Annotated in this window: 32 protein-coding genes; 2 read left to right on the plus strand and 30 right to left on the minus strand. The window is 50.6% G+C overall.

Features of this window, described 5'->3' with window-relative positions; genetic code table 11:
- The 28 genes from GJ1_RS10310 to GJ1_RS10450 form a co-directional block, all read right to left on the minus strand.
- The coding region (locus tag GJ1_RS10310; RefSeq protein WP_066231917.1) for a DEAD/DEAH box helicase at positions 1-4,141 on the minus strand (4,141 nt) is incomplete at its 3' end.
- Positions 4,138-5,091, minus strand: a complete 954-nt coding sequence (gene druD, locus GJ1_RS10315) for a Druantia-type antiviral defence protein DruD (RefSeq protein WP_066231920.1) — start codon at positions 5,089-5,091, stop codon at positions 4,138-4,140. The genes druD and GJ1_RS10310, both read right to left, overlap by 4 nt.
- A gap of 21 nt (positions 5,092-5,112) precedes the next feature.
- The gene (locus tag GJ1_RS10320; RefSeq protein WP_066231923.1) at positions 5,113-7,095 is read right to left on the minus strand and encodes a hypothetical protein; all 1,983 of its coding nucleotides are present in this window, start codon (positions 7,093-7,095) and stop codon (positions 5,113-5,115) included.
- Entirely contained in the window at positions 7,092-8,612 is a 1,521-nt protein-coding gene (locus GJ1_RS10325) for a competence protein CoiA family protein (RefSeq protein WP_245629378.1), read from the minus strand. The genes GJ1_RS10320 and GJ1_RS10325 overlap by 4 nt, the downstream gene beginning before the upstream one ends.
- Positions 8,613-8,764: 152 nt before the next feature.
- A complete protein-coding gene (locus tag GJ1_RS10330; RefSeq protein WP_066231927.1) occupies positions 8,765-11,776 on the minus strand; it encodes a type I restriction endonuclease subunit R in 3,012 nt (1,003 codons plus the stop codon).
- Positions 11,755-13,044: a restriction endonuclease subunit S gene (locus GJ1_RS10335; protein ID WP_066231931.1), complete on the minus strand. Its 1,290-nt coding sequence runs from the start codon at positions 13,042-13,044 to the stop codon at positions 11,755-11,757. Before GJ1_RS10335 ends, GJ1_RS10330 begins: the two co-directional genes overlap by 22 nt.
- Positions 13,034-14,527, minus strand: a complete 1,494-nt coding sequence (locus GJ1_RS10340) for a class I SAM-dependent DNA methyltransferase (RefSeq protein ID WP_066231933.1) — start codon at positions 14,525-14,527, stop codon at positions 13,034-13,036. The genes GJ1_RS10335 and GJ1_RS10340 overlap by 11 nt, the downstream gene beginning before the upstream one ends.
- Before the next feature lie 163 nt (positions 14,528-14,690).
- Entirely contained in the window at positions 14,691-16,595 is a 1,905-nt protein-coding gene (locus GJ1_RS10345) for an N-6 DNA methylase (protein WP_066231935.1), read from the minus strand.
- Positions 16,596-16,845: 250 nt separating this feature from the next.
- Positions 16,846-17,106 carry a nucleotidyltransferase family protein gene (locus tag GJ1_RS10350; protein WP_066232007.1) on the minus strand — a complete coding sequence of 87 codons (261 nt, stop codon included), beginning with the start codon at positions 17,104-17,106 and terminating at the stop codon, positions 16,846-16,848.
- Positions 17,107-17,128: 22 nt separating this feature from the next.
- A complete protein-coding gene (locus tag GJ1_RS10355; RefSeq protein WP_066231937.1) occupies positions 17,129-17,569 on the minus strand; it encodes an HI0074 family nucleotidyltransferase substrate-binding subunit in 441 nt (146 codons plus the stop codon).
- A gap of 42 nt (positions 17,570-17,611) precedes the next feature.
- Entirely contained in the window at positions 17,612-17,950 is a 339-nt protein-coding gene (locus tag GJ1_RS10360; protein ID WP_066231941.1) for a type II toxin-antitoxin system RelE/ParE family toxin, read from the minus strand.
- The gene (locus tag GJ1_RS10365; protein WP_066231944.1) at positions 17,937-18,305 is read right to left on the minus strand and encodes an AbrB/MazE/SpoVT family DNA-binding domain-containing protein; all 369 of its coding nucleotides are present in this window, start codon (positions 18,303-18,305) and stop codon (positions 17,937-17,939) included. The genes GJ1_RS10360 and GJ1_RS10365 overlap by 14 nt, the downstream gene beginning before the upstream one ends.
- A gap of 215 nt (positions 18,306-18,520) precedes the next feature.
- Positions 18,521-18,958 (minus strand): BrxA/BrxB family bacilliredoxin, encoded by a 438-nt coding sequence (locus GJ1_RS10370; protein WP_044730898.1) that lies wholly within the window; start codon positions 18,956-18,958, stop codon positions 18,521-18,523.
- 32 nt (positions 18,959-18,990) lie between these two features.
- Entirely contained in the window at positions 18,991-20,139 is a 1,149-nt protein-coding gene (meaB, locus tag GJ1_RS10375) for a methylmalonyl Co-A mutase-associated GTPase MeaB (protein ID WP_066231949.1), read from the minus strand.
- A complete protein-coding gene (gene scpA / locus GJ1_RS10380) occupies positions 20,136-22,331 on the minus strand; it encodes a methylmalonyl-CoA mutase (protein WP_066231952.1) in 2,196 nt (731 codons plus the stop codon). Before scpA ends, meaB begins: the two co-directional genes overlap by 4 nt.
- Positions 22,315-24,363 (minus strand): methylmalonyl-CoA mutase family protein, encoded by a 2,049-nt coding sequence (locus GJ1_RS10385; RefSeq protein ID WP_066231956.1) that lies wholly within the window; start codon positions 24,361-24,363, stop codon positions 22,315-22,317. Before GJ1_RS10385 ends, scpA begins: the two co-directional genes overlap by 17 nt.
- A 1,031-nt stretch (positions 24,364-25,394) precedes the next feature.
- Positions 25,395-25,865 (minus strand): Uma2 family endonuclease, encoded by a 471-nt coding sequence (locus tag GJ1_RS10395; RefSeq protein ID WP_245629379.1) that lies wholly within the window; start codon positions 25,863-25,865, stop codon positions 25,395-25,397.
- Positions 25,866-25,914: 49 nt separating this feature from the next.
- Positions 25,915-27,321, minus strand: a complete 1,407-nt coding sequence (locus tag GJ1_RS10400; protein WP_066231960.1) for a sensor histidine kinase — start codon at positions 27,319-27,321, stop codon at positions 25,915-25,917.
- Positions 27,322-27,323: 2 nt separating this feature from the next.
- The gene (locus GJ1_RS10405; RefSeq protein ID WP_066231965.1) at positions 27,324-27,998 is read right to left on the minus strand and encodes a response regulator transcription factor; all 675 of its coding nucleotides are present in this window, start codon (positions 27,996-27,998) and stop codon (positions 27,324-27,326) included.
- Positions 27,999-28,973: a YncE family protein gene (locus GJ1_RS10410; protein ID WP_066231968.1), complete on the minus strand. Its 975-nt coding sequence runs from the start codon at positions 28,971-28,973 to the stop codon at positions 27,999-28,001.
- A 116-nt stretch (positions 28,974-29,089) separates the two neighbouring features.
- Positions 29,090-30,415 (minus strand): dihydrolipoamide acetyltransferase family protein, encoded by a 1,326-nt coding sequence (locus GJ1_RS10415; protein ID WP_066231972.1) that lies wholly within the window; start codon positions 30,413-30,415, stop codon positions 29,090-29,092.
- 37 nt (positions 30,416-30,452) lie between these two features.
- Positions 30,453-31,436, minus strand: coding sequence for an alpha-ketoacid dehydrogenase subunit beta (locus tag GJ1_RS10420; protein ID WP_066231975.1), 984 nt, complete (start codon positions 31,434-31,436; stop codon positions 30,453-30,455).
- Positions 31,437-31,449: 13 nt separating this feature from the next.
- Positions 31,450-32,445: a thiamine pyrophosphate-dependent dehydrogenase E1 component subunit alpha gene (locus tag GJ1_RS10425; protein WP_044730888.1), complete on the minus strand. Its 996-nt coding sequence runs from the start codon at positions 32,443-32,445 to the stop codon at positions 31,450-31,452.
- 67 nt (positions 32,446-32,512) lie between these two features.
- The gene (lpdA, locus tag GJ1_RS10430) at positions 32,513-33,934 is read right to left on the minus strand and encodes a dihydrolipoyl dehydrogenase (RefSeq protein ID WP_066231978.1); all 1,422 of its coding nucleotides are present in this window, start codon (positions 33,932-33,934) and stop codon (positions 32,513-32,515) included.
- Positions 33,935-33,965: 31 nt separating this feature from the next.
- A complete protein-coding gene (gene buk / locus GJ1_RS10435; protein WP_066231981.1) occupies positions 33,966-35,078 on the minus strand; it encodes a butyrate kinase in 1,113 nt (370 codons plus the stop codon).
- Positions 35,079-35,134: 56 nt separating this feature from the next.
- Positions 35,135-36,238 carry a leucine dehydrogenase gene (locus GJ1_RS10440; RefSeq protein ID WP_066231986.1) on the minus strand — a complete coding sequence of 368 codons (1,104 nt, stop codon included), beginning with the start codon at positions 36,236-36,238 and terminating at the stop codon, positions 35,135-35,137.
- 24 nt (positions 36,239-36,262) lie between these two features.
- Complete coding sequence (gene yqiS, locus GJ1_RS10445; RefSeq protein WP_281176928.1) at positions 36,263-37,174, minus strand: phosphate butyryltransferase; 912 nt, start codon at positions 37,172-37,174, stop codon at positions 36,263-36,265.
- Between the two features lie 129 nt (positions 37,175-37,303).
- Positions 37,304-39,367, minus strand: coding sequence for a sigma-54 interaction domain-containing protein (locus GJ1_RS10450; protein ID WP_066231991.1), 2,064 nt, complete (start codon positions 39,365-39,367; stop codon positions 37,304-37,306).
- A gap of 139 nt (positions 39,368-39,506) precedes the next feature.
- Between GJ1_RS10450 and GJ1_RS10455 the strand changes: the two genes are divergently transcribed.
- The gene (locus GJ1_RS10455; RefSeq protein ID WP_066231994.1) at positions 39,507-39,755 is read left to right on the plus strand and encodes a DUF2627 domain-containing protein; all 249 of its coding nucleotides are present in this window, start codon (positions 39,507-39,509) and stop codon (positions 39,753-39,755) included.
- Positions 39,756-39,829: 74 nt separating this feature from the next.
- Here the strand turns inward: GJ1_RS10455 and GJ1_RS10460 are convergent, their stop codons facing one another.
- The gene (locus GJ1_RS10460; protein ID WP_066231997.1) at positions 39,830-40,558 is read right to left on the minus strand and encodes a glycerophosphodiester phosphodiesterase; all 729 of its coding nucleotides are present in this window, start codon (positions 40,556-40,558) and stop codon (positions 39,830-39,832) included.
- Between the two features lie 99 nt (positions 40,559-40,657).
- Here GJ1_RS10460 and GJ1_RS17865 point away from each other — a divergent pair, with 99 nt between their 5' ends.
- Entirely contained in the window at positions 40,658-40,810 is a 153-nt protein-coding gene (locus tag GJ1_RS17865; protein WP_083509988.1) for a YycC family protein, read from the plus strand.
- Between the two features lie 154 nt (positions 40,811-40,964).
- Here the strand turns inward: GJ1_RS17865 and spo0A are convergent, their stop codons facing one another.
- Entirely contained in the window at positions 40,965-41,783 is an 819-nt protein-coding gene (gene spo0A, locus GJ1_RS10465) for a sporulation transcription factor Spo0A (protein ID WP_066232001.1), read from the minus strand.
- Between the last annotated feature and the right edge of the window lie 106 nt (positions 41,784-41,889).

Here is a 41,889-nt window from a genome sequence, read left to right on the forward strand (position 1 = left end):
CATCTTTAGCCGGTTTTAACGGATCGTGTGGATTAGGTACATAAATTCCCCCTATTCGATATGTTTTCTTATCAACAACAATTTGTCTTCCTGGCGCATACTCGCTCAACGCTCTGTTTATCTCCAATTGCGGTCGTTGTTTAACGATTATTCTCCCCGTTCTTTCATCCTTCCCTTCGATGTAAAAACTGCATAAATCTTGTGGAAATGCATAGGTTGGAAGCAAGCCGTGATTGAACAAAAAATCGAGAAATTTATCGTTCGGATTTACTTCCGCTATATCGTCACCATCGATGGTTTGTATTGTATGTTTGACTTTCTCATAATTCCGTTCCAACTCGCTTACTAGCTCATTACATGCTTCCTTAACAATATACCATTTTCGCTCTACCATATCCCCGCCTAATATTCCTTCTGTCGAAACAACCTCATCCGGAATCAAGTCAAAAATCACCGGATAGTCGCGAAAACGACAGGCGATATTGTCATTCAGCCATTTTTTAAACTGCTCATAATTAAAAGGCGGAGTACCTTCAAAAAATGATTTTGTATCACCTAACGAACTGCTGAGAATGCTTAACGCAACGGCACTTGTAGAAACGTTTTCATGAAAATACGTTTGAATGAGAAATGCGTTCAAATGCCTTTTGGTGATTTTTTTATTATCAATATAAACAATGGGTTTGCGAGCCGAACCGCTGATCATTTTTTCAGGCTGTTGAAAATAATAATAATCGTGCGGCCCTCCCTGGGCATAAGTAACTACGGTCGATAAAGCCGTTCCCCTCCGTCCAGCACGTCCCGCACGCTGCTGGTAGTTCTCCCGTTGTGGCGGAACATTTCGTAGTCCAACGGCAGTCAGTGAACCGATGTCGACGCCGACTTCCATTGTGGTTGTACAGCTTAAAATATCGACAGGTCCTTCTAAAACATCTAATATGATATCTTGGAACCGCAATTCGTACTCTTCTGTTGTTGCGATCGCTATTTTCGCATCCTTTTGCGACAGTTGAGCGGTATGCTCTTCAACGGTGATGTTCGAAATTTTCTCATGGTTTGTCAATATTTTTTGTATAGGTGAACGCCAAAATCCTTTTTCTGAATCCAACCGTTTACTGTTCACGTCTAATATCTCGATATTTTCCGATAAACAATTCACACATTTGTTTTTTGCTGCAACGATATTCATTTCTTTGCAATCATTGCATTTATACCAAGTTGTATAAATGCCAGGAATCAGTTTTAATTTTCTAGGGGATAAATAATATCTCCCTTCCGATTCTGTACACAATTTAAACAATGCATCGACAATTTCCTTCTTATGCTCCTCACTTTGAACATAAAGATGAATGATATTCTCTAAGTTTTTCGGTATATAACCTTTCTCAACTCCCCAATCATCGCCCCCGAACCCTCTAATCTTCAGCCTCTCATAGAAATGAATGGTTGAATCTATGGCCACTCTATCCAGCATTTCTTGAATGAACAGCATAGTCAGTACATAAATGTCTTCCTTCGACAATATCTCTTTTAGCTTTCTTTCTACTCTTGCCATTTCTCTTTTAACAGGCTCTACGTAGCCTGTGGCCGTTGTATAAACCGAGTAGAGTGGATGGCAAAGCTGGCGAAGAAGTTCTGTTTTGAAACGAGGCAGCAGTTCAATGTCGCCGTTTTCAATCAGCTCCTCATAGTCGCCATCAAAATCCTCATGTAAAATTTGAACATGATAGGCCAACGATTTTCGATCCTGTCCTTCAAAAAAGTATAATTTATGCTCATCAAGCACTTGCAGCAACGAACAATATAAAGCGCCGCTCAGTTTCGGTTCAATATCTTGATCAATTAATTTTTGAGCCGCCAATAAAATGGACTGTCTAAAAGAGTCAAGCTCTACTTCATGGGGAATATCCCTGGCAAGACGTGCAGCCTTTTGGCGTCCGTCAGAAAACAGCAGCACTTTCCGTCCCTCATTAGGCAATTGTTTATTCAGCTTTACCGGAGGTTGCAATAAAAATTGCTCGCGAACTAAATTAGCAAAAGGCTGCTCACCTTTTGTTTTTAAGTCCGTAATCGTTCCCTGCACTTTTCTCATACAGCACGGACATTGTTGGAATGTAATTGTTTGCTTTTTCTTTTTGTTCTTATTTGCCTCATCATGAGGCAAATACAATTTTAGATAACCTTCAGGATCTTCCGGCGGCGACTTCATTAAATATCCCGTCCTGATATCGAGCCATACAGGACGCACCGATCGTTCTCCTTTTTGTATTTTTTCATGGGGCGGTTCAACCAGCAAATGAATCTCTGTCAACTCCTCGCCAACAATGCCTTTCCCTTTTTCAGCCCATAAGTAGTTACCGTCCTTTTTCGATATATACCCTCGAATAAATGCAGTTCCACATTTTCGATGGGTAAGCAATTCGTAGACCCTTGCTTCCTTGCTGCAAGTACATTGTAATTTCGGAGAATCATACATTTTTCCTAAAATCGAATCGTTTCCTTTTACTCTTTTTTCCTCACATTTCGAATTGGTGCAGACATAAATACCTGATACACCTTTAAAGAATAAATGGATCCTTACCGGCAATAACACTCGCTCATTATTTTTAGCTGCATTGGCCAACATTAATAAATGGCTTGTCGCTTTTTGGGCCATTTTCATATCGACACTTGGAAATACCAACTTGGCAATATCGCTGAACTTTTTAGCATTTCCGCTTATTTGTTCAATAATTAATTCGAGCGGTCCAAATCCGTCTAAACTTTTATATAGATACGACGGCAGCTCATCTAAATTATGTGGGACATCTCCCCATCCAAGCCGCTTTGCTACAGCCTGGAGATTCGACCGCAATGTATCGTACTGATGAATGCGATTGGTAAACTGCTCGCTGTCTAGCAAGGCGAATGCATAGGCCTCTTCTGTCGTGCCAATTCTTCCGGGCTTTCTTTTTTCTTTCACTCCTTTGATCAACTTAAACGAACGTTTTTTCAGTTTACCCGTTAATTGTTCAGCAAATTCAATAGCCGCCGAATCATCATCCTCCGCGCCCAAACTTGCACTCGTTAGAATGCAGCGCAATCGATCGCGTGTAATTCCTAATCTTGCCTGCAGCCTTCTAATGAGTAGAGCCACCTCTGCACCGCTCGTTCCTCGGTACATATGCGCCTCATCAAGCACTAGAATCAATGTGTTCGCTTCATCTTCTGCAAGCCATTGTCTTGTTTTCTCCCAAATTGGCCGCTCAATCGGGCGCATCAACATATACTCCAGCATGGAATAGTTCGTTACCAAAATATCCGGGGGAGTCGTTTGCATCTCGTGTCTAGTAAACAATTCCCGGTCGTCAGGAGAGGTCAAATATCGAGATTTCCAGTCGCCTCTTTTGCCTGAACGGAAGTTTGTTAAATTTTTCGCTATCCATTTCCCTCTTTTTTTCATTTCCAGCGCCAGCTGCGGCCGATTCTTTTCAATATCCAAATAATAGTCAATAATCTCCTTCAACTGATAGTCGTCTTTTTCCTTTGTCCGCTCTCCCGGGTAAGGTGTTCTTGATGTGTACATACCAAATAATGGATGACGACCGAAATGATCCCGAAAGTACTTGGACACTCTCTCATCACCAAAAAGCTGGCGCAATCTTGTGATTTGATCGCTGACTAGCGCATTCATCGGATATAGTATTAACGCCCGAACCGCATGTGTTTGAAACTGTTCCCTTCTATTAAATCCTTCATCAATTAATGAGTTTAAAATGGGATGTAAGAATGATTCCGTTTTACCTGAGCCGGTTCCAGTCGCTACAACTAAATCATGTCCATCCACTAAAAATGATTCAAGCGCCTCCTGCTGATGGACGTACGGCCTCTTATAAATTCCTACACTAGGAGACAACTCCGAAAAATAAGTCATTGCTTCTTTGCAATGAGCAGGCAAATTCATCTGCTCATAGGCAGGCCCCAGCTCATAAACAGGAGTGGCCTCAATATACGGCTCCTTCGAAATGACCCCCGGTGAATCCAATAACTCTCTGCGCTCTAACAGCAAAGAGGGATGGCTGATTGGATATTGCGCTTCAATATATTCGCGCAATTTTTGATGCAGCCGTGCAGAAACGGAGTTAATGGTAAATTCCATCATCCCATTTCGACTCCTTCCCATCGTATTGAATCCTCATCAATCCCCAAGCGCCGCAAAACCCAAATAAAATCTGAATAATGCCACAAAGGCACAATCCACTCAATCGGTTTGATAAAGGAAAGCGGGAAACAAAAAAGCATCGCCATCTTTTGTTCAAACACAGGAAACTTTTTAAAAAGACGGACATAAATAACATCCTCACGAATTTTTGCACACTTTATCGTTGTTTTCACCTGAGCCTTATACTCTAAGGCATACTTGGCCGTTTCTAAATAATATTCGGGTATCTTGTAATAACGCGCATCACCCCTTCCCATGTTCTCAACCCAAAAGTAGAGCGGTTGACTGTTTTTTAATGCATACCTAGCAATATAACAATCAGACTTTGATGCAAGATTCATTTGAAATGGGTACCATTTGCGCCGTTTTTGAGGCAAAAATAGTTCTGTTGGTTCATCGTTTAGTTTTACTGGGTTCTGCAATTTGAGCGTTTCGATAAATTCATTTACAGTCGGTGAAGGCATCCATTCGTCAATCATCAACGTTGGAACATGACTGCCCTCTTCCATATAACCGCTGCCGCACCCGTAATACTTGTCGCTCTTTCCTTCAGGGTTGCTAAGCACAACCAAGCTTTTAGACACGGGAAGTTCGACACAGCGCGGGGGCAACGGCAAATAATATCCATTGGCAAGCTTCAATATTTCCCCCAAACCAGATAACAGTTCGAGCAATGACTGTGCTTCGGTTTGATCTTCTTCTTTCATAACGTTTCGAAGATCTTCAAAAAAGCGCCCCTTTAGCAATCTTTGCAAAGGCGGGATAAGCCGCTGAAAATGCACCGGGTTCATTTTATAGTCCTCGAATGCATAAAAGTGCACCAAAGAAAGGACATGACGTTTTATTTGTCTAAATTGTATAATTGTATTCTTCCATGCATCTGTCAACATCTCTCGAGCTCCACCCCCTTACTAAATCAAAATATTCTCGCTGTCAAACTCTTCTAAGATCTTCTTTGCCTGCTCACGGGCAACATACGGCTGCAGTAGCACCTTGACGACCCATACAGACACAGCTTCTTCCTCGAGCCGTTCATCCTCTAATAACCGAAACCATTTTTTAAATGCTTCTTTTTGTTTCGTAAACGACATGACTTCTTGCACAATTTCCAAAAAATTGTTGAACTCACTGGATTTCTCCTTTAATATTTTACCTTCTACAAGTAAATGTGCAGGGATGGAGCCGAAGACTAAGCGATGTGTCTTTCTTAATGAGAGAATATCAGGAGTTGTCGTCATTTCGTCTGCGCTGATCACAGGCGAAAACGATAGCTTTTGAATAAACGAATCGGTCAACTCACTTTCTTCTTTTATGCTTATCAAAATCAATTCTGGCAACGACTCATCAATAGACACGCGCCAATAGTCGAGAAACGATTGTAAATACAATTCAGCGGGCGAATTTTCAATTTGGCATAAATGAAGAGACTTTACACAGTCAGGCCGTGTATAACGAGAAAAGCAATTGATCAACGTTTTATTAGTAAAATTCTTTATATCTGGAAAAACCGTTAGATGATCGTTTCCTGCAACCGCCCAGCCGATTGCCTGTGACAGTTCAAAACTAAATTCTCCTTTGACCACGACTGGTTTACGAAACAAAATCGCTCCGATGATCGTTTTCGCTGTCAACCATGCTTTATTCTCCTGCATGCCAATCATGCATAGGTTTTCTGCAATGGATGTCATTAAATGATTTATATCTTCATAATAAACTGTTGTTTCATCAACATCCTTCACCACCCATTGCGAATGATTTCGATCGTTTGATTCGTTATGCGTGGAGACATTTAACCCTAAATTTGCGAAAGGGAGTAAATCAGCCAAAGTCCGGAAAATGTTATCTTTCATTTCCTTGATCTTTAACTCCAATGCTTCATCGGCTTTTTTTAATCTTTCTTCCGTTTCCTTTATCTGTCTTTCGATCTCTTCCATCTCAACGAGCAAATGCTCTTTTTTTCTACGCAGCTGTTCTGTTTCGTTCAATACTTTTCGATGCTCATCTTCGATTCTTGCTTTCTCCGCAGCAAACCTTTCCTCTAATTTATCCTCTATTTTCCTTTGAATCGCTGGGTACTGTAATAATTCTTCCTCAAATTGACCAATATCTTCCTTTGTTATTTGATATTTAGCCAACAACTCAATGGCTCGCATAATGCGCTCATAACGAACTTGCGGAGGGAGATCGCTAACCAATTCAGATAGCTGACTGATGACTTTTCGTGAAATTTCCTGAACCTGTTGCTGGTCTTTCAACGTTTTTAAAGCATAACGCATAATCCGATCGTTAGTGGCACAATCGAGATAATCTTCGACAGGGCTCGCTAGCATCGCCGATACAAAGTATCGTTCGATCCCGACGTTCTTATCATTATATTTAACGAGATGCATCCCTTTTTTTCGTATTTCGAGCAACTTATCGCCGGACGAATCAATCACCCATTTTTGTTCTTTTGTCTGTTTGACACGGTAAGGTCCAACTAAATAATCATCGTTCGTTAAGAGTAAAATTTCTGAACTAAACTGCTGCGGGGCATCAAACCCGTTCTGAATCAAATAAACAATGTCATGATTTTGCGCAAGTGAAAACGGTATCGGAAATACCTCATAATATTTTAAATTCTCCAATTCTTTTCTTACGATAAACTTTGAATATACAAGTCTTCCTGCGTAGTCTTCCTCATTTCTTTCTTCGATTGTATAAAATCCCACTTTCCCTGCGTGAATGTCTTCAGGAGCAGGAGACCATATCACTTCCCCCTCACTTGGATAATGCAATCGTGCTTCCTGAACCTCAATTAACTGGTGATCGCGATATTCCGCTAAAACTTTAACAAACACATATTTTTTATTTGGCTTTCTTTCTTTTTCGACAATCCCAAATACCGTCTTCACGACGATCTCCTCCCATCAATAAATTCCTTTACTATTTTTGGAACCTTGTTTCGATATGTCTTTACATAGTAGGCTAGTTTTGCCCGCAACATTTTATCCCCTACATCTTGCAACAAAAACTCTAGGAAACGATATTGTTCATTTGAAATCCAACAACACTTTGTTTGCTCAAGCTGCATATACGCCAATAAAACTTTGCGCCAATCGGGATGGGCTAAATCGCGCATCTCTTGAGCAGAAAAGTCAAACGCCCAAACCCCAGGAATAAAAAGCTTCTCAACAGATGGATGAAAAAATTCTCCCCCTTGACTGAGCTCTCTGGCAAACCGATTTTTTTCTTTGATCCAGTAAGGAAACAAAAGAGGATCTGTTACCGAAACCGTTGTATATTTCAAGATGCTCTTTTCCTCACACAGCGCCAATGTCCGCTGGTCAGCCACAACCCCGGATTCCAATCGTTCCGAAAAACATGGGTTCGCGTTTGGATCATAAAATAGATGTAACATCTTTCCTTCATGTTTTTTAATATAAAAAGTATGAAAACCCTTTTTATGCAATATAATGTCAACATAAGAACTCGACAGCGGATATTCCCGACTCGTATAATCCGGTTGAATATGAACTAGGCTGTACTTTTGCAGTTGAAAGTCACGAAAAGATATTTGGATTCTACATTTTCCTGTTCCGATTAACATCGCTTCGCCTTTTCTTCCAAAAACTGAAGGGGCGACTATATCCAAATAATAATACGGCGGTTTCAAGTCATATCCAAATTGCCGAAACCACTCTATTAACGGCTCCGCCAATAGAAAAGGAAGACGGATTTTATAGGCAAACCATCCATACTTTTGATTTAATGGTGTTACATCCATTTCCCTCGGAAACTCTATTTTTTTCCGTGACATCATATAAAACGTGTCACTCAGTGATAGTTCTCTAGGCTCAATCATGCAAAAGCTTTGGTTTATTGGCCGAAACAAATATGTATGGTTTTGAAACCCTTTAATATATTCAGGCCAAAACAAGCCGAGTTTCTCATAACATTTTTCATCTTTTCTAGTCGCAAAAGAAAAACTGTAGCCCTGTTTCGGAACAATCCACAGTTTATTTTCACTAGAGTTAGGCCAAAGCTGTGCAGAGGAAATAAAGGAATTCATTTCATTGCATTTTATTTTAAAGTGCAAATGATGCACGTCACATTGCATCGCTTGAGAAGGCGTTAAATAAGGAAAGGTAATAAAAAGCTCCCAATCACGTTCCAATGGTTCAAATGTAATAAAGGGGCGGCTTATCATCAATGAATAATCATGAAGATGGGATGAACCTGACAAACGTTGAACATAAAGTTCGCATCGTTCAGACCCTTGCCCGCGTTCGTGACGAAAGTGAGCGGACTGCACCCTTCCTTCTGCTTTAAATACTCTCGCGCCGCAGCATGGACACGTATAGACAACCCCATACTTATGTGCGTTTTTCGCATGAACAAGTTGTCCTAACGGGTTAAATGCTCTTTCCATATGAACAGAACCCCTTACAAAAATGACTGGATGTTGTTTTATATCTTGACCACTTCAATAAACTATTGCTAATGCGACAAAACGATGAATTTCGCGGGGAGAGACAGCATATTCTCCATAACTGTCTCTCCTCAAAGCACCGATTGATCCCCTTACATATTCATGCACTGCAGCTTCACCTGCTCAAGCACATCTTCCACCGCTTTCGGCTGTTTATTTGGCGGATAATCGTACTTGCGCAGCACCTTCTTAATTTCAAGGCGCATGCGCGCTTGGGCTTGCGCTTTTTTATCCCAATCGTGCGTCCGGTTTTCCTTTACCGTTTTCGCCAAATCCTTTGCGATTTGAATTAATATCTCATCTTCCATTAATTTTTTTATATCCGGGTCAGAACCTAACACGTCGAAAAACGCCTTCTCCTCCTCGGTTAAGCCAAGCTGTTTCCCTTCTTCAATCGCCGCCTGCAACTCTTCTTTAAATTTAAGCAATTCCTCAAATACTTCATACACATCCGTGTAATCATTTCGATTGTTGTATTTTTCTAATATTTTTTCAAAACGTTTGGAAAATGTTTGGCTCACCGTCATGTTTGTCTTTTTCACATCTTGCAATTTTTGCTTTAATACGCGCATTAAAATGGTCGACGCAATATTTTTTTGCGGCAAGGCGCGTAATTTTTTGATGTTCTCCTCATCCAACAAATCGAAACTTTCCGATGAAACCGCTTGGGTCAACACCATCACTTCATCTTCTAAAATCGCTTCTTCCAACATTTTCGCGATTCGTTCATTCACTTCTTTTAAGTCAGGTGTGCCTGTTCGCGAAGATTTCATAATAAAGGAACGAACAGCGATAAAATAGGAAATTTCCTCTTTTTGTTCTTTCGAAAGCAAGCCGGTGCAAATTTTATAAACATCTTTTAGCTTTTTCGTTTCCGTCATAAACAGCGATTTTCGTTTTTCTATTTGTTGCACAAATTCAGCGCCGCCACAAATCACTTCATAACGCTTTTTGTCACTGTCGCCAAAAAACGAGCGATAGTCAAACGAATGAAACATATTGCGCAACACTTCGAGGATGTTTAACGCGATGTCGCGGGCTTGGGTGTTTTCTTGCACTTTATCTTGGTCGCGCTTCGTATACGTTTGCAACGCTTCCATTAAATTTTTCTTTAAGCCGATGTAATCAACAATCAATCCGCCTGTTTTCCCCGGATAAACGCGGTTGACGCGGGCGATCGCTTGCATCAAGTTATGCGCCTTCATGGGCTTGTCAATATACATTGTATCGAGCGCCGGCACGTCAAAACCGGTGAGCCACATATCAACAACAATGACGATTTTAAACGGATGATCGACATCTTTAAATTCTTTTTCCCGCTGTTTCCGCGTTTGTTTATTTCCGACAAGCTTCGCGAGCTCCTCCGGATCCTGATTGTTTTCGGTCATGACAATTTTCACTTTGTCTTTCCAGTCCGGACGTTGACGCATGATCTCTTTATACATTGCAAACGCGGTGTTGCGCGAATAAGCAACGATCATCGCTTTTCCTTTGACAAGATGTTCGCGCTCCTCGTAATGGTGGATAATGTCCGTGACGACTTCGCGAATTCGGTCTTGGTCACCTATGATTTGCTCCATGCGGCTCAAGCTTTTTTGGCTTTGTTCAATAATATAGTCGCCGACGCCTTCGTGAACTTGCATGCGCCAATATTCTTGGTCAATTTCATTCATTTTCTTCTCGTCCAATTTCACTTTCGCCAAGCGAGATTCGTAATAAATTTTGACCGTCGCCCCGTCTTCCACCGCTTGGGTCATATCATACACATCAATGACATCGCCGAACAAGCCGGTCGTCGATCGATCGGTCGTTTCAATCGGCGTCCCTGTAAACGCGATATACGTCGCATTCGGCAACGCTTCACGCAAATATTTCGCATACCCGTACTTTTGCTCCCCCGTTTCGATATCGTATTTCGGATCAACGCCGTATTGGGAGCGGTGGGCTTCGTCAACCATCACGATGATGTTTTCCCGTTCAGAAAGCAAGCCGGTTTCTTCTTCAAACTTTTGAATCGTTGAAAAAACGATGCCGCCCGTTTGCCGATGTTCCAACAGCTCTTTCAAATGGCTGCGCGTTTCCGCTTGTAATGGTGTTTGCCGTAAAAATTCACTCGCCCCGCAAAACGTTTCAAATAACTGTCCGTCTAAATCGTTGCGATCGGTGATCACGACAATGGTTGGATTTTTCAGCTGTTCCTGTCTGACTAAGTTTCCCGCCAAAAACACCATCGAATAACTTTTGCCGCTCCCTTGCGTGTGCCAAATCACCCCGGCGCGCTTGTCGGCGCAAACCGCCCGCATGACAGAAGCAACCGCTTTTTTCATGCCGTAATATTGGTGGTACGCCGCCATAATTTTCGCTTCGTTCGCAAACAACGTGAAGTTTTTGATCACATCCAAAAAGCGCTTCGGCTCGAACAAGCCGAACATTAACGTTTCCAACTCCCGGTTTTCTATGACATCATCTTCGATATTGATCTTTTTCCAAGCCATAAACCGGTCAAGCGGCGCGGTGATCGTCCCCGCGCGCGCCTTCACCCCGTCGCTGATGACGAGAAACGCATTGTAATAAAATAACGATGGGATGTGGACATTCATATAATTTTTCAGTTGCTTGTATGCATCTTCGATATCCACTTCTTCGCGCGACGTGCTTTTCAACTCTGCAACGACAAGCGGCATGCCGTTCACATACAACACGATGTCGGGGATTTTTTCCTGCCCTTTTTCACTGACTTCCAATTGGTTGACGACGAGAAAATCATTGTTTTCCGGAGCTTCCCAATCAATGAGCCGAACACGATGGTACACCGTTTCCCCATCCACAAACTCGGCCACTTCCACCGTTTCCGTCAAGTATTTATGAAACACTTTGTTGTTCGTTAAGACATCGTTCGTATCAAAATAACGGATTTTCCGCATCGCCTCGCGGATGACATCAAAAGGCGCTCCCGGATTTAGTTTCATCAATGCCGCTTCCAACCGGTCAAGTAGCAACACTTCCTTTTTGTCCCGCTCCAACTTCCCGACCGGCAAATACGGATAGCCGAGCTCTTGGAAATATTCAATCACGGCTTGCTCTAGCTGCTCTTCTGTAAACACACTTCCACCTCCCGTTCGGCGTCAACGACACGAATTTCTCCGGACATGAGCTTGGGCAATAATGAATCTCTCATACTTATCAAAGCGTTGATTTCTTCTTCATTATTGCATATTAATTCTCCTAAACTTCTCACTGCTTCGTTATAACGTTGAATAACTTCCATTTTTGGCAAAACAATAGGTACTTTTTTCAACTCCCCACCTGAAATTTCTTTGAACGTTGTTCCGGAGGCCCTGCTTTCGATCAAGTCTTTGTTATATTTTAAAACTTGAAACACAAATTCCGAACCGATGTCCTTATGCGGGATCACTGACTTAAATCCTTGATTTGTAGTGACCTCATTTTTAGCAATAGCAATATAACCAATAGGTGCCCTTGAGCTAAAAAGAACGGTACCTTTAGGAAGCAATTTTGCACTACTATTCTTTAATCCCTCTTCCGTAATATCAACACTTCCTCTTTCAACATAACGATTTTTACTGTTTGATAAATCTTTCGGCGTAATCCAAGGGATGCCGTTTTGGGTGAAATAGTCTTCCCGCTTTTTCGAAGGGGTTCCTCCCCCTACAACGTCCCCTAAATCGCCGATTGTTGCCACTCTCCACCCCTCCGGTATCATCCCCAACTTGCTTTCGACAAACTTCCCGCCGCTTGATTTGTACGGTTCGCCGTTTTCATTCGGAAACTCGAAATCGACAAACCAGCGTTTGAAAATCGTTTGGGCGAGTTCTTCAAGGGTTTGGTTGATTTCATTGTTGAGTTCGATTTTGTCGTCAATTGCAGATAGCACATTTGCAATTCTCTTTTGTTCCTCTAGTGGCGGCAAATCAATCACAGTGTTAACCAAGACATCGCTTTGCACCCTTTGTCTGCCGGATGATCCCGTCATGGACTTTATTGCTATATTTCTGAATTCCGGTGAAATAGCCAAGTAATACACAAACTTGCTATCGGTTATTCCTTCCTTTGCTCTTAACACGATAAACTCCGTAGAGCCAAAAGCAATCTCATTATCTTCAAGGATGTCGACATAAGCTGTTTTTCCATTTTCAAGACAAGGTGTTATCCGTGCAAGGAGAGTATCACCGTTTTTAAATTTTGAACCGGATGTAAACTCGGCAATTTCATATGACTGTATTTTTCTTGTAAACTCCGCAACATCTTGCATGGACACTTTTTTGGCCAACGTTCCTTTTCTTAAAGGGGTTCTAGGGTTTATGTCTATAACATCTATTAACCTTGTTTCTTTCCACCCGTCATATCTCATACCCTATCCCCCCCAACTGCTTGCGAATTTCTTCTTCCAACTGGCGCGATTTTTGAAATTGCTTCGCCAATGTCGCTGTCAGCCGCTCCATTTTTTCCTCAAACGATTCCCCGTCTTCTTCCTCTTCTTCAATGCCGACGTAGCGGCCCGGCGTGAGGATGTAGTTGTGCTCGCGAATGTCGTCGATCGTCGCTGATTTGCAAAAGCCTTGCACGTCTTCGTAGTTCTCGTTGTTTTGCCAATTGATATACGTATCGGCGATTTTGCGGATATCCTCATCCGTCAACTCTCGCAACTTCCGGGTGACGAGCTGGCCGAATTTGCGCGCATCGATGAATAACGTTTTCCTCGGATGTTTCTTGTTGCGGTTTAAAATCCAAATGCACACCGGGATTTGTGTTGTGTAAAACAATTTATCCGGCAACGCGATGATCGCGTCGACTAAATCTGCGTTGACAATGTTTTTGCGAATCTCCCATTCGCCGGACGTCATCGAGGACAGCGAGCCGTTCGCGAGCACAACGGCGGCTTTTCCGTTTTGGCCAAGCTTGTCGATCATATGCTGCAGCCAGGCGTAGTTGGCGTTTCCGGCCGGCGGCACTCCGAATTTCCAGCGCGGGTCGTCGATTAATTTCGGCTGCCCCCAGTCGCTGTCATTGAACGGCGGATTGGCTAGAATATAATCCGCCTTTAACGTCGGATGCAAGTCTTCATGGAACGTGTCGGCATGTTTCGGACCGAGGTTGTTTTCAATGCCGCGAATCGCCAAGTTCATTTTGGCGAGCTTCCATGTCGTTGGGTTCGATTCTTGGCCGTAAATGGAAATATCAAACTTGTTTCCCGCATGTTCTTCGACGAATTTCATCGACTGGACGAACATCCCGCCGCTGCCGCATGCAGGGTCATACACGTATCCTTTGAATGGTTGAATCATTTCGACCATCAGTTTGACGACACACTTTGGCGTATAAAACTCGCCGCCTCCTTTTCCTTCACTTGCCGCAAACTTGCCTAAGAAGTATTCGTACACCCGCCCTAAGACGTCTTTTTCCTTTGCCCCGCTGCCGCCGACGTCAATATTGGAAAACAAGTCAATAATTTCCCCTAAAATGCGCTTGTCTAACTCAGGGCGGGAGTAGTTTTTCGGGAGCACTCCTTTTAAACTGTCATTCTCTTTTTCGATCGCATCCAACGCCTCATCGACAATTTTTCCGATTTCCGGCGACTTCGAACGTTCCGCTATATAGCTCCAACGGGCCGTTTCCGGCACCCAAAACACTCCGTCCGCCATATACGCGTCGCGGTCTTCCGCAAAATCGGGATCTTCTTTCATCAGTTCCTCCCATTTTTCTTGAAACGTATCAGACACGTATTTTAAGAAAATAAGTCCTAAGACGACGTGTTTATATTCTGCCGCATCCATATTGTTTCGCAGCTTATCGGCTGCGGACCATAACTTTTCTTCAAAACCGATCGTCGCCATCTGTCGCTGCTCCTTTCCCGTTTGACACGATATGTCATTTGATTCCCAGATTCCATTTTACCATAAAAATCTTTGCCATTAAGGAACTAATTTCCTATAGCCCCGCTCTCCCTGTCATCCATCCTATCGGCAGGCGACAACAGGGAGAGCGGCGTTTTGAGTTTTACGATTGCATCAGTGTAAACGTCGAACGAATTCCCATTTTTTCGTACAGTTTTAAACTCGATTCAAGCCGTTGCTTCTCGAGTTGTTTCATGATGTCTTGAATGTGTTTTTGTTCTTCGAGATAGGACATGATGATTTCCTTCTGCTCTTCGAACGGCCGCACTGGAATCGGAATGTTCTCCAAATCTTTCATATTCAAAATCGTGACATTTGTCCCTGCCTGTTTGCTCAAAAGAAGATATTGCCCAACAGGGCTTTCCAAGAAGACCTTTAAGTAAAATGGGTCGACATGGCGGTGCGGACGAATGCCGATAAAGTTATGGGAAATCAGTATATTCCCCTCATGCGGCGGGATGACCGCTATTTTGATCCCCGCCCCCCGGACCGATATAATGACATCGCCTTCTTGGACAAGATATGATTCAATTTTGGCATTGTTTGTAATTTCATAAGACGCGAGTTGATCGATCAACACCTCCCCATTTTGGACGTCAGATAACTTAATCACTTTATATGGCCCATTCTCTGTTTCTGCGTCTTTGGCTGAGATATTGATGCCGCGGTAGAAAGTGCCGATCCGTTTCAATGGTTGTACGCATGGCAAATTCTTTATGTGATCAGGGTAAAACTTCACTTTTCCGTACGGTTCGATCGTCCATTCACTGCTTTGCAAATACCGGTTGCTTAAAAGGTTCGCTTCTTCAATCTCGCGGACGGATACGAATTTGCTTACTTCATCGATCTCCAGCCCTTCATGATATATGGCCATAATCCGGTCGATATCTTCTTGGCGCAAATATCTTCTACCTCTTCTCCGTTCGCCATAATAATTTTCCGCGTTAATGAATAAAATGTTTCCTTCCCTCTCTGCACTTTTGTTTTTATTCAGCACAAGAAGGTTGATCTGAATGGCTGCACCATCAAGCAAAGATGATGGCAGAGCGATCACGGACTCAATCAAATCGGCGGCCAATAAATGCTCCCTGATCACCGCCTCCGGCCCTCCTCTAAACAGTGTTCCGTTTGTGACGACAAGAACCGCTTTTCCGTTTTCCTTCAACGAAGAGAGAGCGTGCAAAATGAAAGCCATGTCAGCGCTCGTTCGCGGCAATCGGCCGTATACAAACCGATCATAACGGTCATTCATCAGTTGTTCATAGCTGTTTATTCTCATGCCGAACGGAAAATTCATCATAATGTAATCAAACTTTTTCAACTTGTTTCCCTCTACAAATGCAGGCTCGGTAAGCGTATCTCCTTTGGCCAAATGAGCATCGGTCCGGTCGTGAAATAACAGACGCAGTTTTCCAAGCGCCCATGCTCGCTGGTTGATTTCCTGACCGTACAGCGCCACTTCGCAATGATGTCGCCGTGCATATTCGCTTGCTGCGCACAACGTGCCGGACAGCCCTGAAGCACCATCATAAAATTCCCCTCCTTCCATATTTAAAAGGCGAATGCCCAGCTCATTAACACCAGCCGGCGTGATCAGCTCTACACCTTCAACCCCAGCCATATTGCCTGCGTACACAAACAACGATTCAATCCATTGTTTCCACTGCTCTTTCGTGAATGCAAAAGAATGAATCCGCGACAACAAATGATATAATGTATTGTTGCTTAATCGGCCAAACAAGTCGGAAAACTCATATACTCCCTTTAGGAAAGGGACATGTGCTTCTATTTCGTTTAAAACTGCCTTTACCTTCTCCGCCAAAAAAGCTCCTTCTTTTAAAATCGCCACTAAAGAGAGTTCGTCTGGAAGGCTGTAGCGCTCCTTATCCAGTTCTAAAAATTTCACGCTTGCAATCGATGCGATCGTCTGCACAGAATCGATCACGCTTATATTCGCCTCGCTGCGCAACTGATCCATGAAATGAGATAATTCTCTTTCATACACCATTTAAAATTCACCCCATTATTTTTATTTAGTAATAACATTACTTACTTTAAGTGTTGACCAAAAAACTTTCTATCTGCATTATAATGCCAATAATAATAAAAATTCAACAATAAGTTAGTAATTCAGTTACTTTTTTGCTTCCTTATCCAAAGAGTGGCAATTGTACCTTTTTAACATAGTGCGCGCCCGTCCTACAGCCGCCGGACACAAAAAAACAGCCGCCCACTCATGCAGGGCAGGCCTCCTAGGCTCACGACAAAGCTTTCTCATAAATCGTTTTCCCATCACGCTCGATTTGACGCTTGATGTCTTCGTTCAGCGCGTCGAAAAAGAGAACATCACACGAGTAAATGCCAACGATGTCGTCAATATCCTCTCTGATTTTCCACTTCTGTTTGCCGATGTAATCGATGCACAAGTCAATGTCGGAATTGTAGCGGGCCGTGCCGCGCGCCCGCGAGCCGAACAAAACGACTTTTTGAATGTCTTCTTCGCCAGCGAAATACGCCATCAGCCGTTCAAACACGGTCGGGCTAATTCCATAGATCACGGTCGATCACTTCTTTTTGGATGTTTTCCAGCAGCGCTTCGATTTCATGAACATATTGTGATACAATTCGGTCTTTAATCTGTTCATAGTCTTCCTCGTTATACACATGGGCCGTGGCGTTTCGTGAGTGCAATATATCGTTCCATACGTCAATATTCTGAATCCACCCTTCCTTAAACGCCTGGCGATAACATGCCCTCGGGTTGTTCAATTCCAGGCCGGACGCTTTGAAAATTCGCGACAACAGCTTCCAGAGCTGGTCTTCCAAAATTTCATACTTTTTCACAATCGAATCGCGGTATACTTCTTTCAGCAGTTCATCTTCTGCCGACACTTGCTTCGACGCGGCAATGACATTCTTCAAATGAAGCAACAATCGAAACGCGTGCGGGTACGATAATACAATCGATTCTCGCTCATCCATGCCATCGTTCTCCTTTGCCCATTGTCCTAAATGGATCTGCATCTATGGCTTCGAAAATGGCGCTTGATTCGTCTTCATATAACGCTTCAGCTCTTCGTAAAAATTTTCACGCGTCCCCACCAAAACCACGACCACAACATGTCCGCTGCCATCTTGGTCGATCAAATAAGCAATCTCGTAATTGATGCCTCGATGATAAATGTCATAGCCATAAATTCCTGCCAAATCGCCTGTTTTCGCTTCTCCTGCTTCGGCTGGCTCGGAAAGAATCTCCCGCAAGGCTTCGATCAAGCGCTGTTTCAGAGCCACATCCTTTTTTGTCAGTTTTTTGATGGCTTTTTCTGCTTTCGGAAGCAATTGCAGCCGGTTACTGTTCATCATCTTCGCCGAATAGCTCCTCTAACGTATCCGCAGTATACGTTTTTGCCTTCGGTCTTTCCTCAGCGATCATGGCGTCTAAAGCAGGAGCAATTTGCGATTTGCGGCATACAAATTCTCTGTATAGTTCTTCCCCTGTATACCCTTCCCTGATCAAGTCTTTTAAAATCAAGTCGGAAAAGTCAAAGTGATCCTCATGAATCGGATGAATAATTAACTTATTATCAGCTAACTCAATAAGCACTTCATTCCCAATTCCTAATTGCTCATAAAAATCCTTGGGGATCGTAATTTGTTTTTTACTTGATACAGCGATGCGCTTCACACGTTTTTTCTTGTCGTTCGGGAGTTTGTCCATCGATACCTTCTCCTTTGTCATGGCATCTGATGGTATCATAGTATTCCCCTCCTCCCCAAAAAATAACCAAATTTCTTGGTTTCTTTACTAATGATCATAGCATAGCGCGAACACAAACACAATGATTTGCCCATGCTTTTGTCCAATGTTCATAAAAAGTGTCTCCAACCACCATACAAACACCCGAAGCCTTCTTTGGCTTCGGGTGTTTCCGCTCACACTTCCTCACAATATTCATCAAACAGCGCCTGCAGCTTTTGCACGACGGCGACCGGCTCGTGCCCTTCGATGTCGTGGCGGTGCAGCATGGCGCACAATTTCCCGTCTTTTAACAAGGCGAACGACGGCGAGGATGGCGGCTCGCCGACAAAATAGTCGCGCGCGCGGGCCGTTGCTTCTTTGTCTTGGCCGGCAAAGACGGTCACCAAATGGTCCGGGCGCTTGTCGTAATGGACGGCGTGGGCCGCTGCCGGACGGGCGATGCCGCCGGCGCAGCCGCACACGGAGTTGATGAGGACAAGCGTCGTGCCCGGACGGCGGAATGCCGCATCGACATCTTCCGGCGTGCGCAGCTCTTCAAATCCGGCTTCGACCGCTTCACGCCGCGCTTGTTCGACGATGTCGTTATAGAGCGGAAATTGGAATTGAAACATTGTAACACCTCCTCTGATTTACGTTTATCATATCATATTTGATCGTCGATCCTCCGTTCATACGCTTCGATCAGCTCGCGGACGGCGGCGGTGACCGGCTTGGCGCCGGAAATGACGCTGTTCTCAAGCATCGGGAGCTTTTCTTTCACGATCGGGTCGGCGAAAAAGCGCGTTTCTACATATTCTTTGATCATGGCGTGCATCCAGTCTTTTTGTTGTTGGCGGCGGCGGTCGAAAAACACGCCGGATTGCTTCGTCGTCTCAACGAACGTTTGAATGACGCGCCACATGTCGGCGATCCCTTCACCGAACAGCGCCGAGCACGTGTACGCTTTCGTCTCCCAGCCGGGCGTGGCCGGGCGCAAGTAATGGAGAAACTGGTTGTATTCTTTTTGCGCCGCCCGCGCTTTTTCTTTATTATCGCCGTCCGCCTTGTTGATGACGATGGCGTCCACCAGCTCCATGATGCCGCGCTTCATCCCTTGCAGCTCGTCGCCGGCGCCGGTTAACGCCAAGAGGAGGAAAAAGTCGACCATCCCGCGAACGACAAACTCACTTTGCCCGACGCCGACCGTCTCAACCAAAATGATGTCATAGCCAGCTGCCTCGCACAGCATCATCGTCTCACGCGTTTTCCGGTGCACGCCGCCAAGCGCCCCGCCGGATGGCGACGGGCGGATAAACGCATGTGGATGGCGGGCAAGCGTCTCCATCCGCGTTTTGTCGCCGAGGATGCTGCCGCCGGTCAACGAACTCGTCGGGTCGACGGCCAAGACGGCGACGCGATGCCCCTGCTCGCATAAAAACGTGCCGAACGCTTCAATGAACGTGCTTTTTCCCGCCCCCGGCACGCCGGTGATGCCAATGCGGATCGAGCGGCCGACGTGCGGCAACAGTTCATTTAACACTTGTTGAGCCAAATCGATATGACGAGCCGCATTGCTTTCGACAAGCGTAATCGCCTGCGCCAATATCGTGCGGTCGCCGGCGAGCACTCCTTGGACGTATTCTTCGACCGACCGCTCTTTCCGTCTCACGACCCGCTTTGGCGCCGGTGGGCGCGCGGCTTGCACATACGACGACGCGCTTTCGCCATCCGCCCATTCCGGACGCCGCGGCGGCCCGTCCGCCGGTTCCGACAGGAGGGCGTCCTGTCCTTGCCGTTTCTCTTCGCCGCTCATTCGCTCACGTCCTCATAGCCGAGCCGGGCGTAAATTTCATCCAACACTTTTTCCGCCGCTTCCGGGATCACCGTGCCCGGTCCAAAGATGGCAGCGGCGCCGTGTTCATACAAGAAGGCGTAGTCTTGCGGCGGAATGACGCCGCCGACGACGACCAAAATATCGTCGCGGCCGAGTTTTTTCAACTCCTCGACGAGCTGCGGCACGAGCGTCTTATGCCCGCCAGCGAGCGAGCTGATGCCAACCGCATGCACGTCGTTTTCAACCGCCTGGCGCGCCGTTTCTTCCGGCGTTTGGAAGAGCGGGCCGATGTCGACGTCAAACCCTAAATCGGCAAACGCCGTGGCGATCACTTTCGCCCCGCGGTCATGGCCGTCCTGCCCCATTTTCGCGATCAAGATGCGCGGACGCCGCCCTTCAAGTTCCGCGAACTGCTCCACCCGCCGCTTCACCCGTTCCAGCTGCGCTTCGTTTTTGTATTCCGAGCTGTACACGCCGCTGATCGAGCGGATCGCGGCGCGATGGCGCTTCGCCACTTTTTCGATCGCGTACGAAATTTCCCCGAGCGTCGCCCGGACGCGCGCCGCTTGGACGGCCAACTCAAGCAAGTTCCCTTCGCCCGTTTCCGCCGCTTTCGTGATGGCGTTGAGCGCCGCTTCGACTTGCTCGTTGTCGCGCGTCGCCCTCAGCTCGTTCAGCCGCTCGATTTGCCGCTGGCGCACGGCAGTGTTGTCGACTTCCAAAATGTCGATCGGCTCTTCTTTTTCCGGACGGTATTTGTTCACGCCGATGATCGTTTCCGCCCCCGAGTCGATGCGCGCTTGGCGGCGAGCCGCCGCTTCTTCGATGCGCATTTTCGGGATGCCCGTTTCAATGGCTTTTGCCATCCCGCCGAGGCTTTCGATTTCTTCGATATGCGCCCACGCCCGCTTCATCAATTCGTTCGTCAACGTCTCGACGTAATACGAACCGGCCCACGGGTCGATCGTCCGGCAAATGCCCGTTTCTTCCTGCAAGTACAGCTGCGTGTTGCGGGCGATGCGCGCCGAGAAGTCGGTCGGCAAGGCGATCGCTTCATCGAGCGCGTTCGTATGGAGCGACTGCGTATGCCCCATCGCCGCCGCGTGCGCCTCAATGAGCGTGCGCACAACGTTGTTGAACGGATCTTGTTCTGTCAAGCTCCAGCCTGACGTTTGCGAATGCGTGCGCAATGCGAGCGATTTCGGATTTTTCGGATTGAACGTTTTCATCATTTTCGCCCACATGAGGCGCGCCGCCCGCAATTTCGCCACTTCCATAAAATAGTTCATGCCGATCGCCCAGAAAAATGACAACCTCGGCGCGAACGAGTCGATGTCAATGCCCGCTTTCAAGCCGGTGCGCACGTACTCAAGCCCGTCGGCGAGCGTGTACGCCAACTCCAAATCGGCCGGCGCCCCGGCTTCTTGCATATGGTAGCCGGAAATGCTGATGCTGTTGAATTTCGGCATGTATTTGGCCGTATAGGCGAAAATGTCGGCGATGATGCGCATCGACATCTCCGGCGGGTAAATGTACGTGTTGCGCACCATATATTCTTTCAAAATATCGTTTTGGATCGTGCCGGACAGTTTGTCCTGCGTCACTCCCTGCTCTTCGGCGGTGACGATGTAAAACGCCATAATCGGGAGCACCGCCCCGTTCATCGTCATCGACACCGACATTTGGTCGAGCGGGATGCCGTCAAACAAAATTTTCATATCGAGCACCGAGTCGATGGCCACCCCCGCTTTGCCGACGTCGCCGACGACGCGCGGATGGTCGGAATCATAACCGCGGTGCGTGGCGAGGTCAAACGCGACCGACAACCCTTTTTGCCCCATCGCCAAGTTGCGCCGGTAAAACGCGTTGCTCTCCTCGGCGGTCGAAAAGCCGGCGTATTGGCGGATCGTCCACGGCCGCACGACATACATCGTCGGGTACGGCCCGCGCAAGTACGGCGGCAAGCCGGGCAAGCAATCGAGAAAATCAAGCCCGTCAATATCTTCCTTTGTATAAAGCGGCTTCACCGCAATGTGCTCGTTCGTCTGAAACAACAGCTCATCGATCGATGCTTGCACTCGCTCTTTGACCGCTTCTTTCCACTTCCGTTCATCAACATGGGCCGTTGCGGCGGAAAGCGTCATTTTTGTAAAATCAACGTACTTCGCCATCAAGCGCCACCCCTCTTTCCGTTAGAAACGCCACGATCACATCGTACGCGTTCGAACCGAGATGAATCGATCCGTCCACGCCCGCGTCCGCGTACGTTTTCGCGAGCTCTTCCGTCGGTTTTCCGGCCACATACAGCTTCGCCGTCGGCTTTGCCTGCTTGAACGCTTTCGCCAACGCCGGAACGAACGACGGATAATCATCATCGGCGCCGCAAACGATATAATGCGTCCCGTTCGTGTTCCGCACCCATTCGAGTGCTTCCTCGACCGATGCGAAGCCGCCGCTCCGCTCGGCCGCCACCCCGCCGGCCGCAAACAGCCCGGCGATGAAATCGGCGCGCGCCTGATGGCGGACAAGCGGCCCGATATTGATCAAGTGAACAGAAAGCCGACTTCCGGTGCGCTCCGCATGCTCCTCGGCCGCCTTGCGCAGTCGCTCAAACGGCTCGGCCAAGCGCCATGCGCGAATCGGCGCAATGCGGGCCGACGAATTTCCATCCGCGAGCGCCGCCGCGATCTCCCGAGCGGTTGCTCGACGACAGGCCGCACCAATCGCCGCTTCCATCCACTTCCCATCCGCGAGCGCGCTGCGAATGTCAGCCACCCTCTTTTCATCCAACGGCGGCAACTCTTTCGCCGCGGCTTGCTTCGGCTTTTGGATCGGCGTTTCTTCTAAGTTCGCATACACGTTCGTGCCGATGATTTTTTCCTTCCGCGTCTTGACATTGTCCAATCGCCGCTTGGCGACCGCCGCCACTTCCGCCTGCACGAAGCCGTCTTCGAGCGCCTTTATCATGCCGCCTTGTTCCTCCACGCGCTGGAACAGCTTCCACGCTTCTTCGGCGAGCTTAGCGGTCAACGTTTCCACATAATACGAGCCGCCCGCCGGATCGATGACGTTCGCCACATGCGCCTCCTCAAGCAAAATGAGCTGCGTGTTGCGGGCGATGCGCCGCGAAAACTCATCAGGGAGTCCGATCGCCTCGTCAAACGGCGACACATGCACGCCATCAGCGCCGCCGACAACGGCCGCAAACGCTTCCGCCGCCGCCCGAAGCATGTTCACATACGGGTCGTACACCGTTTTCGTAAAGCGCGATGTGCGCACATGCAGCTCGATCCGCCTTGCTGATTCACCGCCGCCAAACGCTTCGATTGCTTGCGCGAACAACCGCCGCGCTGCCCGCAGTTTTGCGATTTCCATAAAGAAATCAGCCCCAACCGCAAACGACGCTTGCATCCGCGTCGCGATGTCATCCACCGTCAGCCCCCGATCCAGCCCAGCGCGGATGTACTCGACCGCTGTCGCCAACGCAAACGCCAGCTCCTGCACAGCGTTCGCCCCGCCGTTATGGTACGGCTCGCCGCGCACCAAAATCGTGCGGATGGCGGGCATCTGTTCCTTCGCCCACTTCGTCACTTCCACCATTTCATCATACAGCCGCTCAAGCGAACACGGAAGCGTCCCATGTTCCGCCCACGCCCCGAGCGGATCCATGCCGATCGCGCCCCGCACGGCCGAAAGAGAGAGTCCCTTCTCCTGCAAATAAGCAACAAGCAACGCCAAAAACGGAAGCGACCGCGCCCCGGCGTCCACACGGAGCGAATCGCGATCGAGCGGCACACCATCAAACATCGCCGCGAGAACATCGACCGACTCGACGGCAAACGGCAGCCGCCCAAGAGCGAGATGAATTTCCGTCTGCCCTCTTTGCAAGTCATGCTTGACCGCCTCGTTCCATTCGGACGGGCTTGCCGCTGAAATCTCCTGGCTCACCTTCCATGGCCCGCCTCGGTATCCTTCCGGACGCGCCCCGCGCACATAACGGCCAAAGCCCGGGTATTGCTCAAGCGGACCAAGCACCTCCAAGTCTCGGCGCGTATAGAGCGGTTTCACCGCAATGTTTTCGTACGTCATCGATACAAGCCGCTCGAGCGGCTTGCCTTTCAGCGACTTTTCCGCTTCCCGCTCCCACTCCTCCACCGTCGGAGCCGGAAACGCCGCTTCCTTCATCTTCGCGACATCGCTCATCCCGATCCCCCTTTGCCTTCCTGACATAAGAAACCGCTTTCTTTTCAAGCCGCACCTTTCCCTTTCGAGCCCGTCTTGCTCGGAAAGAAGCGCTGATAACGCTTCTTGTGGGAAAAAACGGTTTCTATGTTTATTGTAGTACATCGGCCGCGTTTGAGCAATGAACAAAAAAGCCAAAGGGCTTGCCGATGCCGCCATTTCGCCATGAAATGGAACACAAAGCGGCCAAAAAAACATGAACAATCCCGAAATGGCTCGATGACTTGGCGAAACAACATCATGTCAACGATTCACAAATCCTCCAAGAAGCGCTGAAAAACATCTCGGAGGCTCTTCACCACAAAGTGTACTTGACAAATAAAGACGATCATGATAGAGAAAATCAAAACAGCATTTTTTCCTTTTAATACCATACGTCTCTTTGAGCAACATTGTTATCATGTTTGTCTTTAAAAGTCAAGTACATCTTTTGGTGATGAACCAAAAATCCGGGCATGATACAATATTTAACAAATAACAGAGAATCCCAAATGTTTAGTTCAGCCATGTCTGTTCTCATGCCGGAGAACTACTATCTTTTAGTCGCCATTGACTTATCGGACCAATTTGTACCGATGCTGTCGGAAAGATTCGTAGCCGAGCGATCCTTTCTATGTTGAATGTTTCAATGAAATGGATTTTCATCGGCGTAGGGAGCGCCCTCTTGATCTTATCCATCACATTGAGTTCCATCATTTGGATGCGCCGGCGTCAACTGTCGAAATAATCGGCTCGTCTTCCTTTCGCCATTCTCGCAATCCTGTTGAGGCATCAAGCAGCCGCATAGCCCAAAAGGCCCCCATTCATCGGCTGGCGAGAAACGGGATGAAGGGGCCTTTCTTCGCCATCAGCGGGCAATGGGAGTTGTCATTTCATCATTCCAAAAAAACGTTCCGCAAATCGATCACCAAATCTTTCAATACATGAACAGAAACGGAGTCATCCCGGTTGTACACTCCGTGAAGTTCCAACTCCCCTGTTTTCTCACGCAACTAGACTTCCACTACTTGATTCGCCGGGTCAACGATCCAATATTCCTTCACCCCGGCCCGCTCATACGCGATCCGTTTGTCCATCCGGTCGATTTTGGCCGTGGCGGGGGACAAGATCTCGACGACCAAATCCGGAGCGCCGACGATGCGGTTTTTTTGGAGTTTATTCTTATCGCAGATGACGACAAGATCGGGACACACCCAGTTCCGAACGTTTTCATCCATCCATCCCTTTTGATGATCTTCGAAAAGGTACACATCAATCGGGGCGGCCAACACGCGGCAATCCTTCCCGCGAAGGTACATACCGAATTCGATCGAAAGCTGGAGCGAAACGGATTGATGTTCCGGCGTTGGCGACGGAGCTATGCGAATGATGTTCCCGTCCAACACCTCGCAGCGTTTTCCTTCCGGCCATGTCGCATACTCTTTGTAGGTCATTGGGAGCTGGTCCTGTTTCGGTGGATCCATCTTTTTCACCTGCCTCTTCTTTGTACGGGTTATACACCTGTGAACCCCTCTAGTCCTCTTCCTGAACGAGCGGCAGGCGGACAGATACCGTCGTCCCTTGGCCGAGGTCGCTGTCGAAATGAATCGCGCCGCCATGGAGGGCGACGATTTGTTTGACGATGGCAAGCCCCAAGCCGGTGCCGCCTTCTTTGCGGGTGCGCGCGCGGTCGACGCGGAAAAAGCGCTGGCCGAGGAATGGGAGCTGGTCTTTTGGAATACCCTTGCCCGTATCTTGGATGACGAGCTCGCCTTCTGCTTCCGACAGGCGGGAAAGCCGCACCGTCACCGCGCCGCCTTCCGGGGTGTAGCGGATGGCGTTGTCAAGCAAGTTGCGCACGACTTGTTCGAGCCGGTCGGCGTCGCCGTTGACGATGAGGTCATAGTCCAAATCGCATGACAATTTGATCCGCTTTTGCGCGGCGATCGGTTCGTACGTGGCGATGACATCTTCGATCACTTGGGCGAACGCCACCGGCGCGCGCTCGAGCGGCACGCTTTGCCCTTCAAGGCGCGCCAAGTCAAGCAAATCGCGAACCAACCGCTCCATCCGTTCCGTTTCGCGGTGGATGAGGCGAAGATACGCCTGTTCTTCTTCCCTTGTTTTCGCTAAATCAGCCAAAAGCGCTTCGCTGTACCCTTTCATATAGCTTAGCGGGGTGCACAGCTCGTGCGAGACGTTCGCTAAAAACTCGCGCTTCCGCTCGTCTTCTTTGGCGATGGCGTCGGCCATTTGGTTGAACGCCTTTGCCAGGCGGCCGATTTCATCATCGGTCCGCACCGGAATGGCCGCCTCGTAGCGGCCTTCCGCCATGCGCCCGGCCGCTTTCTCCATCGCTTGCAGCGGCTCGGTCATTTGCCGCACCATCCGCCTGCCGGCAACCAAAAGCGCGGCGGCGAACATGGCGGCAAGCGGCCAAAACGCGGCCGCCGCCCGCTTCGTCGCTTCTTGGACGTCAGCTAACGGCAAATATAAGTAAATCGCTCCTTCAAGCCGCTTGCCGTCCAAAAGCGGAACGACGACCGCCATCACGCGGCGGCCGAACCGCTTTTCGTAGCCGGTTTTGACGACGGGCTGCCCGCTTAGCAGCGTTTCCCGGTCGCGGCCGCTCACGAGGGAATCGTAGCCGACCGGAAACGGCCAGCAGGCGCTCAATTCGCGCGGGTTGTCGATCAACAAGATGGTGGCGGTCGATTTTTCGTCATACCATTCGATTTGGCGACGGTATGGCTCACTGATCGCCCCGCCGCGATAGTCGCGGGCGAGGCTCGTCCCTTCCGCAATCAACGTTTGTTCCACTTCTTTCATGTACACCGCCCGGTAAAAATAATTCAAAAGGCCAAAGGAAAACGCCAACGTCACTATGACCGCCGCACTGATCGACAGCCATACCTTCTGCCCTAAACGCAGCCGCCTCATGTTCATCCCTCAAACTTGTAGCCGATGCCCCATACGGTTTGGATATGGCGGCCGGCGTCTTTCAGCTTCATGCGCAGCGTTTTCACATGCGTATCGACCGTGCGGGCGTTTCCCGTATAGTCGTACCCCCACACCTTGACGAGCAAGTCGTCGCGGCTGAACACTTGACCGCGGTGCTTCGCCAAAAAGAGCAGCAAATCAAACTCTTTCAGCGTCAGCTTTACCATCTCGCCGCCGACGGCCACCGTCCGGCCTTTTTCATCGATGGCGAGTTCCCCGAATTGCAGCCGGCCATTCTGTTCGCGGCTGCGCCGCGCCCGGCGCAGCACCGCCTCAAGACGGGCGATGAGCTCCCCCGGGCTGAACGGCTTGACGATGTAATCGTCGCCGCCAAGCTTCAATCCTTTCACTTTATCCCATTCTTCCCCCAGTGCCGTCAAAAACAAAATCGGCACGTCCGACTGCTCGCGAATGCGGGCGCAGACAGCGAATCCGTCCTGCTTTGGCATCATGACGTCCAATAGAACTGCATCAACCGGCTGTTGCGCAAGAATCGCCAACGCCTCGTCCCCGTCTCCTGCTTCCAAGCAGCGGAAGCCCGCGTTTTCCAAATACATGCCGACCAACAGGCGCATCTCTTCTTCATCATCAACAATCAACACCGTTCGCTTGTCCATTTACCGTCCCTCCCGAATGAGCAGCTGCAGCGGGCCATCCCCTGTTTTCCAGCGGGCAAGCGGACGCATCGTCGCTTCGTCGACAACGATGATTTCATCGCTGTCATAGCTGGCGATATACAGGCGGCCGGATGCCGCCTCCATGGCAAACGGATTGGCGCCGACAGACGCCGAAGCGAGTTTCTTTCCGTCTGGAGAAAATTGATAAACTGTGTTGGAGCCGTGGCTTAGCACAAACACGCCGCGGTTCGTTTCGGCAAAATCGACCGGCATGACTGGCGCGGCAAGCGTCCGGAGCAAGCGGCCGTCTTGAAGCGAATAGACGTGAATATTCTTCTCCACCTTGTTCCCGCTTCCATGCCCGCCGACCCAAAGCTCCCCTTGCCGCTCGCGCACCAATCCTCCCAGGGCGAGCTTGGGCACCGCAAACGAATGGAGGACGCGGCGTCCTTCCACATCGATGACAAACGCACGGCCGTCTTGAAAATCGATGGCATACAGCCTCATTCCATGGCGATTGACAAGCAGCGTCATCGGGGAGCGGCCAACCGACAGACGAGCGATTTCCTTCCCGTCGCGGCCGATGACGCGCACCGCGTTGTGCACGCTGTCGCCGAAAAACCACATGCGGCCATCCGGAGATGGAGCCGCGCTGACGATGCCGCTTCCCGTTTTCCACTCCTCAAGCGGCTTCCCGGTGGCGAGGTCGTATCGATAGACGCGGTCAAGGTCCCGCCCGTACAAAAGAAGCATCCGGCCGTCCGGGCTCAACGCCCCGCCTTGAAACGGTTCGTTGATGTTCCAGCGAGCGACCTTTTCGCCATTGTTCGTGTTCAAAAACGTGACCGTTTCCGCTTTGACATCGAGGCTGATGATGACCGAAAGTGAATCAGCGATCGGGGGAAACGATGTCTTCACGCACCCGCTCAACAGAAAAAGCCAACACAACAATATCCACACGCTCGCTCGTTTCATTTCGAGTTTCTCCTTCACCTATTCGTTCCTGCCCTCATTATACATCACATTTGTGAAAGAAGTTTGAAATCGCGCCGTGCAAAAAGCCCCACCGCTTTTGGCGATGGGGCGAACCGTTAGTAAATCGGCGTGTTGTCTTTGTTCATGTTTTCCAAAATTGCTTTAACGCGGGCGAGGAAGCGGCCGCAAATGAGGCCATCGAGTACACGGTGGTCAAGCGACAAACATAAATTGACCATATCGCGGATGGCGATCATGCCGTTTTTGACAACCGGGCGTTTGACGATCGTTTCGACTTGCAAAATGGCGGCTTGCGGATAGTTGATAACGCCCATCGACTGCACCGAGCCGAACGCGCCGGTGTTGTTGACGGTAAACGTGCCGCCTTGCATGTCTTCCGGACGCAGTTTGCCGGCGCGCGTTTTCGCCGCCAGTTCGGCGATCTCGCGGGCGATGCCTTTGATCGTTTTTTCGTCGGCGTGCTTGATGACCGGAACGAACAAGGCATCATCCGTCGCGACGGCAATGGAGATGTTGATGTCCTTGCGCTGGATGATCTTATCGCCGGCCCACACAGAGTTCAGCTGCGGGAATTCTTTCAGCGCTTGGGCGACCGCTTTGACGAAGAAGGCGAAATACGTCAAATTGAAGCCTTCACGCCGCTTGAACTCGTCTTTGATGGCGTCGCGGTAGGCGACAAGGTCGGTGACGTCGACTTCGACCATCGTCCAGGCGTGCGGCGCTTCGTGTTTGCTGCGGAGCATGTTCGCCGCGATCGCTTTGCGCACCGGGGTGACCGGAATTTCGATGTCGCCCGCTCCCGCTTCGATCGTTGGCGCCGCTGGTTTGATCGGCGCCGTGACCGGAGCAGCTGGTTCCACTTGCGCGGCGGCCGGGGCCGGTTGTTCCGTTTTCGGTTCGGCTTTCGGCGCCGCTTGTTCCGCCGCCGGTGCCGCTCCTGCTTTCGGAATTTGCCCGGACTCGATCAACTTGAGCAAATCTTTGCGCGTCACCCGCCCGCCAAGACCCGTGCCTTTCACTTGTTCAAGGTCAATGCCGTGTTCTTGGGCGAGGCGGAGCACGGCCGGCGAATAGCGGCCGTTGTTTGCCCGTCCTGTCTTTTTCGGAGCAGCTTGTTCCTTGTTGTCTTCTGCTTTTGGCGCTTCATCAGTCGGCTTTGCTTCCGGCGCCGCGGCGGCGCCTTCGACTTCGATCGTGCAAATCGGCGCGCCGACCGGGAGCGTTTCTCCTTCTTTGGCGATCAGCTCGCGGATGACGCCGGCAAACGACGACGGGATTTCCGCGCTCACTTTATCGGTGATGACTTCGGCGACCGGGTCGTATTTGTTCACTTTGTCGCCCGGGGAGACGAGCCATTTGCTGATGGTGCCTTCCGTGACGCTCTCCCCGAGCTGAGGCATCGTCAATTGTTCGATGGCCACATCGATACCCTCCTATCTCTGCTGCAATGTCCTCTCCTTAAAACGCTGCCAGTTCGCGCATCGCTTTTTCGACTTTTTCCGGATTGACCATAAAGAACTTTTCCATCGTCGGCGCATACGGCATGGCTGGGACGTCCGGGCCGGCAAGGCGCATAATCGGGGCGTCCAGATCGAACAAACAATGCTCTGCGATAATGGCCGCGACTTCGCTCATGACGCTGCCTTCTTTATTGTCTTCCGTGATGAGCAGCACTTTCCCCGTCCTGCTCGCCGCTTCGATGATCGCTTCTTTATCAAGCGGATAGACGGTGCGCAAATCCAACAGGTGAACGGAAATGCCGTCTTGGGCGACGCGCTCGGCCGCCTGCAAGGCAAAATGGACGCAAAGCCCGTATGTGATGACTGTGATGTCATCGCCTTCACGCTTGACGTCCGCCTTGCCGATCGGAAGCACGTAGTCATCTTCCGGCACTTCCCCTTTAATGAGGCGGTAAGCGCGTTTATGCTCGAAAAAGAGCACCGGGTCTTCGTCGCGAATCGCCGCTTTGAGCAGTCCTTTCACATCGTACGGCGTCGATGGCATGACGATTTTTAACCCTGGCTGGTTGGCGAAAATCGCTTCCACCGACTGCGAGTGATACAGGGCGCCATGCACCCCGCCGCCGTACGGGGCGCGAATGACGATCGGGCAGTTCCAGTCGTTGTTCGAGCGATAGCGGATGCGGGCCGCTTCGGAAATAATTTGGTTGACCGCCGGCATAATGAAGTCGGCAAACTGAATCTCGGCAATCGGGCGCAGGCCGTACATCGCTGCGCCGATGCCGACGCCGACGATCGCCGATTCCGAAAGCGGCGTATCAATCACGCGCTCTTCGCCAAACTGTTCGTACAACCCTTGTGTCGCTTTGAACACCCCGCCTTTCCGCCCCACGTCTTCCCCTAAGACAAACACGCGCGGGTCGCGCTCCATTTCTTCGCGAATCGCCATCGTGACCGCATCAATATACGAAATGACAGGCATCGTCGATTCCCCCTTACTCCTCGGCATACACGTAACGAAGCGCATGCTCCGGTTCGGCGTACGGCGCCTTCTCGGCGTAGTCGGTCGCTTCGTTTACTTCCTTCATGACGCGTTCTTGAATTTCTTTCTCTCGTTCATCGGTCAAGACGCCGGTTTCTTTTAAATAGTTGGCAAACGACACAATCGGATCTTTGGCGCGCGCTTCGGCGAGCTCCTCTTCCGTCCGGTAGACGCGGTGGTCGTCGTCCGACGAGTGCGACGTCAGGCGGTATGTCACCGCTTCAATGAGCGTCGGCCCTTCGCCGCGGCGGGCGCGGTCGGCCGCTTCTTTGACGACGCGGTACACTTCAAGCGGGTCGGTGCCGTCGACCGTATAGCCCGGCATGCCGTAGCCGATGGCGCGATCCGATACTTTCTCGCACGCCAATTGCTTCGAAATCGGCACGGAAATGGCGTACTTGTTGTTTTCGCACATAAAGATGACTGGGAGTTTATGAACGCCGGCGAAGTTTGCCCCTTCGTGGAAATCGCCTTGGTTTGACGACCCTTCGCCGAACGTGACGAAGGCGACAAAATCTTTCTTTTCCATTTTCGCCGCCAACGCGAAGCCGACCGCATGCGGCACTTGTGTCGTCACAGGCGATGAGCCGGTGACGATCCGGTTTTTCTTTTTCCCGAAATGCCCCGGCATTTGCCGGCCGCCGGAGTTCGGATCTTCCGCTTTGGCAAACGCCGCCAACATCAATTCTCGCGGCGTCATGCCAAACGTTAAGACAACGCCCACATCGCGGTAATACGGCAGAACATAGTCTTTCGTCCGGTCGAGGGCGAACGCCGCGCCGACTTGCGCCGCTTCTTGCCCTTGGCATGAGATGACGAACGGAATTTTCCCCGCGCGGTTTAACAGCCACATCCGTTCATCGAGCTTGCGGGCAAGAAGCATCGTTTCATACATTTCCAACACCGTGTCATCGCTTAATCCGAGCGCCTGATGACGGTTTTGCGCCATCGCAACAACCTCCCTTAGATTCACATAGTCAACCAATGATCACGCGCCGAGCTGATGCCGCCATAAGCTAAAAATGAATCGCTTTGCCGTCGACCGCCAGCGCCGCTTCCGCCATGGCCTCCGACAGCGTCGGATGCGGATGAATGGCATGCGCCACTTCCCAAGGAGCCGCATCGAGCACGCGGGCGAGCCCGGCTTCGGAAATCAAATCGGTCACGTGCGGGCCGACCATATGGACGCCAAGCAGATCGTCCGTGTTCCGGTCGGCGACGATTTTCACAAACCCTTCCGCTTCGCCGAACACAAGCGCCTTGCCAATGGCTTTAAACGGAAACTTGCCGACTTTGACGTCATAGCCTTTCGCTTTTGCTTCCTGCTCCGTCAAGCCGACTGCCGCCGCCTCCGGCCGGGTGTAAATGCACCGTGGCACCATCGTATAGTCAATCGGCGTTGGGTTGTGCCCGGCTAAATGCTCAATGGCGACAATTCCCTCATGCGCGGCGACATGGGCAAGCTGCAAGCCGCCGATGACATCGCCGATCGCGTAAATGTGCGATTCTTTCGTTTGGCCGAACTCGTTCGTTTGAATATAGCCCTTTTCCACGACGATGTCCGTGTTTTCCAAGCCGATTCCTTCGATGTTCGCCTGCCGTCCGACGGAAACGAGCATCTTGTCGGCCTTGAACGTTTTCCGTTCACCGTTATGCTCCGCTTGAATGACAACGCCGTTTCCTTTCTCGAGCGTCTCCGGCAGCAACCGCGCTCCAGTTACGATGTTGACGCCGCGGCGGCGGAGCAGTTTTTCCATTTCTTTTGACACGTCTTTATCTTCTGTCGGCAAAATGCAGTCAGCATACTCAAGCACGGTGACATCCACGCCGAAATCGTTCAGCATCGACGCCCATTCCATGCCGATCACTCCGCCGCCGACGATCAAGATGGAAGACGGGAGCGTCTCCATTTGCAGCGCCTCATCGGACGTCATGACGAATTCGCCGTCCGGCTCGAGCCCCGGCAGCGTGCGCGGCCGCGAGCCGGTAGCGATGACGACGAATTTCGGGACGAGCATTTCATTTTCGCTGCCATCGTTCATTTCGACTGACACCGTTCCCGCAAGCGGCGAAAAGATCGACGGGCCGAGCAGGCGGCCGGTGCCGGCGTACACATCGATCTTCCCTTTTTTCATCAAATGCTGGACGCCTTTATGGAGCTGGTCGACGATGGCCGCTTTGCGCGCCTGCACTTTGGCAAAATCGAGGCGCACGCCGTCGGCGATGACCCCAAACGCCTCGCCGTTTTTCGTTTGCGCGTACACTTCCGCACTGCGAAGCAGCGCTTTCGATGGGATGCAGCCCGCGTGCAGGCACGTGCCGCCGAGCTTCCCTTTTTCTACGACCGCTGTTTTCAATCCAAGCTGCGAGGCGCGAATGGCGGCGACATAGCCGCCCGTACCTCCGCCGAGAATGACGACATCATATTCTTTTGCCATCTTGCCCTTCCCCTTTCTGTCCGTTGCCACATCAACACCGGGCTGGAACCGGCGAAATGACCTCGCCTGGATACATTTTTTCCTCTTCTTCACCGCGCAGGACACGAAGCGCCCCTTCGGCGAGCGCCTGCAGTTCGTTTTCGCCCGGATGGACGATGACATCGGCGATCCATTGGACGCGGCGGGTGATTTGTTCAACAAACGATTTGCCGTACGCCAGTCCGCCGGTCAAAATGATGGCGTCGACTTTGCCGGAAAGCACGGCGCTTGCCGCACCGATTTCTTTCGCCACTTGGTACGCCATCGCATCATATACAAGTTTCGCCTTTTCGTCCCCGGCTTCGATCATTTTTTCAACCTTCACCGCATCGTTCGTGCCAAGATACCCGACAAGGCCGCCGCCGCCGACAAGCATGTTCATGATCTCTTCACGGTAATATTCACCGGAGAAGCATAGAGCGACCAAATCGCCCGCCGGCACCGTCCCGGCGCGCTCCGGGCTGAACGGGCCTTCGCCGTCAAGCCCGTTGTTGACATCAACGACCCTTCCTTGCTTGTGGGCGCCGACCGTGATGCCGCCGCCCATATGGGCGACGATCAAGTTCAATTCGTCATACCGCTTGCCAAGCTGTTTGGCGACGCGGCGCGCGACCGCTTTTTGGTTTAAAGCGTGGAAAATGCTGCGCCGTTCGATCAGTGGAAAGCCGCTGATCCGGGCGATCGGGTCGAGCTCATCGACGACGACCGGATCGACGATGAACGCCGGAATGTTGAGCGCTGAGGCGATTTCATGCGCCAAAATGCCGCCGAGGTTGGACGCGTGCTGGCCGGAATATCCGCGCCGCAAATCTTCAAGCATCGCCTCATTGACGCGGTACGTTCCGCCTTCGATCGGGCGGAGGAGTCCGCCGCGGCCGCAGACAGCGCTCAACTTCGATAAATTGATCCCTTCTTCATCCAGTGCTTGCAAAATCGTTTGCTTGCGGAACTCATACTGGTCCGCGATCGTTTTATATTGCCGAAGCACATCCGCCTCATGGCGAATCGTTTTTTCGAGCAATGGCCGTTCGTTTTCAAAGACGCCGATTTTCGTTGAAGTCGAGCCTGGATTGATCGTTAAAATGCGAAACTTCTGCTCTTGCATCGCTGCTGTCCCTCCGTTGTCCGCCGGCGGGGCGGAAGGCCGCCCCCTTCCCGCATTCAGCGAGCGCGGCGGCGGCTTAAAATATGATGGCCGTTTTGCAAAAATTGGCTGCGCGCTTTGCGCATCGTTTCAATCCGTTCTTCGGCCATCCGGTCGGCGGCCACATACGTTGGAATGTTGTCGCGCTTGGCGATCGCGAACACTTTTTCAATGTTGTCGTAAATTTGCTCGATTTTTTTCATCGCCCGTTCGCGGTTGTAGCCGTACAGCTCGTCGGCGACATTGATGACGCCGCCGGCGTTGATCACATAATCCGGCGCGTAGACGATGCCCATTTCATGGATCATATCGCCATGGCGCGGCTCTTTGAGCTGGTTGTTCGCCGACCCGGCGATCACTTTCGCTTTCAGCTGCGGAATCGTTTGGTCGTTGATGATGCCCCCAAGCGCGCACGGGGCGAAAATGTCGCACTCAACGCCGTAAATGTCGTTCGGGTCGACCGCTTTCGCGCCAAATTCCTCGACCGCGCGCGCCACCGCTTCTTTGTTGATGTCAGTAACGATGAGCTTCGCCCCTTCTTCATGCAAATGGCGGCATAAATGGTAGGCGACATTGCCGACGCCTTGGACAGCGATGACTTTTCCTTCGAGCGAATCGCTGCCGAACGCTTCTTTCGCTGCCGCCTTCATGCCGCGGTACACACCATAAGCCGTGGCGGGCGACGGGTTGCCGGACGAGCCGAATTCCGGCGAAATGCCGGTGACATAGTCCGTCTCTTGGTAAATGATGTCCATATCTGCAACGGTCGTGCCGACGTCTTCGGCCGTGATGTAGCGGCCGTTCAACCCTTGGATGAAGCGGCCGAACGCGCGGAACATCGCCTCGTTTTTATCTTTGCGCGGGTCGCCGATGATGACCGTCTTGCCCCCGCCTAAATTGAGGCCGGCGGCCGCGTTTTTGTACGTCATGCCGCGGGCGAGGCGCAAGGCGTCTTCAAGCGCCTCTTCTTCCGAATTGTACATCCACATGCGCGTGCCGCCTAACGCCGGGCCGAGCGTCGTGTCATGAATGACAATGATCGCCTTCAATCCGGATTCTTTGTCTTGGCAAAACAACACTTGCTCATAATCATACGTTTCCATATATTTAAACAGTTCCATCACCGATGGCCTCCTCCATGATTTTCATTTTGCCGCCGAACAAATAGCAAGCGCCAACGAATACAGTTTGCTTTCCGCCGAGTCGGCGCGCGACGTCAAGACGATCGGCGCCTTCGCCCCCGCGATGACCGCGCCGACGTTGGCCTTCGCAAAATAGACGAGCGACTTGTACAGCATGTTGCCGGATTCAATGTCCGGCACGAGCAAAATATCAGCCTGTCCGGCCACATCGCTTTCAATCCGCTTATGCTTCGCCGCCGCCATCGACACGGCGTTGTCTAACGCGAGCGGTCCGTCAAGCAGGCAATCGCTGATTTGCCCCCGCTTTTGCATCATAGCGAGCGCGGCCGCATCGACGGTTGCCGGCATGGCCGGATTGACCGTCTCCACCGCCGCCAACGCCGCGACTTTCGGGCGCTCAATGCCAATCGAGCGCGCTACGCTGACCGCGTTGTTGACAATTTGCACCTTTTGCTCCAAATCTGGGGCGATGTTCATCGCCGCATCGGTGACGATGACAAGCCGGTCGAACTCCGGCACTTCAAAAACAGCGACATGGGACAACACCTTCCCAGCGCGCAGCCCATACTCTTTGTTCAAGACGGCTTTCAGCAGCGTTGCCGTCGGCACATGCCCTTTCATCAACGCATCCGCCTCATTCAAATGAACGGCGCGCACGGCAAGCTCCGCCGCTTGCCCGGTCGAATTCGCATGGACGACATCGACATCGGAAAAGCGGGCGCACCCTTTTTCTTCCAACAACCGCCCGATCCGTTCACGGTCGCCGTAGAGCACAAACTGCCCGAGGCGATGTTCGAGCGCCATCGCCACCGCTTCGATCACTTCTTCATCTTCCGCCGCCGCCACGGCCACCGTCCGGCCTTGGCGTTGTCCTGCTTCTTCGATCAACGATGTAAGCTTCATCCTTTGCACCAACCTTTTCTGCAAGTCGATTGCGGCACTATCTTTTATGCAAAAACCGTGCCAACCACAAAATGATGAAAGCGCTTTAAAATCACAAATATATATAAACGGATCTATGCAATTTTTTTCATTTCACGAAAATTATTGCATGCTTTTTTTGTCAAGGTTGTATTTTTCCAATTTATAGTACAAGTTGCGCACCGAAATGCCGAGCGCCCGGGCCGCCGCCGTTTTATTGCCGTGATGGCGGCGAAGCGCCTGCTCGATTAAGCGTGCTTCGTATCGGCTCACCATTTCGTCGAGCGGCCGAAGCTCTTCTTCCGCTTCCAACCGAGGCTCCGGCGCCGACGGCGGAGAGGCGAGCGGCGGCAAATGCGCCGCATCGATCATCACTTCGTGAAACTTCATGAAAATCATCGCCCGCCCGAGCACGTTTTCCAGCTCGCGGACATTTCCCGGCCAATCATAAGCAAGCAGCTTCGCCATCGCTTCGTCTGTAACGCCTTCGACGTTGCGCCCGTAATCTTGGTTCAGTTTTTGGATCAAATGCCGGCAAAGCGACGGAATGTCTTCCTTGCGGGCGCGCAGCGGCGGGATGTAAATCGGCATCCGGTTGAGCCGATAATATAAGTCTTCGCGAAACGCGCCTTCTGCAATTGCTTTTTCGAGATTGACGTTCGTCGCGGCGATGACGCGGACGTTGATCGGAATCGGCTTCGTCCCGCCGACGCGGACAATCTCCCGCTCCTGCAGGACGCGCAGCAGTTTCGCCTGCGTGCTTGCGGACAGCTCGCCGATTTCATCGAGGAAAATGCTGCCGTTGTTCGCTTCTTCAAACAGCCCCCGCTTTCCACCGCGCCGCGCGCCGGAAAACGCCCCTTCCTCATAGCCAAACAGTTCGCTTTCTAATAATGTTTCCGGAATGGCCGCGCAATTGACGCGGATAAACTTGTTATACTTCCGGTCGCTCGCGTTGTGAATGGCGTGGGCGAACAGCTCCTTGCCCGTCCCTGATTCTCCGCGCAACAAAATCGTCGCCGGCGTTTTCGCCGCCAGCTTCGCCTGCTCGATGGCAACCTTCATCTCTTCCGACTCGCCGACGATATCCGCAAACGAATATTTCGCCTCCAGCGTGCGGATGATTTGCCGCGCCCGATTGAGCTCAGCCGTCAGCCGCTGGATTTCGGACACGTCATGAATGACGCCGACGCTCCCTTTCAATACGCCATCCACAATGATCGGCGCGACATTGACGACGACATCGCGGTTTTTCGGACCGACTTTCATGCGCGCCCCGCGCACCGGACGGCGCGTTTTCAATACTTGCATATGCATGCTTTCCCCTTCAGCGATGTCGGCCGTCGCCGGCTTGCCGATCACGTCTTCCTCCGTCAGGCCAGTGAGCCGGGTATACGCCGGGTTGATCAAAATGCCGTTCCCGTTTTCATCAACGACGGAAATCGCCTCTTCCGACGAGTGGATGATCGCTTCAAGCATCATGCGGACTTCTTTTAAGTCCGTAATTTCTTCCGCCAACGCAACCAGTTCGGTGATGTCTTTGAACACGGCAAGCGCCCCAAACAATTTGCCATTGTCATCGATGATCGGGATGCGGGTAGTGATCAATTTTTTTCCATTGGCCAGCTCCACTTCTTGATGAAACTCCGTCTGCCTTGTTTCGAGCACGCGCGGCAGGCCGCTTGACGGCAGAACGGTCAAAATATGCTCGCCGATCACTTTGTCTTTGTCCACTCCAAGCAGCTCCGCGGCGCTTTGATTTATATCGGTAATGCAAGCATATTCATCAACGACAATCATGCCATCGTGCGACGAATGAAAGATGAGCGCGCGCCGCGCTGCTTCGCTTTTCAGCTCGGAGATGAGCGCTTCTTTTTCCTCAACGAGCTCAGCCATCATTCGCGCGACCGCGCTCGGGACAATATTCGCCCCCTCCGGCGCCAATCGGCGAATCTCCTCAAGGACGTCAGCCTTGCCGGTCGTTTCAATGATCAAATCAAGCGGCTTATCCATCCACGGGCGCCAGTCGCTCGCGGCGGCAATCCCCCACCGGCGCGCCAGCTGCAGCCCCGGAGCGTTTTCATCGACGTCCACAACCGCCGCGACGTCAAATCCCGACGCCCCGTGAAGCAGCTTCAAAAGCGACGTCCCTCGGAAATCAGCGCCAATGATCATCACTTTTTTCATGTTCACCCACCACGCTTGATCGTATGCCAATTTTTGCAGACACTTTTATCATACTTGATTGGCTCTTTCCTTGACAAATTACCAATAACCGCTATGATAGTCGATAAGGCTACTCTTTTCGGAAAGGAACGCGATCGCAATGGGTCGAATGATTGCGCTGTTGATTTTGGTCATTCCCGGGCTTGGAGCGGCCCTTGGCATCAAGTGGATGCGCGATTCCCTGTTTGGCATCAGTGAACCGCTGTTTTCCGCTTTATGGCTGCAATTTCTCGCCGGGCTCGCGCTGTTTGCCGCTGGGCTGGCATTTATCGGGGGATTTTTGCTGCACCGCGACCGGAAGCGGAATAAAGTGCAGGCCCGCTTTCAACGCCGACAAAAAACGCCTTGACTTGGAACTTTGATTCATGCTGCATTGGGAAACACCGGTTTCAAAGCAAACGAAAAACGCCTTAACGTTTCTCGTTAAGGCGTTTTCTCTTTCCATTGTTTCGCTCGGCGCGGGTAGTCGGTGAAAATGGCGTCAACGCCGTAGGCAAACATCGTTTTCATCACATTTGGCTTATTCACCGTAAACGGGCGGACCGCCACCCCGCGCCGCCGCGCTTCGGCGGCAAATTCCGCCGTCACCGTCCGGTAGTGCGGATGCACCCCGTCGGCGTTCATCGCCCGCACATACGTCCACGGGTCATAGAGAGGCTCGATGTACAAGAGCGCCGTTTCGATTTCCGGTGCAAGCTTTCGGCAAAGGCGCATGCTATTATGGTTGAATGACGACAAAATCGTCCGCTTCTCAAGCCCAAAGCGGCGCACGAGGGCGATCGTTTTTTGCTCAAGCGTTTCGTAGGCGATGAGGCTGTTTTTCAGCTCGATGTTGACCGCCATTCGTGTTGATGACAACCAAGCGAGCACTTCCTCAAGATGCGGAATCGGACAATGACCGTACTTGCCGCCCCATTTTTCCGCCGCGTTTAAACGCCGCAGCTCGCGGTACGTCATGTCTTTCACCCAACCGCTTCCGTCCGTCGTCCGGTCGACTGTTTCGTCATGAATGACGACAACTTCGCCGTCTTTTGCAAGCTGCACATCCAATTCAATGCCGTCCGCTCCCGCTTTTTCCGCCTCGATAAACGCCGCCATCGTATTTTCCGGGTGCGTCCCTGCCGCCCCGCGGTGGGCAAAAATCAATGTCATGTCGTCTTCTCCCTTTCATTCACCGTTCAACCAACAAGCTGGCCGAAATCGGCGTGGTTCGTTATACTAACAGTAATGTATGAATAATGAGGTGAGAGGATGCAACCGTTGAAAATCTCCCTTGAAACCGCGCAAAAGTTGGCCAAAGCTCTCGGCGTGCCGATCGAGCAGATCATGCATATGCCGCCGCACATTTTGGTGAACAAGCTGTTGGAATTGGAGAAGAAAGAAAAGGAAAACGGTTCATCTTGATCGGTTGGCCCTTGGGCGGTGAAGCGGCCAATCCCGCTCCGCCGCTGCCCGCCCGCGGGATCAGCGATCAACTTTGGCTCCATCAAATTGCAACAAGAAAAGACGCCCCATTGGCAGAGCGTCTTGTCGATGCGTCACCGTTTGTTCTTGCCGTTTACGACGCCTTATGCTCGAGACGCAGCTTATCCGCCACCATCGCAATGAATTCAGAGTTCGTTGGCTTCGCTTTTGACACGCTCACCGTATAGCCGAACAGCGAAGAAATGGATTCGAGGTTGCCGCGGCTCCAAGCGACTTCGATGGCATGGCGAATCGCGCGCTCGACGCGGCTCGCGGTCGTATTGTATTTTTTAGCGATGTCCGGATACAACACTTTCGTGATTGAGCCAAGCAGTTCGATGTCATGGTACACCATCGCGATCGCTTCGCGCAAGTACAAATAGCCTTTAATATGCGCCGGGACGCCGATTTCATGAATGATGCTCGTAATGCTCGCGTCCAAGTTTTTCGGCTTGTTGTCGCGCGCCTGATAGGCGGGAACCGGTCTTTTGACGATCGGCGTCGTTTTGCCGTGAATTTGCCGAATATGATGGACTAAATTTTCCATGTCGAACGGTTTTAAGATGAAGTAAGAAGCGCCGAGTTCCACCGCTTTTTTCGTGACATCTTCTTGGCCGAACGCCGTCAGCATAATGACGCTCGGCTGATGCTCAAAATCAGCGCGGATTTTCTCGAGCACGGCCAACCCGTCCAAATGCGGCATAATGATATCCAGAAGCAAAATATCAGGCCGCTTTTCCCCAAGCATATGGAGGCAATCTTGGCCGTTATACGCCGCGCCGATTACTTCCATGTCCGGCTGGCTCGAGATGTATTCGTCAAGCAATGTCACCAATTCGCGGTTATCATCGACAATGCACACTTTAATGCTCAAAACGATCGTCCTCCCCCACTTTTTCTTGCTATGTAACATTCCGTTAACGTACATTCGACAGCAACGCAAAAAATCCTTTTATTTTTCAAAAAATAAAAATTATAACAAAAGATGAGCTTATTAGACAATATTCGTTTTGCAAAAG

Origin of the sequence: Geobacillus jurassicus NBRC 107829 (genome assembly GCF_001544315.1) — a bacterium.
GTDB lineage: Bacteria > Bacillota > Bacilli > Bacillales > Anoxybacillaceae > Geobacillus > Geobacillus jurassicus.

What these genes read in the sequence shown, in the direction of transcription:
- druD (WP_066231920.1), bottom strand. Translation starts at nt 5,091, where the DNA reads ATGTTGACAGATGCATGGAAGAATACAATTATACAATTTAGACAAATA.
- GJ1_RS10325 (WP_245629378.1), bottom strand. Translation starts at nt 8,612, where the DNA reads ATGGAAAGAGCATTTAACCCGTTAGGACAACTTGTTCATGCGAAAAAC.
- GJ1_RS10335 (WP_066231931.1), bottom strand. Translation starts at nt 13,044, where the DNA reads ATGAGATATGACGGGTGGAAAGAAACAAGGTTAATAGATGTTATAGAC.
- GJ1_RS10340 (WP_066231933.1), bottom strand. Translation starts at nt 14,527, where the DNA reads ATGGCGACGATCGGTTTTGAAGAAAAGTTATGGTCCGCAGCCGATAAG.
- GJ1_RS10345 (WP_066231935.1), bottom strand. Translation starts at nt 16,595, where the DNA reads ATGGTGTATGAAAGAGAATTATCTCATTTCATGGATCAGTTGCGCAGC.
- GJ1_RS10350 (WP_066232007.1), bottom strand. Translation starts at nt 17,106, where the DNA reads ATGGCGTATTTCGCTGGCGAAGAAGACATTCAAAAAGTCGTTTTGTTC.
- GJ1_RS10355 (WP_066231937.1), bottom strand. Translation starts at nt 17,569, where the DNA reads ATGGATGAGCGAGAATCGATTGTATTATCGTACCCGCACGCGTTTCGA.
- GJ1_RS10360 (WP_066231941.1), bottom strand. Translation starts at nt 17,950, where the DNA reads ATGATGAACAGTAACCGGCTGCAATTGCTTCCGAAAGCAGAAAAAGCC.
- GJ1_RS10365 (WP_066231944.1), bottom strand. Translation starts at nt 18,305, where the DNA reads ATGGACAAACTCCCGAACGACAAGAAAAAACGTGTGAAGCGCATCGCT.
- GJ1_RS10370 (WP_044730898.1), bottom strand. Translation starts at nt 18,958, where the DNA reads ATGTTTCAATTCCAATTTCCGCTCTATAACGACATCGTCGAACAAGCG.
- meaB (WP_066231949.1), bottom strand. Translation starts at nt 20,139, where the DNA reads ATGAGCGGCGAAGAGAAACGGCAAGGACAGGACGCCCTCCTGTCGGAA.
- scpA (WP_066231952.1), bottom strand. Translation starts at nt 22,331, where the DNA reads ATGGCGAAGTACGTTGATTTTACAAAAATGACGCTTTCCGCCGCAACG.
- GJ1_RS10385 (WP_066231956.1), bottom strand. Translation starts at nt 24,363, where the DNA reads ATGAGCGATGTCGCGAAGATGAAGGAAGCGGCGTTTCCGGCTCCGACG.
- GJ1_RS10395 (WP_245629379.1), bottom strand. Translation starts at nt 25,865, where the DNA reads ATGGATCCACCGAAACAGGACCAGCTCCCAATGACCTACAAAGAGTAT.
- GJ1_RS10400 (WP_066231960.1), bottom strand. Translation starts at nt 27,321, where the DNA reads ATGAGGCGGCTGCGTTTAGGGCAGAAGGTATGGCTGTCGATCAGTGCG.
- GJ1_RS10405 (WP_066231965.1), bottom strand. Translation starts at nt 27,998, where the DNA reads ATGGACAAGCGAACGGTGTTGATTGTTGATGATGAAGAAGAGATGCGC.
- GJ1_RS10410 (WP_066231968.1), bottom strand. Translation starts at nt 28,973, where the DNA reads ATGAAACGAGCGAGCGTGTGGATATTGTTGTGTTGGCTTTTTCTGTTG.
- GJ1_RS10420 (WP_066231975.1), bottom strand. Translation starts at nt 31,436, where the DNA reads ATGCCTGTCATTTCGTATATTGATGCGGTCACGATGGCGATTCGCGAA.
- GJ1_RS10425 (WP_044730888.1), bottom strand. Translation starts at nt 32,445, where the DNA reads ATGGCGCAAAACCGTCATCAGGCGCTCGGATTAAGCGATGACACGGTG.
- lpdA (WP_066231978.1), bottom strand. Translation starts at nt 33,934, where the DNA reads ATGGCAAAAGAATATGATGTCGTCATTCTCGGCGGAGGTACGGGCGGC.
- buk (WP_066231981.1), bottom strand. Translation starts at nt 35,078, where the DNA reads ATGCAAGAGCAGAAGTTTCGCATTTTAACGATCAATCCAGGCTCGACT.
- GJ1_RS10440 (WP_066231986.1), bottom strand. Translation starts at nt 36,238, where the DNA reads ATGGAACTGTTTAAATATATGGAAACGTATGATTATGAGCAAGTGTTG.
- GJ1_RS10450 (WP_066231991.1), bottom strand. Translation starts at nt 39,367, where the DNA reads ATGAAAAAAGTGATGATCATTGGCGCTGATTTCCGAGGGACGTCGCTT.
- GJ1_RS10455 (WP_066231994.1), top strand. Translation starts at nt 39,507, where the DNA reads ATGGGTCGAATGATTGCGCTGTTGATTTTGGTCATTCCCGGGCTTGGA.
- GJ1_RS10460 (WP_066231997.1), bottom strand. Translation starts at nt 40,558, where the DNA reads ATGACATTGATTTTTGCCCACCGCGGGGCGGCAGGGACGCACCCGGAA.
- GJ1_RS17865 (WP_083509988.1), top strand. Translation starts at nt 40,658, where the DNA reads ATGCAACCGTTGAAAATCTCCCTTGAAACCGCGCAAAAGTTGGCCAAA.
- spo0A (WP_066232001.1), bottom strand. Translation starts at nt 41,783, where the DNA reads ATGTTACATAGCAAGAAAAAGTGGGGGAGGACGATCGTTTTGAGCATT.